At 64.4% G+C, this 56711-nt stretch carries 55 protein-coding genes and 1 tRNA gene (1 of these 56 running past the window's edge); 20 read left to right on the forward strand and 36 right to left on the reverse strand.

The features are described 5' to 3' along the window. Positions 1–185: 185 nt before the first annotated feature. Complete coding sequence (locus VEC01_RS00195) at positions 186–734, forward strand: hypothetical protein (protein WP_324897547.1); 549 nt, start codon at positions 186–188, stop codon at positions 732–734. 12 nt (positions 735–746) lie between these two features. Here VEC01_RS00195 and VEC01_RS00200 read toward each other — a convergent pair whose 3' ends face one another. Continuing rightward, complete coding sequence (locus VEC01_RS00200; protein WP_324897548.1) at positions 747–1097, reverse strand: hypothetical protein; 351 nt, start codon at positions 1095–1097, stop codon at positions 747–749. Between the two features lie 157 nt (positions 1098–1254). On the opposite strand from VEC01_RS00200, the gene VEC01_RS00205 reads away from it, so the two are divergent. Further along, a complete protein-coding gene (locus VEC01_RS00205) occupies positions 1255–1692 on the forward strand; it encodes a CBS domain-containing protein (protein ID WP_324897550.1) in 438 nt (145 codons plus the stop codon). Positions 1693–1739: 47 nt separating this feature from the next. On the opposite strand, the gene VEC01_RS00210 is transcribed toward VEC01_RS00205, so the two are convergent. The 8 genes from VEC01_RS00210 to VEC01_RS00245 form a co-directional block, all read right to left on the reverse strand. Further along, positions 1740–2507: an enoyl-CoA hydratase gene (locus tag VEC01_RS00210; protein WP_324897554.1), complete on the reverse strand. Its 768-nt coding sequence runs from the start codon at positions 2505–2507 to the stop codon at positions 1740–1742. A gap of 143 nt (positions 2508–2650) precedes the next feature. Then, on the reverse strand, positions 2651–3847 hold the full coding sequence (locus VEC01_RS00215) for an acetyl-CoA C-acyltransferase (RefSeq protein ID WP_324897556.1): 1197 nt from the start codon (positions 3845–3847) through the stop codon (positions 2651–2653). Between the two features lie 20 nt (positions 3848–3867). Then, entirely contained in the window at positions 3868–6255 is a 2388-nt protein-coding gene (locus VEC01_RS00220) for a 3-hydroxyacyl-CoA dehydrogenase/enoyl-CoA hydratase family protein (protein ID WP_324897558.1), read from the reverse strand. A gap of 99 nt (positions 6256–6354) precedes the next feature. Next, entirely contained in the window at positions 6355–8145 is a 1791-nt protein-coding gene (locus VEC01_RS00225) for an acyl-CoA dehydrogenase C-terminal domain-containing protein (protein WP_324897560.1), read from the reverse strand. A gap of 26 nt (positions 8146–8171) precedes the next feature. Next, complete coding sequence (locus tag VEC01_RS00230) at positions 8172–8822, reverse strand: TetR/AcrR family transcriptional regulator (protein ID WP_324897706.1); 651 nt, start codon at positions 8820–8822, stop codon at positions 8172–8174. Between the two features lie 219 nt (positions 8823–9041). After that, a complete protein-coding gene (locus VEC01_RS00235) occupies positions 9042–9413 on the reverse strand; it encodes an RNA-binding S4 domain-containing protein (RefSeq protein WP_324897562.1) in 372 nt (123 codons plus the stop codon). A gap of 153 nt (positions 9414–9566) precedes the next feature. Then, on the reverse strand, positions 9567–10307 hold the full coding sequence (locus VEC01_RS00240; protein ID WP_324897564.1) for a sulfite exporter TauE/SafE family protein: 741 nt from the start codon (positions 10305–10307) through the stop codon (positions 9567–9569). Positions 10308–10317: 10 nt separating this feature from the next. After that, positions 10318–11280: a DMT family transporter gene (locus VEC01_RS00245; protein WP_324897566.1), complete on the reverse strand. Its 963-nt coding sequence runs from the start codon at positions 11278–11280 to the stop codon at positions 10318–10320. Between the two features lie 98 nt (positions 11281–11378). On the opposite strand from VEC01_RS00245, the gene VEC01_RS00250 reads away from it, so the two are divergent. Further along, on the forward strand, positions 11379–12272 hold the full coding sequence (locus tag VEC01_RS00250) for a LysR substrate-binding domain-containing protein (RefSeq protein WP_324897568.1): 894 nt from the start codon (positions 11379–11381) through the stop codon (positions 12270–12272). Positions 12273–12367: 95 nt separating this feature from the next. Here VEC01_RS00250 and VEC01_RS00255 read toward each other — a convergent pair whose 3' ends face one another. The 6 genes from VEC01_RS00255 to VEC01_RS00280 form a co-directional block, all read right to left on the reverse strand. After that, on the reverse strand, positions 12368–13147 hold the full coding sequence (locus tag VEC01_RS00255; protein WP_324897570.1) for a ferritin-like domain-containing protein: 780 nt from the start codon (positions 13145–13147) through the stop codon (positions 12368–12370). A gap of 30 nt (positions 13148–13177) precedes the next feature. Continuing rightward, positions 13178–14347: a hypothetical protein gene (locus VEC01_RS00260; RefSeq protein WP_324897572.1), complete on the reverse strand. Its 1170-nt coding sequence runs from the start codon at positions 14345–14347 to the stop codon at positions 13178–13180. 174 nt (positions 14348–14521) lie between these two features. Next, positions 14522–15022, reverse strand: coding sequence for a pyridoxamine 5'-phosphate oxidase family protein (locus VEC01_RS00265; protein ID WP_324897574.1), 501 nt, complete (start codon positions 15020–15022; stop codon positions 14522–14524). Positions 15023–15116: 94 nt separating this feature from the next. After that, the gene (locus VEC01_RS00270; protein WP_324897576.1) at positions 15117–15524 is read right to left on the reverse strand and encodes an SgcJ/EcaC family oxidoreductase; all 408 of its coding nucleotides are present in this window, start codon (positions 15522–15524) and stop codon (positions 15117–15119) included. A gap of 46 nt (positions 15525–15570) precedes the next feature. Then, positions 15571–16314 carry an NAD-dependent deacylase gene (locus tag VEC01_RS00275; RefSeq protein WP_324897578.1) on the reverse strand — a complete coding sequence of 248 codons (744 nt, stop codon included), beginning with the start codon at positions 16312–16314 and terminating at the stop codon, positions 15571–15573. An 80-nt stretch (positions 16315–16394) separates the two neighbouring features. After that, entirely contained in the window at positions 16395–17288 is an 894-nt protein-coding gene (locus VEC01_RS00280) for a DMT family transporter (protein WP_324897580.1), read from the reverse strand. 113 nt (positions 17289–17401) lie between these two features. Between VEC01_RS00280 and gcvA the strand changes: the two genes are divergently transcribed. Then, positions 17402–18319 (forward strand): transcriptional regulator GcvA, encoded by a 918-nt coding sequence (gene gcvA, locus VEC01_RS00285; RefSeq protein WP_324897582.1) that lies wholly within the window; start codon positions 17402–17404, stop codon positions 18317–18319. 30 nt (positions 18320–18349) lie between these two features. Here gcvA and VEC01_RS00290 read toward each other — a convergent pair whose 3' ends face one another. Further along, a complete protein-coding gene (locus tag VEC01_RS00290) occupies positions 18350–18880 on the reverse strand; it encodes a GNAT family N-acetyltransferase (RefSeq protein WP_324897584.1) in 531 nt (176 codons plus the stop codon). Between the two features lie 77 nt (positions 18881–18957). Next, positions 18958–19353 carry a rhodanese-like domain-containing protein gene (locus VEC01_RS00295; RefSeq protein WP_324897586.1) on the reverse strand — a complete coding sequence of 132 codons (396 nt, stop codon included), beginning with the start codon at positions 19351–19353 and terminating at the stop codon, positions 18958–18960. An 88-nt stretch (positions 19354–19441) separates the two neighbouring features. Between VEC01_RS00295 and VEC01_RS00300 the strand changes: the two genes are divergently transcribed. Continuing rightward, a complete protein-coding gene (locus tag VEC01_RS00300) occupies positions 19442–20956 on the forward strand; it encodes a PLP-dependent aminotransferase family protein (protein WP_324897587.1) in 1515 nt (504 codons plus the stop codon). A 32-nt stretch (positions 20957–20988) separates the two neighbouring features. On the opposite strand, the gene clsB is transcribed toward VEC01_RS00300, so the two are convergent. The 16 genes from clsB to VEC01_RS00380 all read right to left on the reverse strand — a co-directional run bounded on the left by clsB (position 20989) and on the right by VEC01_RS00380 (position 38478). After that, on the reverse strand, positions 20989–22155 hold the full coding sequence (gene clsB, locus VEC01_RS00305) for a cardiolipin synthase ClsB (RefSeq protein ID WP_324897589.1): 1167 nt from the start codon (positions 22153–22155) through the stop codon (positions 20989–20991). Between the two features lie 39 nt (positions 22156–22194). Beyond that, positions 22195–23013, reverse strand: coding sequence for an endonuclease/exonuclease/phosphatase family protein (locus VEC01_RS00310; RefSeq protein WP_324897591.1), 819 nt, complete (start codon positions 23011–23013; stop codon positions 22195–22197). Positions 23014–23102: 89 nt separating this feature from the next. Beyond that, positions 23103–23588, reverse strand: a complete 486-nt coding sequence (gene nudB / locus VEC01_RS00315; protein ID WP_324897594.1) for a dihydroneopterin triphosphate diphosphatase — start codon at positions 23586–23588, stop codon at positions 23103–23105. 82 nt (positions 23589–23670) lie between these two features. Then, the gene (gene aspS, locus VEC01_RS00320) at positions 23671–25476 is read right to left on the reverse strand and encodes an aspartate--tRNA ligase (protein WP_324897596.1); all 1806 of its coding nucleotides are present in this window, start codon (positions 25474–25476) and stop codon (positions 23671–23673) included. A gap of 83 nt (positions 25477–25559) precedes the next feature. Further along, positions 25560–26195, reverse strand: a complete 636-nt coding sequence (locus VEC01_RS00325) for a DUF502 domain-containing protein (RefSeq protein ID WP_324897598.1) — start codon at positions 26193–26195, stop codon at positions 25560–25562. Between the two features lie 60 nt (positions 26196–26255). Further along, positions 26256–26564, reverse strand: a complete 309-nt coding sequence (locus VEC01_RS00330) for an FmdB family zinc ribbon protein (RefSeq protein WP_324897600.1) — start codon at positions 26562–26564, stop codon at positions 26256–26258. 158 nt (positions 26565–26722) lie between these two features. Beyond that, positions 26723–28186, reverse strand: a complete 1464-nt coding sequence (locus tag VEC01_RS00335; protein WP_324897602.1) for a sodium:solute symporter family protein — start codon at positions 28184–28186, stop codon at positions 26723–26725. A gap of 165 nt (positions 28187–28351) precedes the next feature. Then, positions 28352–28957, reverse strand: a complete 606-nt coding sequence (locus VEC01_RS00340; protein ID WP_324897604.1) for a methyltransferase domain-containing protein — start codon at positions 28955–28957, stop codon at positions 28352–28354. Positions 28958–28960: 3 nt separating this feature from the next. Then, positions 28961–30538 carry a ubiquinone biosynthesis regulatory protein kinase UbiB gene (gene ubiB, locus VEC01_RS00345; protein WP_324897606.1) on the reverse strand — a complete coding sequence of 526 codons (1578 nt, stop codon included), beginning with the start codon at positions 30536–30538 and terminating at the stop codon, positions 28961–28963. Further along, complete coding sequence (locus tag VEC01_RS00350; RefSeq protein WP_324897608.1) at positions 30539–31117, reverse strand: ubiquinone biosynthesis accessory factor UbiJ; 579 nt, start codon at positions 31115–31117, stop codon at positions 30539–30541. A 61-nt stretch (positions 31118–31178) separates the two neighbouring features. Then, complete coding sequence (locus VEC01_RS00355) at positions 31179–32105, reverse strand: Tim44 domain-containing protein (RefSeq protein ID WP_324897610.1); 927 nt, start codon at positions 32103–32105, stop codon at positions 31179–31181. Positions 32106–32115: 10 nt separating this feature from the next. Continuing rightward, positions 32116–32850 carry a bifunctional demethylmenaquinone methyltransferase/2-methoxy-6-polyprenyl-1,4-benzoquinol methylase UbiE gene (gene ubiE / locus VEC01_RS00360; RefSeq protein ID WP_324897612.1) on the reverse strand — a complete coding sequence of 245 codons (735 nt, stop codon included), beginning with the start codon at positions 32848–32850 and terminating at the stop codon, positions 32116–32118. Between the two features lie 106 nt (positions 32851–32956). Then, complete coding sequence (locus VEC01_RS00365; protein WP_324897614.1) at positions 32957–33373, reverse strand: DUF971 domain-containing protein; 417 nt, start codon at positions 33371–33373, stop codon at positions 32957–32959. 27 nt (positions 33374–33400) lie between these two features. Beyond that, complete coding sequence (locus tag VEC01_RS00370; protein ID WP_324897616.1) at positions 33401–33841, reverse strand: HIT family protein; 441 nt, start codon at positions 33839–33841, stop codon at positions 33401–33403. Between the two features lie 8 nt (positions 33842–33849). Next, positions 33850–37842 carry an FAD/FMN-binding oxidoreductase gene (locus VEC01_RS00375; protein WP_324897618.1) on the reverse strand — a complete coding sequence of 1331 codons (3993 nt, stop codon included), beginning with the start codon at positions 37840–37842 and terminating at the stop codon, positions 33850–33852. 147 nt (positions 37843–37989) lie between these two features. Continuing rightward, positions 37990–38478 (reverse strand): YqaA family protein, encoded by a 489-nt coding sequence (locus VEC01_RS00380; protein WP_324897620.1) that lies wholly within the window; start codon positions 38476–38478, stop codon positions 37990–37992. Positions 38479–38611: 133 nt separating this feature from the next. Between VEC01_RS00380 and ilvA the strand changes: the two genes are divergently transcribed. From ilvA to VEC01_RS00415, 7 genes are all read left to right on the forward strand, one after another. Further along, positions 38612–40135 (forward strand): threonine ammonia-lyase, biosynthetic, encoded by a 1524-nt coding sequence (gene ilvA, locus VEC01_RS00385; protein ID WP_324897622.1) that lies wholly within the window; start codon positions 38612–38614, stop codon positions 40133–40135. Positions 40136–40239: 104 nt separating this feature from the next. Continuing rightward, the gene (gene queF / locus VEC01_RS00390; RefSeq protein ID WP_324897624.1) at positions 40240–41079 is read left to right on the forward strand and encodes an NADPH-dependent 7-cyano-7-deazaguanine reductase QueF; all 840 of its coding nucleotides are present in this window, start codon (positions 40240–40242) and stop codon (positions 41077–41079) included. Between the two features lie 264 nt (positions 41080–41343). Next, complete coding sequence (locus VEC01_RS00395) at positions 41344–41811, forward strand: PTS sugar transporter subunit IIA (RefSeq protein ID WP_324897625.1); 468 nt, start codon at positions 41344–41346, stop codon at positions 41809–41811. 29 nt (positions 41812–41840) lie between these two features. Then, positions 41841–42779 carry an HPr(Ser) kinase/phosphatase gene (gene hprK, locus VEC01_RS00400; protein ID WP_324897627.1) on the forward strand — a complete coding sequence of 313 codons (939 nt, stop codon included), beginning with the start codon at positions 41841–41843 and terminating at the stop codon, positions 42777–42779. A gap of 42 nt (positions 42780–42821) precedes the next feature. Continuing rightward, positions 42822–43682, forward strand: coding sequence for an RNase adapter RapZ (rapZ, locus tag VEC01_RS00405; RefSeq protein WP_324897630.1), 861 nt, complete (start codon positions 42822–42824; stop codon positions 43680–43682). A 1-nt stretch (position 43683) separates the two neighbouring features. Then, complete coding sequence (locus tag VEC01_RS00410) at positions 43684–44310, forward strand: LON peptidase substrate-binding domain-containing protein (protein ID WP_324897632.1); 627 nt, start codon at positions 43684–43686, stop codon at positions 44308–44310. Positions 44311–44597: 287 nt separating this feature from the next. Continuing rightward, a complete protein-coding gene (locus VEC01_RS00415; protein ID WP_324897634.1) occupies positions 44598–45638 on the forward strand; it encodes a GGDEF domain-containing protein in 1041 nt (346 codons plus the stop codon). On the opposite strand, the gene mutY is transcribed toward VEC01_RS00415, so the two are convergent. From mutY to mutM, 3 genes are read right to left on the reverse strand one after another with little or no spacing between them, the layout of a single operon-like run. Continuing rightward, positions 45635–46750, reverse strand: coding sequence for an A/G-specific adenine glycosylase (mutY, locus tag VEC01_RS00420; protein WP_324897636.1), 1116 nt, complete (start codon positions 46748–46750; stop codon positions 45635–45637). The two genes, VEC01_RS00415 and mutY, sit on opposite strands and share 4 nt — an antisense overlap. Next, positions 46751–48688, reverse strand: coding sequence for a dynamin family protein (locus tag VEC01_RS00425; protein ID WP_324897638.1), 1938 nt, complete (start codon positions 48686–48688; stop codon positions 46751–46753). A 47-nt stretch (positions 48689–48735) separates the two neighbouring features. Continuing rightward, positions 48736–49557, reverse strand: coding sequence for a bifunctional DNA-formamidopyrimidine glycosylase/DNA-(apurinic or apyrimidinic site) lyase (gene mutM, locus VEC01_RS00430; RefSeq protein ID WP_324897640.1), 822 nt, complete (start codon positions 49555–49557; stop codon positions 48736–48738). A gap of 184 nt (positions 49558–49741) precedes the next feature. Here mutM and VEC01_RS00435 point away from each other — a divergent pair, with 184 nt between their 5' ends. The 8 genes from VEC01_RS00435 to VEC01_RS00470 form a co-directional block, all read left to right on the forward strand. Further along, complete coding sequence (locus VEC01_RS00435) at positions 49742–51556, forward strand: tetratricopeptide repeat protein (protein ID WP_324897642.1); 1815 nt, start codon at positions 49742–49744, stop codon at positions 51554–51556. 4 nt (positions 51557–51560) lie between these two features. After that, a complete protein-coding gene (locus VEC01_RS00440; protein WP_324897644.1) occupies positions 51561–52175 on the forward strand; it encodes an outer membrane lipoprotein LolB in 615 nt (204 codons plus the stop codon). After that, positions 52160–53035 carry a 4-(cytidine 5'-diphospho)-2-C-methyl-D-erythritol kinase gene (gene ispE / locus VEC01_RS00445; protein WP_324897646.1) on the forward strand — a complete coding sequence of 292 codons (876 nt, stop codon included), beginning with the start codon at positions 52160–52162 and terminating at the stop codon, positions 53033–53035. Before VEC01_RS00440 ends, ispE begins: the two co-directional genes overlap by 16 nt. A 54-nt stretch (positions 53036–53089) precedes the next feature. Continuing rightward, positions 53090–53166: transfer RNA gene (locus tag VEC01_RS00450), tRNA-Gln, on the forward strand. Positions 53167–53261: 95 nt separating this feature from the next. Beyond that, the gene (locus tag VEC01_RS00455; protein ID WP_324897648.1) at positions 53262–54212 is read left to right on the forward strand and encodes a ribose-phosphate pyrophosphokinase; all 951 of its coding nucleotides are present in this window, start codon (positions 53262–53264) and stop codon (positions 54210–54212) included. Positions 54213–54307: 95 nt separating this feature from the next. Further along, entirely contained in the window at positions 54308–54910 is a 603-nt protein-coding gene (locus VEC01_RS00460) for a 50S ribosomal protein L25/general stress protein Ctc (RefSeq protein WP_324897650.1), read from the forward strand. Positions 54911–55068: 158 nt separating this feature from the next. Further along, positions 55069–55647 carry an aminoacyl-tRNA hydrolase gene (pth, locus tag VEC01_RS00465; protein ID WP_324897652.1) on the forward strand — a complete coding sequence of 193 codons (579 nt, stop codon included), beginning with the start codon at positions 55069–55071 and terminating at the stop codon, positions 55645–55647. A gap of 10 nt (positions 55648–55657) precedes the next feature. After that, positions 55658–56711, forward strand: the 5' portion of a protein-coding gene (locus VEC01_RS00470) for a patatin-like phospholipase family protein (protein ID WP_324897654.1). The gene runs 41 nt beyond the window's last position; the window shows 1054 of its 1095 coding nt (coding positions 1–1054); the start codon lies at positions 55658–55660; its stop codon lies beyond the right edge, outside the window.

Genomic DNA, 56711 nt, shown 5'->3' on the forward strand with positions numbered 1-56711 from the left:
AGCAATCCGCGAAGCCGCGCAAAACGCACAAGGGTGAGCGGGCCGGGTGAATCGGTGCAATTTCTTTGCGCCCGTTACAGATTGACGGTACCGCCACAGAATTTTTTCGCAAAGAGAATGTCAAGTACATCGGATCGGGCGCCTGTGCGTGCCCGAGGCGTTCCCTCGACATTTTCTTTCTTCATATGGCCCTTGTCTCCATTACCGAGGCAGCAAAGCTTGTCCGGAGGAACCGCTCGACCATATACCGGGATATCGAGCGGGGCCGCCTCAGCAAGACAGTGACGCCGGAAGGCGAGACGCAGATCGACACTTCCGAACTGCTGCGCGCCTATGGCAGCATCCATGTCGCCGAGGAAGAGGAAGCCGGCGACGAACAGACCCGGGCGAAGGTAAAGATCGCGCTGCTGGAAGAACGCAACCGCTCGCTGGAACGCGCGCTGGCGCTGGAAGCGGAACTGCGCAAGGTGAAGGACCAGGTCACGAACGAACTGCGCGCGCGGATTGCCGACAAGGAAAACGTGATCAAGGTACTGGAGAGCAAGGTTTTGTTCCTCGAGTATGACAAGCAGCTGGACACGCACCCCGACGCCGGAACCCTGCCCCCCGAGGCTGTGCTGCACGATGCACCGGGCGTGCCGCAGCGGCAGGCGGCGGGCGCGCCGCCGCCGAAGCAGCGCTGGTGGAAGGCGCTGATCGAAAAGCGCAAGAAAACGCCGCCCTCGCGCAAGTGATCCTGGCTGCCTTCAAGGCCGGTCCAGCAGGCGGTCCAGCCTTGCGATCAGGCCCTTGCGGTTCTTGTGACGGCTTTCATGGACGCGGATCTGCTTCAGTTGCGCCGGTGACAGCGAAGCCAGCTGCGCGGTGATCTGCGCAATGGTAAGCCGTTCGTAATCCTGCAAAGGCAGGCCGCGGTCCGGCGACCGGCCTTCCTTGGCCTGTTGCTTCGCCGCACGCGTCTCGCCAAACTGGCGGCGCTGCTTGTTGACCACGCGCGCGGCCACCTCTTCCTCGCGGCCGGGATAGCGGCGTTCCCGCTTGAAACGGTGTTCAAGTTCGCGGTACTCCTGTTCGCGTTTGCTGGCTCCTGCGGGCATGGCTGGCCTCCTTTCTGCCTTCGCCGACATAGCAGCAATGCACGATCCGTGCCGCCGTCATGCAGGAACTTCAACAACTTTGCTTCCTCCAAAAGGAATTCCGAAGGCGTCCCCGTGCACGGGGAAATTCATTCAACTTCTTAAAAGGAGGCACATCATGCTAGTAGCCGATGCAATGACACGCGACGTCCGACTCGCCAACCCGGACCAGAGCATTATGGAAGCGGCGCAGATGATGGCCGACGGCGACTGCGGCGTGCTGCCGGTGGGAGAGAACGACCGCCTGGTCGGCATGGTGACGGACCGCGACATCGTGATCCGCGCGCTGGCGCAGGGCAAGACCGACTGCAAGATCCGCGACGTCATGAGCCAGGACGTGAAGTATTGTTTCGAAGACGACGACATCGACGATGTCGCGCACAACATGGGCGACCTGCAGATCCGTCGCCTGCCGGTGCTGAGCAAGGACAAGCGTCTGATCGGCATCCTGTCGCTCGGCGACATCACCCAGTCCGGCGATACGGACACTGCCGGCGAAGCGCTTTCGTCGATTTCGCAGCCGGGCGGCCCGCAGACCGGCGCCCGTCCGCATTAAGGGCAGTCCCCGACGGCGGAAGGACGCGGTCCTTCCGCCGCCTTCGCTTAGGCGAACTTGGTGAAATCCGGGCGGCGCTTTTCGAAGAACGCGGTAAACGCTTCCTTCGCCTCCTTCGACATCAGCATTTCACCGAAATGCTTGTTTTCTTCCTGCATGCGCGCAGCAAGCGCTTCCGCCTGCGCCGCCTTCATCAGCCGCTTGGTCACGCGCAGCGACGACGCTGGCAGCGCCGCCAGCTTGGCCGCCTGGCCGTGCGAGAGGTCGGACAGCTCGGCGACCGGCACCACCTTGCTCACCAGCCCCATGTCGTACGCTTCCTCGGCGCCGAACGCCTCGCCCAGCAGCAACTTCTCCGCTGCGCGCGGATAGCCGACGATCTGCTGGAACAGCATGCTCGACGCGAACTCCGGGCACAGGCCAAGCTGCGTGAACGGCATCGCGAACTTCGCATTGTCGGCCGCGTAGACCAGGTCGCAATGCATCAGCATCGTGGTGCCAATGCCGACCGCGTTGCCGGCCACCGCCGCGACCACCGGCTTGGTGCAGCCGGAGAGCGCGCGCATGAATTGCCAGACCGGCCGGTCGCCGACCTCGGTCGAGGAATTCTTCATGAAATCCTCCAGGTCGTTGCCCGCCGTGAATACTTCCGGCTTGCCCTGGATGACGACCGCGCGTACCGCGGTATCGCCTTCCGCGTCGCGCAGCGCGTCGGCCATCGCCTGATACATTGCCGATGTGATCGCGTTCTTCTTTTCCGGGCGGTTGAACTCGAGGGTGAGAATGCCCTTTTCCTTGGTGCTGAGAATATCCATGCTGTCTCCAGAAAAATCCTGATGTCGCCCTGCCCTGCGGCAAGGGACTTGCCCCGTGATGCGCTCGAACGGTGTCCCGCCCGATAAGAAAAAGCCGCACAGCTTGTGGCTGCACGGCTTTCCTGGACTAGCGCACGACGGCCTTACACGCGTTCGAAGATACCTGCCGCGCCCATGCCGGCGCCGACGCACATGGTGACCATGCCGTACTTCAGGTTCTTGCGGCGCAGCGCGTGGATTACGGTCGCGGAACGGATCGCGCCGGTCGCGCCCAGCGGATGGCCGAGGGCAATCGCGCCGCCCATCGGGTTGACCTTGGCCGGGTCGAGGCCGAGGTCCTTCACCACCGCCAGCGATTGCGCGGCAAACGCTTCGTTCAGTTCGAACCAGTCGATCTGATCCTGGGTGATACCGGCGGCGCGGCAGGCCGCGGGAATCGCTTCTTTCGGACCGATGCCCATGATTTCCGGCGGCACGCCGCGCACCGAGAAGGACACGAAACGCGCCAGCGGGGTCAGGTTGAACTGCTTCAGGATCTTTTCGCTGACGATGATCAGCGCGCCGGCGCCGTCCGAGGTCTGCGAGCTGTTGCCCGCGGTGACCGAGCCCTTGGCGGCGAACACCGGCTTCAGCTTCGCCAGGCCTTCCATGCTGGTGTCGCGGCGCGCGCCTTCATCCATGTTCACGGTGCGCGTCTTGACGTCGATCTCGCCGGTCGCCAGGTTCGGGAACCGCTCGATGACCTCGACCGCGGTCATTTCGTCGTTGAACTCGCCCGCTTCCTGCGCGGCAAGCGCGCGGCGGTGCGACTCCAGCGAGAAGGCATCCTGTTCTTCACGGGAAACCTTCCACTGCTGCGCGACCTTCTCCGCGGTCAGGCCCATGCCATAGGCCAGGCCCACGTTCTCGTCCTTGAACACGTTGGCGTTGATCGACGGATGATGGCCCATCATCGGCACCATCGACATCGATTCGGCGCCGCCGGCGATCATCACGTCGGCCTGGCCGACGCGGATGCGGTCGGCCGCCATCGCGACCGCGGTGATGCCGGATGCGCAGTAGCGGTTGATGGTGACGCCGCCGACGGTGTTCGGCAGGCCGGCCAGCAGCACCGCGTTACGCGCCATGTTCATGCCCTGCTCGGCTTCCGGGAAGGAGCAGCCGATGATCGCGTCCTCGATCAGCTTCGGGTCGAGGTTCGGCACCTGCGCCACCGCGTTCTGGATCGCGCGCACCAGCAGGTCGTCCGGACGGACATTCTTGAACATGCCGCGGGGAGCCTTGCCGATCGGCGTGCGGGTGGCGGCGACAATGTATGCGTCTTGAAGTTGTTTCGTCATTTTCTGTGCTCCAGATCCGGTTAGTTGCGGACGGGTTTGCCGGTCGTCATCATGCCCATGATGCGTTCCTGCGTCTTCGGATTGTTCAGCAATTCCACGAAGGCCTTGCGCTCGAGGTCAAGCAGCCACTGCTCGCTGACCAGGCTGCCCGGCTCGATGTCGCCGCCGCAGACGATCTCGGCGATCATGGAACCGAGCTTGAAGTCGTGCGCCGAGATGAAGCCGCCGTCGCGCATGTTGACCAGCTGCGCCTTGATGGTGGACATGCCGTAGCGGCCGGTCACCGGCACCAGCTTCTGCGCCGGCGCGCGGTAGCCGGCGTCGAACATCGCGCGCGCTTCGACCTTGGCCACGTGCAGCAGCTCGTGGGGGTTGAACACGATGGTGTCGGTCGGCTTCAGGTAACCCATCTGCTGCGCTTCCAGCGCGGACTTCGACACGTTCGCGGTGGCCGCGTTGGTGAAGTAGACCTTCAGGAACTGCAGGATGTCGTTGCCCTTCGCATCGTTGGCGGCGCGCAGCGCGGCTTCCTTCAGGCCGCCGCCGGCCGGCACCAGGCCCACGCCCACTTCCACCAGGCCGATATAGGATTCGATGGACGCGACCCGCTTTGCCGCGTGCAGCATCAGCTCGCAGCCGCCGCCCAGCGCCAGGCCGGCCACTGCGGCCACCACCGGGACGTTCGCGTACTTCATGTTCATCAATGCGTTCTGCAGCTTCGCAACCTCCGGCCCGATCGCGGTGGCGCCGCCGGACATGAAGACCGGCATCATCGCCTGCAGGTCGGCGCCGGCGGAGAACGCGCCGCCTTCGGCCGCGTCGGTATTCCACAGCACCAGGCCCTTGTAGTTCTTCTCGGCTTCGTCGATCGCTTTCGCCAGGCCGGCGATCACGCCCGGGCCGATCACGTGCATCTTGGTCTTCAGCGACAGGATCAGCACGTCGTCGTTCTGGTGCCAGATGCGCACCGAATCGTCCTCGAACACGGTGGTGCCGCCGTTGGTGCCGTCGACGGTGCTTTCGCCCGCCAGCGACGCGCGGAATGCCTGGCGCTGGTAGACCGGCAGGTCGGAGCGCGGCACGTAGGTCTTCTTCGCGGGCGACCAGGAGCCTTCCGGCGTATGAACGCCGTTGCGGCCGTCGAATACCCACTGCGGCAGCGGCGCATCGCACAGTGCCTTGCCCGCGTCGATGTCTTCCTTGACCCACTGCGCGACCTGCTGCCAGCCGGCGGCCTGCCAGCCTTCGAACGGGCCGTTCTTCTGGCCGAAGCCCCAGCGCAGCGCGAAGTCGACGTCGCGCGCGCAATCGGCGATCGATTCGAGGTGCACCGCGATGTAGTGGAAGCCGTCACGGAAGATAGACCACAGGAACTGCGCCTGCGGATGCGACGATTCGCGCAGCGCCTTCATCCGCTTGGCCGGATCCTTTTCCTTCAGGATGCGCACCACCAGCTCGTCCGCCTTGCCGGTGGACGGCACGTAGTCGTTCTTTTCGCCGTCGAAGCGCAGGATCTCCTTGCCGACCTTCTTGAAGAAACCGGCGCCGGTCTTCTGTCCGAGCGCCCCCGCCGAGATCAGCTTTTCCAGCAGTTCGGGCGTCTTGTAGACCGGGTAGAACGGATCGGACTGCAGGTTGTCCTGCATGGTCTTCATCACATGGCCCATCGTGTCCAGGCCGACCACGTCCGCGGTGCGGAAGGTCGCCGACTTGGCGCGGCCGAGCTTGGTGCCGGTCAGGTCGTCGACGACGTCGACCGGCAGGTTGAATTTCTGCGCTTCATACATGGTCGCCATCATGTTGAAGATGCCGACGCGGTTGGCGATGAAGTTCGGCGTGTCTTTCGCTCGCACCACGCCCTTGCCGAGGGTGGTGGTCAGGAAGCCTTCGAGCTGGTCGAGGATTTCCGGACGGGTGGAGACGGTCGGGATCAGCTCGACCAGGTGCATGTAGCGCGGCGGGTTGAAGAAGTGCACGCCGCAGAAGCGCGCCTTCAGTTCGGCGTCGAAGCCTTCGGACAGCTTGGTGATCGACAGGCCGGAGGTGTTGGAGGCGAAGATCGCATTCGGCGCGATGTGCGGCGCAACCTTCTTGTACAGGTCGTGCTTCCAGTCCATGCGCTCGGCGATCGCTTCGATGATCAGGTCGCAGCCCTTGAGCAGGTCGAGGTTGTCTTCATAGTTGGCGACCTGGATCAGCGCGGCGTCTTCCTTGTTGCCCAGAGGAGCGGGATTGAGCTTCTTCAGGTTCTCGATGGCGCGCAGCACGATGCCGTTCTTCGGGCCTTCCTTGGCCGGCAGGTCGAACAGCACGACGGGTACCTTTGCATTGACGCAGTGGGCGGCGATCTGCGCGCCCATCACGCCGGCGCCGAGGACGGCGACTTTCTTCACGATGAAATTGGACATGGGTCAATCCTTTGGACGTAGGGTGCGCTTGGCGCACCGTTGAGGACATGTTGCCGCTGCAGGATGCGCGGAACGCACCCTGCAGGGGATATTTCAGTTCTAGAACAGGTCTGCTTCGAGCGCCATCAGGTTGCTTGCACCGGAGCGCGCCTGACGGATCAGCATCGCGGTTTCCGGCAGCAGGCGCGCGAAATAGAAGCGTGCCGTCGCCAGCTTGGCCTTGTAGAAGTTGTCGCCGGAGCCTTCCTTTTCCAGCGCAATTTTTGCCATCTGCGCGAAGAAATAGGCGAATACCATGTGGCCGACCACGCGCAGGTAAGGAACGGCGGCGGCGCCGACCTCATCCTGGTTCTGGAAGGCCTTCATGCCGATTTCCATGGTCAGCTTGCCGACCTTGTCGCCGATGTCGCCCAGCGGCGTAATGAATTCGGACATCTTTTCATCGGTGCCGTTTTCTTCCACGAATGCCTTTACCTTGTCGCCGAACTTGCGCAGCTTGGCGCCGTTGTCCATCAGGATCTTGCGGCCCAGCAGGTCGAGCGACTGGATGGTGTTGGTGCCTTCGTAGATCATGTTGATGCGCGCGTCGCGCACGTACTGCTCCATCCCCCATTCGGAGATGAAGCCGTGGCCGCCGTACACCTGCATGCATTCGGAAGTGGCGATCCAGCCGTTGTCGGTCAGGAAGGCCTTGATGATCGGGGTCAGCAGCGCGACTTCATCTGCCGCATCCTTGCGCACCTGCTCGTCCGGGTGGTTCAGCTCGCGGTCGATCTGCAGCGCGACATAGGAGCTGAATGCGCGGCCGGCTTCGGCATAGGCCTTCGCGGTCAGCAGCATGCGGCGCACGTCGGGGTGCACGATGATCGGGTCGGCCGGCTTTTCCGGCGCCTTCGGGCCGGACAGGCTGCGCATCTGCAGACGGTCCTTCGCGTAGACCAGCGCGTTCTGGTAGGCGACTTCGGTCAGGCCGAGGGACTGCATGCCGACGCCGAGGCGGGCGGCGTTCATCATCACGAACATCGCGTTCAGGCCCTTGTTCGGCTCGCCGATCAGCCAGCCGGTGGCGCCGTCCAGGTTCATCTGGCAGGTGGAGTTGCCGTGGATGCCCATCTTCTCTTCGATCGCGCCGCAGAAGATCGTGTTGCGCTGTCCGAGGCTGCCGTCGGCGTTCGGCATGAACTTCGGCACGATGAACAGCGAAATGCCCTTGGTGCCCGCCGGCGCGTCCGGCAGGCGTGCCAGCACCAGGTGCACGATGTTGTCGGACATTTCATGTTCGCCGGCCGAGATGAAGATCTTGCCGCCGGTGATCTTGTAGCTGCCGTCGGCCTGCGGCTCGGCCTTGGTGCGCAGCAGGCCGAGGTCGGTGCCGCAGTGCGGTTCGGTCAGGCACATGGTGCCGGTCCATTGGCCGGACACCAGCTTCGGCAGGTACAGGCTCTTCTGCTCCGGCGTGCCGTGCTCGTGGATGCACTCGTAGGCGCCATGCGACAAGCCGGGGTACATGGTCCAGGCCTGGTTCGCCGAGTTCAGCATTTCGTAAAAGCAGTTGTTGACCACGAGGGGCAGGCCCTGGCCGCCGAATTCCGGGTCGCAGGACAATGAAGGCCAGCCGGCTTCGACGTACTGCTTGTACGCTTCCTTGAATCCGGCCGGCGTCTTGACGATATGGGTTTCCTTGTCCAGCTCGCAGCCTTCGCGGTCGCCCGGATGGTTCAGCGGGAACAGTACCTCGGAGGCGAATTTGCCGCCTTCATCAAGCACCTGGTTGACAATATCCTTGTCAATCTCTGCATGCGCAGGCAACTGCTTGAACTCGTCTTCGACTTTCAGCAATTCGTGGAGCACGAACTGCATGTCACGCAAGGGGGCGACGTATTGACCCATTTTTTATCTCCTGAAGACTAGAACAATTAGGCTGTTTTCTTTACAGCGGTTTTGGGATTCTGTTTCGCCACCGGCTTTTCCTCCGGCTGCGCGCTCTGGTAACTCTTGATCAGGCGTTCGAACCCGACTTCGGCGCGGTTCACGCTGCCGGGCAACTTCAGGAATCGTGCGTCATGGTGCAGGGCGAGGATCAACCCGTACATTTCGAATACGAGCTGGTCCGGATCGGTGGTGTCGGAAAGATGGCCCATCTCGATCGTCTGCACCGCGCAGCGGCGCAGCGCGTTCTTCCATGCACGCACCATGCCGGCGAGCTCCTCGCGGATCGCGCCGGGCCGATCGTCGTACTCGACCGCGCCGCTGATGTAGATGCACCCGGACGCGATTTCGACAGATACCCGCTTTACCCAGCGCGCGAACATCGCTTGCAGGCGGGGCAGGCCGCGCGGCTCTTTCATGCTCGGATAGAACACTTCCTGCTCGAAGTGATGGTGGTACAGCTTGACGACTTCGATCTGCAAATCTTCGCGCGAGCCGAAATGCGCGAACACCCCCGACTTGCTCATATTCATCTTGTCCGCGAGCAGACCGATGGTGAGCCCTTCCAGCCCGTTACGGGCGGCAATGTCGAGCGCCACGTCGAGAATCGCGGCACGGGTGAGTTCGCCTTTACGCATCAATTTGGGTGTCGAGTCAGTCATGTTGGTAGCCACGGCAGTTGCCCTATCAAAAAATCAAAAAAAGCGCGGTCGAACTGAAGCGAACGCTCGTACTATTATCCACCGCAGTATAAATGTCAAACGGGAACTTAGAGGGCCGATTCTAGTTGTGCCTGGCGGTAAAAACGTGAGACTGCCGCGCCTTCCGGCGAGGATCGCTGCGCAGGGTTTTCCCTCTTACAGCTTGTCCAGCAGCCGTCTGTCGCGCTTGGTCGGTCGCCCCTTGATTGCCTCACCTGGCTCGCGGAAGAGTTTTCGTTGTTCTGCCTTCTTCTGCCGCTCCGCGATGCTTCGTTCGGTTTCTGTATAGAGTGTCTGCGCCACCGCGGCCGAGCCGCGCTTGTCCGCCAATGCCTGCACCACCACCTCCCATTCGGTGGAGCCATTGTCGATGTCCAGCGTGTCGCCCGGTTTCACGCCACGGGCGGGCTTGATGCGTTCACCGTTGACGCGTACCTTGCCGCCATCCACCGCCTCGGTCGCCATTGAGCGGGTCTTGAAGAAGCGCGCGGCCCATAGCCACTTGTCGATGCGAACGGAGTCGGACACGGATTATCTGTACATGGATGCAACAGGGGTATTTTATAGTCTGACCGTGCTTTTTCTACCCTGCGACGCAATAAATCCCGGTCTTTTTCGCGTGAAGCAAGGAAGAAAGCGACAAAACTTGTCCGATTCGCAAGCTGTGCGGTGCGCGCCGGGTCAGGCGCCCAGCAGCTGGCGTGTCGCAAGATGCAGGCCGAGCAGCAGCAGGCCGCGGAAAAACCAGGTGCGGAAGGTGTCGGCGGCTACCCGGCCACGCAGCCACTGTCCGGCGATCATGCCCGCGATTGCGCATCCCAAAGCCAGCAGGGACGGACCGGCGACGGACAGTTGCAAGCCGCCGCGGTAAAGCAGCAGGCCGGCCAGGGCGACGGTCGACACGGTGAAGGACAGGCCGAGCGCCTGCACCAGCTCATCCTTGTCCAGCTCGAGCGCCTGCAGGTAGGGCACCGCCGGAATCACGAATACGCCGGTCACCGCCGTCACCATGCCGGTCAGCAGACCGGCGAGCGGCGCGCACCAGCGCTGTGCCGGCGGCGACAGCACAAAGCGGCGGGCCCGCAGCCCGACCGCCGCATACACGACCAATGCGATACCGAGCATTGTTACGGCATGACCATTCATCCCGTCCGCGGGCAGCAGCGCGCCGAGCCCGGTTCCGATACACACGCACAGCAGCAGGACGCGCAGGCGGCGCGCGAGGTGCAGGAAGGCGGGGCCGGCAGCCAGCTGCCAGACGTTGGTCACGAACGAAGGCAGGACCAGCAGCGCGGCTGCCTGCGCCGGCGTCATCAGCAAGCCGAGCAGGCCGACGGCCACGGTCGGCAGCCCGAGCCCGATCACGCCCTTGACGAAGCCGGCAAGAACGAAGGTCAGCGCGACGAGCAGCGTGTCGGCCATCGTGTCGTCCTCACGCGCGCGCCGCCGGCACGGTGGCTGCGGGCTGTGCCGGCGCCTCTTTCGGCTTGAGCCGCATCACGCCGAACATGACCAGTGCCAGGCCGGCGGCCTGTAACAGCGACAGGGATTCGCCCAGCAGCAGCCATGCGGCAAGCACCGTCAGCACCGGCCCGAGCGTGCCGAACGCGGCGGCCGGGCCGCTGCCCATGCGGCGGATCGCCAGCGACAGCCACCACACCGGCAATACCGTCGACAGCACCGCCATCAGGAAGGCATGGCCCCAGACCGCCAGCGGCAGCGCCGGCAGCGCCTGCACCTGCCCGGACAGCGCGAAGTGCGCCAGCACCAGCACCGAGGATGCACTTCCGGCCAGCCCCGCCAGCCGGGTCGAGCCAATGCGCGCGACCATGCTGCCGGTGCCGTGGTAGTACAGCGCATAGGTGACGGCGCTCGCAAATACCCAGGCAGCGCCGGTCGCGACGTCGGCGCCCTGCCCCGCCTGCCGCAGGTCATGGGCGAACGCGATCGCCAGCCCGGCATAGCAGATTCCCATCGCCCGCCAGGTGCCGCGGCCCGGCGCCTGCTTCGCCTGCCACGCCTGCAGCAGGAGCACCAGCGTCGGATAGAGGTAAAGAATCATGCGCTCCAGCCCGGCGCTGATGTAGGAAAGGCCGTGGAAATCGAACAGGCTCGACAGGTAATAACCGACGCAGCCCAGCATCCATACGCGCACCAGGTCGGCGGCATTCATGCGCGGGGCGGGCGCACCGCCGGCCGCGCGCAGCAGCCACAGAAACAGGGGCAGCGCGAACCCCATGCGCATGGCCAGCAGCGTGAGCGCGTCGACCGGGGCGGCGGCATAGGCAAGCTTGACGAACACCGCCTTCAGCGAAAAGCCGGCGGCGGCCAGCACCGCGAACAGGCGGCCGTCGTCGAGCCAGCGGCCGAAATGGCGGGATAAATAGGCGGTCACAGCGTGCTCCCTCGCATCGATCATGCCTTATTCTGCCGCGCAGCCAGAGCGACTAAAATGCGTATTTTCTGTACCCACCCTTCGCGGGAGACGAAACCTTGCACTTCGACCTGACCGACCTGCGCCTGCTGCTGGCAATTGCCGAGGCAGGCAGCCTGAGCCGGGCGGCGGCGGAATTTCCGCTGGCGCTGTCGGCAGCGAGCAACCGCCTGCGCCTGCTCGAGCAGCGGCTCGGGATGAGCCTGTTCCAGCGTCATGCGGACGGCATGTCGCCGACGCCGGCCGGGCGCATCGCGCTCGACCATGCGCGCCGGGTCGTGGCCGAGGCGCGGCAGCTGAGCGAGGCGCTCGACGGCCTTGCCGGGCGCCGGCGCGTGACGGTTCGCCTTGCGGCCAATACCGTCGCCAACAGCACTTACCTGCCGCCGGCGCTCGGCCCCTTCCTCGCCGATTATCCGGAAGTCGACCTGCAGGTGGAGGAGCGTTCCAGCCAGGACATCCTGCAGGCGGTGCAGAGCGAAGAGATCGACATCGGCGTACTCGACGGTAACCTCGCGTTGCCGGATGTGGTCTCGTTGCCGTTCCGCCACGACCGGCTCGTGCTGCTGCTGCCGCGCGAGCATCCGCTGGCCGCGCGCGGGCATTGCCTGTTGCGCGATGCGCTCGGCTATCCGTTTGTCGGCATGCCCCGGGAACGCGCGATGCAGCGTTTCGTGGAAGAGATGGCGACGCTGCTCGGCAAGCCGCTCACGATGCGCGTGCGCGCCCCCGGTTTTTTCGCGATCGCGCAACTTGTCGCGCAGGAGGTCGGGCTGGCGGTGGTGCCGGAAGCGGTCGCGCTGCGCCACCGCGAATCGCTGCCGCTGGCGCTGGCGCATTTGGATGACGCATGGGCGACGCGCGAGCTGCGGCTGTGCGTGCGCAGCCTGGACGGGTTGTCGGCGCAGGCGCGGCAGCTGGTCGCTTATCTTGCCGGCGCGCGCGCGGCGTAATGCCGGCGCCGGGTTTACGACACACGGGAACGCCGGCGCCGGCTGCGGGCGGAACGGCGCTGCCGGATTCCGCCCTCAGGCAGGTGCGGGATGATTCAGTGGAGTTGCGACGGATTCGCGTCCGCGATATCGTCCACCATCGCGCCGTTCGAGATCGACTCGCCCAGGGTCGCTTCCTGGAACCAGCTCTGCACCTGCTGCAGGTGCATGCGCTCCTCGTCCAGCGCCACGCTGAAATCGGTGATCAGCGCGCTCTGGTTCTGGTCTTCCGCCAGCGCGATCAGCAGTTCCCAGCCGACGTTGTCGGTCATCTCGGCAACCAGGATCGCATGCAGCGATTGCGCGACCGTGGTGCGCGGGTCGGTGACGACCTGCATCAGGCCCATCGATTCCACGCCGACCAGGTCGGCACATGGCGTCTGCGAGGTCGGATCGCCGCCGAGCGACTGGATCGCCTCGGCCACGATCGCGAAGTGACGCGCTTCGTCCTGCCGGATCTTCCGCAGGTCGGCCAGCGTCATGCTGGTCGAGGTGTCCTGCATGGTCTCGAACTTGGTGATCAGCGCGTCGTACAAGCGGGTGCCGGTGCGCTCGAACGCCAGGCGCTCGCCCAGCTTGTCCAGGAGCAGCTGCGGCTGGTCGCCGGTCAGCAGCGCCACCCCGGTCGTCATCGCGCCCTTGACCGTGCCTGGCAGCGGCACCGAGCCGATCGGGTCGGATTCGGATATGTAACTGCCGCGCATCTGCGCCAGCGCGGAGTCGTCGCCCGGCGTGGCCGGCGTCATTGAGGCCGGCGCAGCCTGCATCGCGTTCGCATCCAGCGGCGACATCTGCATGCCGGTGCGGTTCATGCCCATCGGTGTCTGTTCTTTCATGGTTGCTCCTTCATGTCCAGTGTGGTTGCGTCAGACCGCGACCGCGACCTTGCGGTTGAGCTCGGTGCCCGGCGTCCAGATATAGCCCGCGGCCACCGTTTCGCTCGGCGAGCCGTCGGAATTGATATGCGTGCGATAGTCGATCGACGCCTGGCTTTCCTGCGACTTGTCTACGAACTGCGTGCCCCTGGCGCGCAGGTCGACTTCCTGCGCCAGCACCTGGCGCACGAAATCGCGCTGGCTGGCAAACTGGATCGGTTCCGGCAGGTCGGTCGGGAACAGCTCGGCCGGGTCGCGCTTCTCGAATTGCTTGAACAGTTCGGCGACATGATGGAAATGCCCCAGCTCGTAGTCGAGGAAGCGTTCCCAGATCGCCTTGATGCGCGGATTCGTTTCCTGCTGCACGCAGCTGTAGTAGTTGTAGACTTCAGCCGCTTCATGCAGCAGCCACTGCTCCAGCAGCGGTTCTTCCGGGTTGATCATTGAGCCGTACTGCGTGACGTGCTGCTCCTCGATCGATGCGATCTCCGCGTACAGCTGGCGCGCGACCGGGTCGGCGAACAGCGGGCCGATGTTCATGTAGTAATCGTGCGTCTGGAATTCGCCGGCGGTGATGGTGATCGCATGCAGCTTGGTCAGCGGCGCGGCGGCGCGGTCATAGGGCTCGCGCAGGTCGTCTTCCGGCGAGCGGTGTTCGACCACGGTCGGCCGGCCTGGCAGGATGTCCGTATAGTTTTGCAGAATGTTGTTCGCATCCTTGCCCTCCAGCCGGTCGAGCAGCGCGGAGTAGCGGTACAGGTGATCGAAATCCTCCAGCAGGCCGAAGCGGTAGGCCTGCGCGAAATACGGGTCCGGCTCGCGCTGCGCGACCGCGGCCGTCACTTCGATCGCGACCTGCTCATAGGCAATCGTGGTTTCCAGTGGCGAATGGTCGGGCCCGAGCAGCCAGTTGATCATCGTCGCCTGGTGCTGCTCGGTACGGCGGATCCTCGCCAGCGGCAGGCGCAGTTCGCGCTGCATGCGCGCGGCGATATGCTGGAAGCGCAGCGCATCGAGCTCGATGCCGTTCATCAGGATCACGCGCACACGCGTAAACGCATCGTCGTCGAGCTTGCTGATCGGTTTGCCCACCATGTCGCGCCAGGTAAAGCGTTGCTGTTCGAGGGGGCAGCCTTTCGAGCTGAAGAGATTCAGGGACATTGCGATACTCCTTTCGTGGAATCGACGCAGGCGCGGCATGCACACGCATCGCTGGACAAGATCCGCGCATGCCGCAACTTCCATGCCGGGGCCGCCGCAGCCATCGATAAGCCTGCGCCGCCTTCGTATCGACGAAGTTTTTACAAGGCCGGCGTAAGCCTTACAGCAGCGGCCTCACATCACCACCTTGCGGTGATCGCCGAGCGCATCGGTATTGCCGGTCAAGATGCCCTTGGCCAGGCCGTACATGCGCACCGCCGCGTTGCCCGGCGCCGTCCAGTATTCCGCCTCGGTGATGGATACTTTCAGCAGTACAAGATCGGGGTCGTCCAGCCCTTTCGGAAACCAGGGCTTGACCCACGGCGTCCACAATTCACGCATCTTTTCCTTGTCGCGCACGAATTCGCCGGTGCCGGAAACGGAGAGGTAGTCCTGCTTGTCGGTGCGCGCATAGGCAAGATTGACCTGCCGGTGCTGCCGCGCTTCTTCGACCTTGGCCGACGACAAGGCGGTGAAGAACCAGAGGTTTCCGGCCGCATCCATCTGCAGCGTCGCCATCGGACGGCTGCGCAATGTGCCGTCCGGCTCTTCCGTGGTCAGCATCGCGAACTTGATTTCCTGCACCAGTTCCGCGACTTGTTTCAGTTCACTGAATTCCTGTTCTTGCACATCCATGGCTTCCTCCTGCGTAGACAGATCAAAGCCAGCCCGCGCGGCGGACCGGTCATGGAGTGAAAACAGCAGGGATCTAAAGTTCCGGATGGATGGGTCAGGCAGGCTGGTAGACCGGCTCCGCGGTCAGCATGTTGGCGTCCCGCACGATCACCCAGCCGGTGTCCGGCCGCTTCTTCAGGATGCTCAGCGTATTGCCGGAGCGGCGCATCGGACGGCCTTCGTGATGCGGCGTGACAGTGACGGTCAGGTGGGTCCAGCAGTACGCGAGGTCGTCGGTCACATGCAACTCCTTGATCTCGCCCTGCGACTCGATGCGGTAATGTTTCAAGCCTTCCTGGAAAGCCTCCATGAAGGCTTCCCGGCCGCGCAGCGGCGCCTGCCCGGGCGTCAGGAACACCACATCTTCCGCCATCATTTCGGAAAGGCGCTGCAGGTTTCCTTCCGCAGCGGCAACCTGCCAGTCATTGACCAGCGTGCGAATGGCGTGCTCATCGTTTTGCATGGAAGAACCCCCTTGCTTTGGGAACAGAACAAGCTGTGCGGTGCTGTCAGACGGACTGCGGCCAGGCCGCCGCGACCAGCATGGGAAGGACCTCGCCCGCTTTTCCGCGCAACACATACTGCGCAATCTCATCATGGCTGGTCGCTTCCGGATTGATCTGAATCACAGGACGGCCGCATGCGCGCGCGTAGCGCGGCAGGCTGGCCGCCGGCTCCACCAGGCTGGAGGTGCCGATGCAAAAGAAGAGGTCGGCCGTCTCCAGCACTTCCGACGCGCGCGTCCACGCGGCGACCGGCAGCGCCTCGCCGAACCAGACGACGCCGGGGCGGATGCGTCCGCCGCAATCCGGGCAGAGCGGCGGCGTGTCGTTCGACAGCTGTTCGTCCATGACGCACTTGCCGCAGGCCGAGCAGAGGTTATGCCAGATATTGCCGTGTAATTCGATGACGTCGCTGCTGCCGGCGCGCGCGTGCAAGCCGTCGACGTTCTGGGTGATCACGGTGACGCGCGGAACAAGGCGCTCGAGCCGGGCGAGCGCGTCGTGGGCGGGATTGGGCCGGGCATTGCGCATCAGTTCACGCCGCCACGCATACCAGTTCCAGACGGTCACCGGATCGCGCCGGAAGGCTTCCGGCGTCGCCAGGTCTTCCGCACGGAAGCGCGCCCACAAGCCGGTCTGCGCGTCCCGGAAAGTCGGGATGCCGCTTTCGGCGGACACGCCGGCGCCGGTGAATACCGCGATGTGTCGCGCTTGGCGCAGCTGGTCCAGGAGTTCTGGCGCAAAGTGCATGGCGGGTACGGAAACGGGAAAGATCGTTTCAGTATAGCCGCAGCATGCGCTTGCTGTCGGAATGCGGCATCCCCGGCCTGCTATGCCGCCTGCGCCGCCCCTTCCGCCGCGGGCGTGCGCGGCCGCCGTGCCAGCAGCACGACCGCCGCCAGCACCATCGCGCCGCCCGCCAGCTGGCCGCCGCTGACCGACTCCCCGAGCAGGGCAATGCCGAGGCACAGCGTGACCACCGGTTCCAGGGTCGAGATGATGGACGCCTGGGACGGGCCGACATACTTGATGCCGACGAGGAAACACGCAATCGCCATCACCGTGGAGAACAGCGCGATCGCAAGGATCGCCATCCAGGTCACAGCGTCACCCGGCAGGCTGGAACCGCCGGCGAGCGCGAGCGCACCGTTGCCGATGCCCGCCGTGGTCAGCACGACCAGGGTCGCGGCAAGCGGATCGGTGCCAAGCGTGAGACGGCCGCCGAGCACGATATACACCGCATAGACGCCCGCCGCCAGCAGACCGAGCGTGATTCCCAGCGGCGAGCCCTGCAGGTCGCCGCCCAGCATGATCGCCATCCCGGCAAGCGCCAGCGCCAGCAGGAGCACGGTGCGGCGGTCGAGCTTTTCCCAGCCCAGCGCCACCGCAAGCAGCGTTACCAGCACCGGATAGAGGTACAGCAACAGGCCGACCAGCCCGCTGCTCGCATGTATCAGCGCCGTGAAGTAGCACTGCGACTGCGCGGTATACAACGCCCCCATCAGCGCGAAACCGGCCAGCGCTTTGCCGCGCGGCAGCGGAAGGCGCCGGATCCAGACCACCGGCGCCAGCAGCGCGACCGCCAGCGCGAAGCGCAGCGCGAGCAGCATCGTCGGCGTGATGCCGGACGCATAGGCGATCTTTGCAAACAGCGCCAGACTGCCGAAACCGACAGCGGATAACAAGACCAGGGCGACGGCGAGCGGGCGCGACAGCGGTTTCATCGGATTGAGCAAAAAAGATTGAGGGTTAAAAGCGTTTGATGCAGTGTATGACCTTGTTTGTCGCGTAACAAATCAATATTCTTGCTGTATTGACCCAAAAATATTGAGGCTGCATGAACTACCGCCTGCCCCCGCTCCCCGCCGTCCGGGCATTCGAGGCGGCCGCCCGCCACGGCGGCTTCCAGAACGCCGCGCAGGAGCTGCATGTCTCCGCCGGCGCGGTTGCGCATCATGTGAAGCAGCTCGAGACCTGGCTCGGCGTGAGCCTGTTCCAGCGGCTGCCGCGCGGCGTCACGCTCACCCCGGCCGGGCGCCAGTATGCGCAGGCGCTGCGCCCGCTGCTGGAGGGCCTGGCGGACGCGTCGGAAGCGGTCAGGCGGCGCTCGGACGAACGCGTGGTGACGGTGACGTCGGTGCCGTCCCTGGTGGCACGCTGGCTGATGCCGCGCCTGGGAAGGCTGCGCGAACTGCATCCGGAGATCGACATGCGCGTGCTGGCGTCGCTGCATCCGGCCGACTTCGCGCGCGAGGGCATCGATGTGGCGATCCGCCTTGGGCCGGGCCCCTATCCCGGCCTGCAGGCTGACGTGCTGCTGGAGGAATGGTTCTCGGCGGTATGCAGCCCCGCCTTCAAGGCGGCAGCGCCGGACCTGCGCGCGCCGGCCGACCTGCTGCGCTATCCGCTGCTGCATGACGAAGTGGAAATGCGCATCCCGGAGGAAATCAACTGGTCACGCTGGCTGCACGCGTTCGGCGTCAGCTACAGCGGCGCCGCCCGCCCCAGCTTTTCGCATACCTACCTCACGCTGGAGGCGGCAGCCAGCGGCCAGGGCGTAGCGATCGCCGCGGAAGCCTTCATCGAGGAAGACTTGCGCAGCGGCAGGCTGGTGCGCCTGCTGCCGCAGCGCGTGCTCGGGCCTTACCGCTTCCACCTGCTGCGCACTGCGGAAGCGGAGGCGCGGCCGGCGGTCAAGGCATTCTGCGACTGGGTGAAGGCGGAAGCGCTTGCATCGCTGCGCATTGGCGCATAAGCGCCGGATGGCGCCTCGAGCGAGGCCGCGCTATGCGCGTGGGGATGCGGAATCGAAGACGATCCGGCATACCGTGGTGCGGCGCGAGCCGGAGAAGCGGCGCGCCGGATCGGCGAAGCTTTCCACCTCGACGAAGCCGGCCTTGCGCATCATGCCGGCCGACGCCAGGTTTTCCTCGTGGCGCTCGATATAGACCTCGCGGAAGCCGCGCGCCCGCAATTGTTCGACGGCCGCGTCGAGCAAGCGCGATCCCAGCCCCTTGCCGCTGTGCTCGCGGTGCACGACCGCTTCACAGACATAGCCGTGCGGATAGCCGAGATGCTCGCGCGACTGGTAGCGCACCATGGAGCGTGCGCCGAGGAAGGTCACGAAACCCAGCAACTGCCCGCCCTGCTCGGCCAGTACCGCCTGCGTCCTGCCGTCCGCAATCGCGCCGAGATGCGCGGCGACCTCCGGCTCGGGCAGGAAATTCCACTGGTTCGCGCCATGCTCGAACAGGAAAGCCTGCATCGCCGCAATGTCGCCGGCCTGTGCCGCGCGCACCTTGATGTCCTCACTCACGTCCAACTGTCCTCCGTCGTCCCGAATCGCCATGCCCAGGGTGTAAGCATAGCACCGCGCGGGACCGGGCCAAGGGGTCAGCAGCCGCAGAGTGTTTCGCTGCTTCCCTGGCTTCCGTTTTCACCCGCGGTCGGATAACCGTCGCGTTTCCACCAGTCCAGTCCGCCCATCAGTTCCTTGACCCGGAAGCCCAGCCGCGTCATGTTCAGCGCCCCCTTGGTCGACGCGTTGCAGCCGATTCCGTCGCAATAGGTCACGACCAGTGCGTCGCCGTCGAGGCGCTGCGTGGTTTCCTCGCTCATCGTCCGGTGCGGCAGGTTGATCGCGCCCGGGATGTGCTCCGCCGCGTACGCCTGCGGCGCGCGCGCGTCGATCACGATGATGTTTTCGCCTGCGGCGAGCGCGGCGTTGAGGTCCGAGGAATCGGTTTCGTAAGCCAGCTTGTCGAGATAGTGCTGAAGTTGCGCCTGCATGCCGCTGCCCTTTCCTTGTTGCCCCGCGATCCGGTCGGGATGAACAATGGTATCGTTGAATGGTTTCCCACAGCAGACCATTTCCGGCATGCCGAACAGACCATTTGCCAGGAGCGCCGGCCGCGCGGTCGCCGGCGTCCTGCTGCCCCTGCTCGAACAGGGCAGCGCGCTGCCCGGAACGCTCGCGACCCGGGTCTATCGCGCGATCCGGGCAGCGATTCTCGACGGCACGCTGCGCGAGGGCGAGCGTCTGCCGTCCACGCGCACGCTGGCGGCCGACCTGGCGGTTTCGCGCAGCACCGCCGAGGCTGCCTATGCCCAGCTGGAAGACGAAGGCTATGTGCGGCGCGGCGTCGGCAGCGGCAGCTACGTAGGCAGTGCGCCGGTCGCGCGTACCGGAGACGGCAGCGCGGCGCGCCTGCCGCCGCCATCCGCGCCCTCGCCCCGGTTTTCCGAGCGCGGCCGCGCAGTTGCACTGGCCGGCGCCTGCATTGATGCGCGCGCGATCCGCGCATTCTCCGCCGGCATGCCGGCGCTCGATGCCTTCCCGGCGCAGACCTGGCAGCGGCTGCTGGCGCGGCAGGCGCGCCGCGATCCCGCATCGTGGATGATGTACAGCGACCCGCAGGGCCTGCCGTCCCTGCGCGAAGCGATCGCGCAATACCTCGCGCTGTCGCGCGGCGTCCATTGCGACGCAAGCCAGGTCATCGTGCTGGGCTCTTCCCAGCAGGCGCTGGGCCTGATTGCGATGATGATGCTGGATGCCGGCGATCCGGTATGGCTGGAGGAACCCGGCTACCGCGGCGCGCAGACCGCGTTCGCCGCCGCCGGCGCAACACTCGTTCCGGTGCCGGTGGATGCCGACGGCTTTTGCGTGGAACAAGGCCTGCGCCTGGCGCCGCAGGCGAAGCTCGCCTATGTCACGCCTTCGCACCAGTATCCGCTGGGAATGACGCTCAGCCTGGCGCGCCGCCTGCAGCTGCTGGCCTGGGCCCGCGACAACGGCGCATGGATCGTGGAAGACGACTACGACAGCGAATTCCACTATGACAGCCGGCCGGTATCGGCGATACAGGGGCTGGACCGGCAACAGCGCGTGCTCTACGTCGGCACCTTTTCGAAGGTGCTCTATCCCGGCCTGCGCCTGGCCTACCTGGTGGTGCCGAAGCCGATGGTCGCCGCCTTCGTCACCGCGCGCACGCAAGTCGACGGTCATGCGCCGGCGCTGATGCAGGCGGCACTGGCCGACTTCATGCAGGATGGCCATTTCATGGCGCATGTGCGGCGCATGCGCGAGCTCTACCGGGCCAGGCGCGACATTCTCATGGAAGAGCTGCAGCGCCACCTCGGCGACCGCCTGCTGCCGCAAGCGTCGCAGGGCGGCATGCAGGCGGCGTGCCTGCTGGCGGACCAGCGCACCGCAGACACCCGGATCGCGGACGAGGCGGCGGCAGCGGGGATCGATCTGCCGCCGCTGTCGCGGCTGTATCTCGGCGCGAAGCAGCGCAACGGCTTCGTGATGGGGTTCAGCGCGCTCGCGCCGTCCGACATCCGCGCCGGCGCGCGTTCGCTTGCCCGGCTGTGGCAACGCTCAACGCGGTAAGCCGGGGAGCGATGGCCGGTGTCCTGCGCCGGCTACTCGGTGTACCTGCCGAGCGTGATGACGCGCAGGATCGCCTTGTACAGGAAGTAGGCCGCGCCATACCAGGCGCGCTCCCACCAGGGAATGTTCACGTAGTCTTCCATGCGCACGGTCACGCCGTCGGCCACCGCCTCTTCGATCTTTTCGCGCAGCTTGCGCGCGAACGCCGCATCCTTGATGACCACGTTCGCCTCGTGGTTCACGAACAGGCTCAGGCCGTCCCAGTTGCTCGAACCGACCGTCGACCATTCATCGTCGATCACCGCGACCTTCCCGTGCAGCTGGGTCTTGCGGTACTCGACCACGCGCACGCCGCTGCGAAGCAGCTTCGGATAAAACGAATGCGCGACGGCGTCCTGGATGCGGAACTGGCCGACGCCGATCAGCAGGGTGACCTCGACGCCGCGCGCGGCCGCCGACGCCAGGCCGTCGCGCAGCTTGCGTCCGGGCGCGAAATACGGGTTGGCGAGCATGGCGCTGCGGCGCGCGCCGCCCAGCGCCTTCAGGTAGGTCTTCTGGATGGTGCGCCGGCTGCGCAGGTTGTCGCGCACCACCAGCGCGGCCTCCGCCGATCCGGCCGGCGGCGCCAACCCGGTGCGGCGGCGCTCCCGGAACATCTCCCAGCGGTAGCGCAGGTTCAGGCCGGACAGCAGCATCCACTGCGTCTGCATGTCGCGTTGGATGATCGCCACCAGCGGGCCGGTGATCTGCACCGCAAGGTCCCAGCGCGGCGCGGGCAGGGGCGTGTTGAAGCCGTCGTCGGAAATATGGTCGTGGTTGATGTTGAGCCCGCCGAGGAAGGCGACCTGCCTGTCCACCACGCAGATTTTCCGGTGCGTGCGCGCCACGCCGCGCCGGAACCACGCGTTGAAAACCCGGTGGTTGACCCGGCCTTCGCGCAGCGCCTGGTTGAGCAGCACCGATTGCCGGTGGCCGCTGCCAAGCCAGTCGGTGATCACGTTCACCGTCACCCCGCGCGCAGCGGCGCGGATCAGCGCGTCCTTGACCTGGCGGCCGGTGATGTCGAGGGTGAAGATGTAGGTTTCGAGATAGAGTTCGAAGCGGGCCGCGTCGATGGCGGCAATCAGCGCCGGAAAGAACTCCGCGCCGGAATGCAGGAGGGTGACGTTATTGTGGGCGGTAAAGTTTACCGGGCTCATGAACGGGGACGCACTCCGACGGACAGAAATCGGTCAATTTTACATGGCCTCCGCCAGCGCCATCGCATTCATCGAGAGCGACGCGACGATCGGCGCATGGTCGGACAGCCTGGCCCAGAGCGGCCCGTGCAGCACCTGGGCGGTTTCAACCTCGAAGCCGCGCACGTAGATGCGGTCCAGCCGCAGCCAGGGCAGCGCCGCCGGAAAGGTGCGCGCCGGCTTGAGCTTGGGTCCCCGCCCGGCCAGGGTGCGCAGGTAGGCGCCGAAGCCGCGCGACGGCAGGTTCTCGTCGAAGACCTCGGTCACGCCGAGTTCGGCGCGCAGCGAGTCGCTCAGCTGGTTGGTCCAGTCGTTGAAGTCGCCGGCGATGATCACCGGCGCGTCGGGCGGCGAGGAGGTCGTCACCGCTTCGATCAGCGCCTCCGTCTGCCGCCGGCGGCTGCGTGCAAACAGGCCAAGGTGGACCACGTAGCAGTGCACGTCGCCGGCCGGCGTCTGCACCACGCAATGCAGGATGCCGCGCGACTCGAACGCATGGTCCGACACGTCGCGGTTGCTGGCCGAAACCACCGGGAACCGGCTCAGCAGCGCATTGCCATGGTGGCCGTGGTCGTAGATCGCATTCATGCCGTACACCGCCTGGTGCGATTCGCCTGCCAGGAACTGGTGCTGCGCCTGCTCCGGCCACAGGGACGCATGGCGTGTGGCGTACTTGTCATGCCTGCCCTGCACTTCCTGGAGGAACAGGATATCGGCCTCCATCGATGCGAGTGCCTGTTTCAATGCGTGGATGCGCGGCATGCTGCGCAGGGAACTGACGCCTTTGTGGATGTTATAGGTCGCGATGCGTAGTTTCATGAAATTATTCTAGACGCTTGGCAATGGTGCGGAAGTCGTCTGCCGGTGATGGGAACACAGCTTCTGAGAAGCTTGCCGCTGGATAAGTTTCAGCATAGGCCGAGATATTTGGGAAGTTGCAGGATCGCTTCCGCGTTCGATGGCGAAAAACACTTGTCGGCGGCTTCGCGATAAGGCATCCAGACATGGGCGACATGTTCGCGCGGCGCCAGCGTCACCGGTATGGTGCGCGGCACCAGCAGGCCGAACACATGCTCGGTATTTTTCGTCACGCCCGGCGCGTAGCGGTGGCGCCAGACCGGGTAGATTTCGTAGACATTGGACAGGTGCCAGTCCTGCAGATTGCGTGCAGGGACGCGGTTCGGCTGCGCATGCGCGTCCGCGACCACGATGCCGGTTTCCTCGAACACCTCGCGCACTGCGGTCTGCGCCAGCGGCTCGTCGGGGCTGTCCTTCGATCCGGTCACAGACTGCCAGTAGCCGGGCTTGTCGGCGCGCTCGATCAGCAGCACCTCGAGATCGGCGGTATGGATCACCACCAGCACGGATTCGGGGATCTTGTAGGGTCGGGACATGAGTCGATGATAACCCAGAGCACAGCGCCAATGAAAAAGGGCGCGAATCCTCGCGCCCTTCCTTACCCGTCTGCCCGGTCCATCAAGCCTTGACCGCCGGCTCGACGTTGCGCAGGCGGATATGCAGCTCGCGCAGCTGCTTCTCGTCGACTTCGGACGGCGCCTGGGTCAGCAGGCACTGCGCGCGCTGGGTCTTCGGGAACGCGATCACGTCGCGGATCGACTCGGCGCCGGTCATCATCGTGACGATGCGGTCCAGGCCGAATGCCAGGCCGCCGTGCGGCGGCGCGCCGTACTGCAGCGCGTCCAGCAGGAAGCCGAACTTGGCCTGCGCCTCTTCAGCGCCGATCTTCAGTGCGCGGAATACCTTGCTCTGCACGTCGGCGCGGTGGATACGCACCGAGCCGCCGCCCAGCTCCCACCCATTCAGCACCATGTCGTAGGCCTTGGCCAGCGCCTTGCCCGGATCGGTTTCCAGCAGGTCTTCATGGCCGTCCTTGGGCGAGGTGAACGGATGGTGCGCGGCGACGTAGCGCTGGCCTTCCTCGTCGTATTCGAACATCGGGAAGTCGACCACCCACAACGGCTTCCAGGTGTCGTCGAACAGGCCGTTCTTCTTGCCGAAATCGCTGTGGCCGATCTTCACGCGCAGCGCGCCGATCGCATCGTTGACTACCTTGGCCTTGTCGGCGCCGAAGAAGATCAGGTCGCCGTCCTGCGCGCCGGTCTTTTCGATGATCGCGGCCAGCGCGGCATCGTGGATATTCTTGACGATCGGCGACTGCAGGCCGTCCCGTCCCTTGGCCTTCTCGTTGACCTTGATGTAGGCCAGGCCCTTGGCGCCGTAGATCGCGACGAACTGGGTGTAGGCGTCGATTTCGGAACGCGGCATCGCGCCGCCGCCCGGCACGCGCAGGCCGACCACGCGGCCGCCTTCCATCGTCGCCGCGCCGGAGAACACCTTGAACTCGACATCCTTCATCACGTCGGTCAGGTCGGTGAACTGCAACTTGACGCGCATGTCCGGCTTGTCGGAACCGTACAGGCCCATTGCTTCGGAATACTGCATCACCGGGAACGGGTTCGGCAGGTCGATGTCGAGCACGTTCTTGAACACGCCGCGGATCATGCCTTCGAACAGATCACGGATTTCCTGCTCGTTCATGAACGAGGTTTCGCAGTCGATCTGCGTGAATTCCGGCTGGCGGTCGGCGCGCAGGTCTTCGTCGCGGAAGCACTTGGTGATCTGGTAGTAACGGTCGAAGTTGGCGACCATCAGCAGCTGCTTGAACAGCTGCGGCGACTGCGGCAGCGCGAAGAAGTTGCCGGCGTTGACGCGCGACGGCACCAGGTAGTCGCGCGCGCCTTCCGGCGTGGACTTGGTGAGCATCGGCGTCTCGATGTCGATGAAGCCGTTGGCGTCGAGGAACTTGCGCACTTCCATCGTCACGCGGTAGCGCAGGCGCAGGTTGTTCTGCATCTGCGGACGGCGCAGGTCGAGCACGCGGTGCGTCAGGCGGGTGGTTTCCGACAGGTTGTCGTCGTCCAGCTGGAACGGCGGCGTGACCGACGGATTGAGCACTTCGAACTCATGCGCGAGCACTTCGATCTTGCCCGACTTCAGGTTGGCATTGGTCGTGCCTTCCGGACGGTTGCGCACCACGCCGTTGATGCGCACGCAGAATTCGTTTCGCACCGCCTCCGCGGTCTTGAACACGTCGGCGCGGTCCGGGTCGCACACCACCTGCACCAGGCCCTCGCGGTCGCGCAGGTCGATGAAGATCACGCCGCCGTGGTCGCGGCGACGATGCACCCAGCCGCACAGCGAAACGGTTTGGCCGAGAAGCGCCTCGGTAACGAGGCCGCAGTATTGAGTTCGCATAGACATGTTGAATTTCCGGTTTCAGATTCTTCGTAATGGCGCCGTTGCCTGCATCGCTGCCGGTCGGCGCCCTGGTCAAAGGCGCCGTGTCAGATCGGCGGAGGAACGGCCTTCAGGTTCTTCGAGGCGGCAACCACGTATTCCGGCGCCACCACGCCCATCGACACGATGTACTTCAAGGCTTCGTCGACGGTCATGTCGAGTTCGATGGTGTCGGCGCGCGGCATCATCAGGAAGAAGCCGGAGGTCGGGTTCGGCGTGGTCGGCACGTAGACGCTGATGTAGTCTCCGAGAAGATGGTTCTTGACGTCGCCGCCGGGCACGCCGGTCAGGAAGGCAATGGTCCACGAGCCTTCGCGCGGGTACTGCACCAGCACCGCCTTGCGAAAGGCGTTGCCGGAAGACGAAAACAGGGTATCGGATACCTGCTTGACGCTCGAATAGATGGAATTGACGACCGGGATGCGGGTCAGCAGCCTTTCCCACGCGTGGACGATCTGCTTGCCGATGAAGTTGCGTGTCAGAAGGCCGGTGAAGAACACGAACAGCAGCGTCAGGATCGCGCCCATGCCGGGAAGGTGGAAGCCGAGCACGGCCGCCGGCCGCCAGCGCTCGGGCAGCAGCAGGAGCGACTGGTCCATGGTACTGATGATCAGGTTCAGGACCCACAGCGTAATCGCGAGTGGGACCAGGATCAGCAGGCCGGTGACAAAATATTTACGCATGATGTTCTTCTGGCTTGGGCACGCCGGCGGCGCGCCGCTCTCGATCGTCCGCGCGCCCCTTTAGGCGGCGGAACTGGCGCTGCCCGCATTGGCCGCCGCGCAGCCGCCGCTGCCGCAGCCTTCCGCCGCCGGGCAGGCGCTTTCCGGGGCCGCGCTCTTGGCGCTCGCCGGCGCTGCGGAAGAGCCGTTGTTACGGAAGTCGGTCGCATACCAGCCGGTTCCCTTGAGCTGGAAGCCGGCGGCGGTCAGCTGCTTCTTGAAACTGCTCTTGCTGCAGGATGGGCAATCCGTCAGCGGCGCATCGGACACTTTTTGCAGCACATCCTTGGCGAAGCCGCATTCTTCGCAGCGATAAGCGTAAATAGGCATAGCGAACCCTCGCAAAAATCATCCAAAACCCTGAATTATAAAGGCTTTTAGACGGGTTTTGCGTGAGTGCAGGAAAGACTCGGCGGAGAAAGGGAAACGGCCGCTCCCTGCTTCGGGAGCCGGCCGCGCATTATTGGCACGATTTCAACAAAACCGGATCAGCCGTGCGCGCCTTGTGCCGAATGGTGCGGCTCGTGGCGGTTCTTGAAGACTTGCGGCATGAGCGATCCGATGAACATACCGGCGAACGCCGCGAGCAGCCCGGCGAGCTGTCCCGGGAATTGCTCGCCCAGCGTGGTGATCTGCGGGAAGAACAGGATCCAGGTACCAATGCCGGCGCCGACCGAGAAGATCGCTCCCTGGGTCGTTGCACGCTTCCAGTAGAGACCCATGACAAGCGGCACAAAAGCACCGACCAGGGTCACCTGATAGGCAGTCGACACCAGCTCGTAAATGGAGGTGCCTTTCATTGCGATCGCATAGGACAGAACCAGCGCCGCGAACACGACCAGCGTGCAGCGCATCGCGAACAGTTGCTGGCGGTCGCTCATGTGCGGGCGCAGGTTCTTCAGGATGTTCTCGACGAAGCTGGTCGACGGCGCCAGCAGCGTGGCAGACGACGTGCTCTTGATCGCGGACACCAGCGCACCGAAGAAGAAGATCTGCATGATGAGCGGCATCTTCGTCATGATGAAGGTCGGCAGCAGGCGCTGGTAGTCGTCCTTTGCGATTTCGAGCGCGCTCTCGCCCATGACCACGACGGCGCTGGCCACGATGAACATCGGCACGAAAGCGAACAGGATATAGCTCGCGCCGCCGATGATCGCACCGGTGCGCGCGGTCGGCGCATCTTTGGCCGACATCACGCGCTGGAACACGTCCTGCTGCGGAATGCTGCCGAGCATCATGGTGAGCGCGGCGCCAATGAAGAACGCTATTTCCGTGAAGGTCGGCTCGGGGAAGAATCTCCACAAGTCGGACTGCGCGGCCAAGGCGAACACCTTGTCGGAACCGCCGGCCAGGTCGGCCGAGAAGAAGGCAATGATGCTCAGGCCGACCACCAGGACGATCATCTGGATGAAGTCCGTCCATGCCACGGCGAGGAAGCCGCCGATCACCACGTAGATCAGCACCGCAAGCGTGCCGACGATCATGCCGGCCGTTTCCGACATCGCCCCGTCGGTCAGCACGGTAAACACCAGGCCCAGCGCGGTGATCTGCGCCGCGACCCAGCCAAGGTAGCTCAGGATGATGGCGACGGAGCAGAACACTTCGATGCCCTTGCCGTAACGATTGCGATAGAAGTCGCCGATGGTCAGCAGATTCTGCTTGTAGAGCTTGGCCGCGAAGAACATGCCCACCAGAATCAGGCAGGTGCCGGCGCCGAACGGGTCTTCGACGATCGCGTTCAATCCGCCCTGCACGAACCTGGCCGGAATGCCCATGACGGTTTCAGCGCCGAACCAGGTCGCAAAGGTCGTCGTCACCACCATGATCAGCGGCAGGCTGCGTCCGGCGACGGCAAAATCGCTGGTGTTCTTGATGCGTGTACCCGCCCATACCCCAAGTGCGAGCGTGCCCAGCAAATACAGCACGACAAAGGAAATCAGGGTGTAATTCATATCCGTTTGCTCCGCACGAAATATCAGGCCAGTCAACGATGAGGAGATGCCGGCAGATTCACGCTGGCGCGTGCTTGCTCATTCGGCAAATTTTCGGGATTATAGCCGCAGAAGCCGGCCGGAACGATTGGGGAAAGAGAAAAAACCGATACTTTCCTGATGCCTTCAGACCGCGCGGCGGCGCCACACCTGCCAGCGCTCCTTGCCGGCGAAAACCGGCAGTGAATCGGGCACCGGCTCGTCCGCCAGCCGCTCGAAATGCGGCAGCAGCAGCGCGTCGAGTTCCGCCTGCGCAATTCCGAACGGCGGTCCTTTGGGCGCATCGCCGAAAAAGAAAAACCCGGCCAGCAGGCCGCCCGGCGGCAGCAGCGCCGCCCAGCGGGCGGCGACGGCGTCCCGCATGCGCGGCGGCAGCGCGCACAGGAAGGCGCGCTCGTAAATGACGTCGACCGGACGCGGCGGCGCAAATTCAAAGAAATCCGCCTGCACCACGCGTTGCGCCAGCGGCCCCAGCGCTTGACGCGCCGTCTCCACTGCAGCCTCGGAAAAATCGATGGCGGTCACGTCCCAGCCGGCGGCGGCCGGGCATGCGACCTCATAGCCGGTGCCGCAGCCGGGAATCAGCACGGTCCCGGGTGTGGACTGCGCGGCAAAGGCTTGCAGCTGCTGCGGGACGCCGCCCCGGTCCCAAGGGGTGAACGCGCGTTCGAAGCGCTCCGTCCAGAAGTCCGGCAGGGTCGGATCGCGGGTGTCGAAGCTGGGTGCGGACATGGCTTACCACCAGTGGATGAGACGGTACCAGCGCAACAGGGCCTGGGTCAGGATGATGCCGCCCGCCAGGCCGCCGCCGAAGTACACGACGAAGCCGAGCAGCTTGTTGGTGCGCCGCTGCTCGATGACTAGTTGCTTCAGCAATTCCTCGTTGCGCTGCGGCTGTTCCGCCTGCACGGCCAGGGCCTGGTGCAGCAGGCGCGGAATTTCCGGAATGATCTTGTTGTAGTGCGTCGCCTCTTCCTTGAAGCGGGCGACCAGGCCGCGCCAGCCCACCTGTTCCTGCATCCAGCGTTCCAGATAGGGCTTGGCGGTCTTCCACAGGTCGAGGTCGGGGTCGAGCTGGCGGCCCAGGCCTTCGATGTTGAGCAGGGTTTTCTGCAGCAGCACGAGCTGTGGCTGCACTTCGACATTGAAGCGGCGCGAAGTCTGGAACAGGCGCAGCAGCACCTGGCCGAAGGAAATGTCGCGCAGCGGGCGGTCGAATATCGGCTCGCAACAGGCGCGCACCGCCGCCTCCAGCTCGTCGACCCGGGTTTCCTTCGGCGCCCAGCCGGATTCGATGTGCGCTTCGGCCACGCGCTTGTAGTCGCGCCGGAAGAACGCGAGGAAGTTCTGCGACAGGTAGTCCTTGTCGTAGTCCGTCAGCGTGCCGACGATGCCGAAATCGAGCGCGATGTAGCGGCCGAAGGTGGCCGGGTCGATCGACACCAGGATGTTCCCCGGGTGCATGTCTGCATGGAAGAAGCCGTCGCGGAAGACCTGGGTGAAAAAGATCTCGACACCGTCGCTGGAAAGCTTCTTCAGGTCGACGCCGGCCGCGATCAGGCGGTCGATCCGGGAAATCGGGATGCCCTTCATGCGCTCCATCACGATCACCGAGGTGGAGCAGTAATCCCAGAACATCTCCGGCACGATCAGCAGGTTGGACTGCATGAAGTTGCGGCGCAGCTGGCTGGCATTGGCGGCTTCGCGCATCAGGTCGAGCTCGTCATGCAGGTACTTGTCGAACTCCGCGACCACTTCGCGCGGCTTCAGGCGGCGGCCGTCGGCCCACAGCTTTTCCACCCAGCCGGCGGCGATCTTCATGAGCGCGATGTCTTCCTCGATCGAACGCTTCATGCCCGGGCGCAGCACCTTCACCGCGACTTCCGTGCCGTCCTTGAGCTTGGCGAAATGCACCTGCGCGATCGACGCCGACGCCACCGGCTCCCGTTCGAATTCGGCGAACAGGCGCTCCGGGTGGGCGCCGAGCGACTTGACGATCTGCTCGATCGCCAGATCGGGGTCGAACGGCGGCACGCGGTCCTGCAGCTTGGCCAGTTCGTCGGCGACGTCGGGCGGCATCAGGTCGCGCCGGGTGGACAGCACCTGGCCGAACTTCACGAAGATCGGGCCGAGGTCTTCCAGCGCCTGGCGCAGGCGCACGCCGCGCGGCGCGGAAATGTCGCGCCAGAAGAACAGGAGGTCGAACAGCCGGCTGATGCGCGGCCGGTCGAAGCTGGAAATGGCGATATTGTCGAGGCCGTAACGGATGACAACCCGGGTGATCTTGAAGAGCCGCAGGATTTTGAAGAACATTTAGCGGCTTTCCTTCAGTTTTTCGATGCGTTTGGCAAGCCGCTCGACGTCGTCGCGCAGGCGCGCGACCTCGCTGGAAAAGTCGGCGACGGCCTGCGGCCGCACCAGCAGCGGCTGCTCCTCGAGAAAGAATTCGGCGAGGTTTTCCGCCAGTTTGCGCTGGGTGGATTTTGCGGCATCGAGCGCCGCGCGCGCGCCGCCCGCCACCCGCACCGCGGCGACGTCACCGATCAGCCGGGCCAGGTCTTCCTCCGCTTCCCAGCGCAAGGTCTCGGCGAGCTGCGAAACGGTGTTCGCAAAATCCGCGTCGCCCTCGATCTGCACATGGGAAAACGCATGCTCGCGGTTTTGCAGGATTAGCGGCACGTCCGACAGCTTGACGCGGATCGTCACATTCTGCGGCTCGTCGTGGCCGGCGGCCTCGACCATGCCGTCCGCGGCGGCCTTGAGCCGGATCGACAGCACGCCGGCATCGAACAGGGCCACCTTGCCGGCATGGCGGGCAAGTTTTTCCCGCGCCCAGGGTTCACGGGCGAGCAGATGGTTGATCGCGGCGGAGACAGGTGAAATCATGGTCATAAAACAAAACCGCCCGTGGATCCACGGGCGGCCTCAAGTTTACCAGTTTGCGCTGGGCAAATCAGGATAATTGTTGAACACCGGCAAGCACCCAGCCGCCCTGCCCCGACACCGGTTTGGCGAGGTTCCACACCTCGGCGAAGGGCTCCGCGGGCGCGTTTTCCGTCTCCCGGATCATGCCGGAGAATTTCACGCTCGCCAGGTAGTCGCCGGCGCCGCGCTCGAACCCGGCCAGCTCCGCCTCCAGCGACACGACGTCGGTATGGTTGGACGAGGCGCCGCGTTCCTGCAGCTGCAGGCGCAGCTCGGCGAACATTTCAGGCGTCGTGAATTCGCGGATATCGTTGATGTCGGCGCGGTCCCACGCCGCCTGCAGCCGGATGTAATAGGTCTTCGCATGGCGCAGGAAGGCGGGCACGTCGAAATCCGCCGGCACTTCCAGCGCGGTGGCCGTGCCGCCCGCGGCGGGTTCGGCCTGGAAGGCGGCCGGCTGCGCCTGCGGTTCGATGCGCGAGCCGATTTCCGGCGTGCGGAAGGACGGATTGCCGCCCGCATAAGCCGGCTGCATGTCACGGCTGCCGTTGCGGCCGGCATTGCGGCCGCGCACCAGGCGCAGGATGAACATCACCGCCAGCGCCAGCAGGCCGATCATCAGCAGGCTGCTGATCATGCTCGCCATCGCGCCGCCGAGGCCGAAATGCGACAGCAGCGCGCCCAGACCGAGGCCGAGCAAGGCGCCGCCAAGGATGTTGCGCCACGGGCTGGCCGGCTTGGGCGGCACCGCTTGCGGATTGGCGGCCGGCGCCGCCGGCTTGGCCTGGCTCGGGTTGGCCGCCTGGTTCGGGGATTGCATCGGCGCCGGGCGGCTGAGGCCGGACGACTGGCGGCCAATCGAACCGCCGCCGCCCAGGCGCTTGGCCTCGGCTTCGGACACCACCATCGAGGTCGCGGCGAATGCGACCATCAGCGCGATCAGGAACTTCTTCATACGTCTTCTCCTACAGTTTGATCCCGGTATGCAGGGCGGCCACGCCGGCCGTCAGGTTGTAGTAATCGACCCGGTCCAGGCCGGCCTGCTGCATCATGCTCTTCAGCGTTTCCTGGTCCGGATGCATGCGGATCGATTCGGCGAGGTAGCGATAGCTCTCGGAATCGTTTGCCACCTGCTTGCCAAGCCAGGGCAGCACGGAGAACGAGTACACGTCGTACGGCTTCTGCAGCGGCTCCCAGACCTTGGAAAATTCCAGCACCAGCAGCTTGCCGCCCGGCTTCAGCACCCGGTGCATCTCGGCCAGCGCCTGGTCCTTGTGCGTCATGTTGCGCAGGCCGAACGCCACCGTCACCCGGTCGAAGTAATTGCTCGGGAACGGCAGTTTTTCCGCGTCACATAGCAAGGTGGGGGTGACCAGGCCCTTGTTCAACAGCCGGTCGCGCCCGACGCGCAGCATCGATTCGTTGATGTCGGTGAGCCAGACCTCGCCGCTCGGCCCGGCCTGCCTGGCGAACGCCTTGGCCAGGTCGCCGGTGCCGCCGGCGATATCGAGGACCTTGAAACCGGGGCGCACGCCCGCCTGCGCAATGGTGAACGTCTTCCACACCCGGTGCATGCCGGCGGACATCAGGTCGTTCATCACGTCGTACTTCGACGCCACGGAATGAAAGACCTCGGCGACTTTTTGCGCCTTTTCTTCTTCGGGAACGGTTTGATAACCGAAATGCGTTGTATTCGTCATGGCGACAGCCTTGTTAATCCAACGCGCATTATACAAGTGCAGACAGGTGGTGCCGGAAAGTGTTCCGCTGCGGACGCAGCGCGGGGACAGCTTTTCTTGCCCCTCGTCAATGGTCGCCGCAGCTGCGGCCCTCTACCAGCATCGGTGCGTCGCGCCCGGTTTCGCGGGTGAAGCCCGCGGCTACGAGCCGGTTCAGGTAGTCTTCCCACAGCTGTTGCTGGTTGGCACCGAGCCAGTACAGGTAATCCCAGGTGTAGATGCCGGTGTTGTGGCTGTCGGAGAAATGCGGCTGCACCGCGTAACGGCCAACCGGTTCCAGCGCGGTGACCAACACATCGCGCTTGCCGGTCTGCAGCACCTCCTGCCCGGCGCCGTGGCCGCGCACTTCCGCCGATGGCGAATACACGCGCAGGAATTCGAAGGGCAGCGCAAACACCTCGCCGGAATCGAATGCGATTTCGAGCGTGCGCGACTGCTTGTGGACGGTCAGCGCGGTGGGTACGTGTTGGGCGGAGTCAGCCATGATCGAAACCTGTGCAGGAACCAGCCGTTATAGCAGGGATTGGTTGAAGCGCGCGAGCAGCGTCTCGCGCAGCCGGGGCACCAGCGCCTGCCGCTTCGCAAGGTCGGCGGAGGATGGCGTGCGCTTGACCTCGCCCCAGATCGGGTTGGGAAAGTGCGCGTCGTTCTCGTAGCGCGGGATCACGTGCCAGTGCACGTGCGGCGTCATGTTACCGAGGCTGGCGACATTGATCTTGTCCGGCTGCATCGCCTCGCGCACCGCTTCCTCCACCTGCCAGACGGCGGCGATCAGGATCGCGCGCTCGGCGGTGGCCAGGTCGGTCATTTCCTTCACGTGCGCATTCCAGATCACGCGGCAAAAACCCGGATAGCGCTCGTCTTCCACCAGCACGATGCGGTAGTTGTCATCCCGGTAGATCACTTCTCCGCCGGGATGCAGGCACAGTTCGCAGGGCGTTTCCTTGGCCATCTGTTCTCTTATACCAGTATGCGTTCGATGCCGCCGTTGTTGGCGCGCGCGACATAGTCCGGCATCCAGTTTTCGCCGAGCAGGTGCTTCGCCATTTCCACCACGATGTAGTCGGCGGTGGTACCCGAATCCTCGTTGTAGCGCGACAGGCCCTGGAAGCACGACGGGCAGGAGGTCAGGATCTTCACCTCGCCGCCGAAACCGTCGGCGCGCAGCTTGTCGGCGCCCTTCTTCATTTCCTCTTCCTTGCGGAAGCGGACCTGGGTCGAGATGTCCGGACGGGAGACGCCCAGCGTGCCGGACTCGCCGCAGCAGCGCTCGTTCTTCTCGACCTTCTGGCCGTCGGCCGTGGTGATCAGCGCATTCACCGTCTTCATCGGGTCCTGCAGCTTCATCGGCGTGTGGCAGGGGTCGTGGTACATGTAGCGCACGCCGCCCACGCCTTCCAGCTTCACGCCTTTCTCGAGCAGGTATTCATGGATGTCGATGATGCGGCAGCCCGGGAAGATCTTCTCGAATTCATACGACTGCAGCTGGTCGTAGCAGGTGCCGCAGGAGACGACGACGGTCTTGATGTCGAGGTAGTTCAGCGTGTTGGCCACACGGTGGAACAGCACCCGGTTGTCGGTCATCATCTTCTCGGCCTTGTCGTACTGGCCGTTGCCGCGCTGCGGGTAGCCGCAGCACAGGTAGCCGGGCGGCAGCACGGTCTGCACGCCGACATGCCACAGCATCGCCTGGGTCGCAAGGCCGACCTGTGAGAACAGGCGCTCCGAGCCGCAGCCCGGGAAATAGAACACCGCCTCGGTATCGGCCGTGGTCTTTTTCGGATCGCGGATGATCGGCACGACCTTGTCGTCCTCGATGTCGAGCAGCGCGCGCGAGGTCTTTTTCGGCAGGTTGCCCGGCATCTTCTTGTTGATGAAGTGGATCACCTGCTCCTTCACCGGCGGCTTGCCGTGCGTGGCCGGCGGCGCCTTGGTCTGCTTTTTCGCGAATTTCTTCAGCAGGTCGTTCGCCAGGCGCTGCGCCTTGTAGCCGATGCCGGTCATCGCCGCCCGGGTGGCGTTGATGGTGGCGGGGTCGGTCGCGTTCAGGAAGAACATCGCGGCGGCGGTGCCGGGCTTGAACGACTTCTTGTCCATCTTGCGCAGCAGGTTGCGCATGTTCATCGACACGTCGCCGAAGTCGATGTCCACCGGGCAGGGATTGGAGCACTTGTGGCAGACCGTGCAGTGGTCGGCCACGTCCTCGAACTCTTCCCAGTGCTTGATCGACACGCCGCGCCGGGTCTGCTCCTCGTACAGGAAGGCTTCGACCAGCAGCGAGGTGGCGAGGATCTTGTTGCGCGGCGAGTACAGCAGGTTCGCGCGCGGCACGTGGGTTGCGCACACCGGCTTGCACTTGCCGCAGCGCAGGCAGTCCTTGACGCTGTTGGAAATCGCGCCGATGTCGCTCTGCTGCATGATCAGCGATTCATGCCCCATCAGGCCGAAGGATGGCGTATACGCGTTTCGCAGGTCGGCCGGCATGGCCGGGTCGTTCAACAGCTTGCCCTTGTTGAAGCGGCCTTGCGGGTCGACGCGCAGCTTGTAGTCGCGGAAGTCGCGGATTTCCTCTTCGGTCAGGAACTCCAGCTTGGTGATGCCGATGCCGTGCTCGCCGGAGATCACGCCATTCAGCGAGCGCGCCAGCGCCATGATGCGCGCCACTGCCGCATGCGCATCCTGCAGCATCTCGTAATGGTCGGAGTTGACCGGAATATTGGTGTGCACGTTGCCGTCGCCGGCGTGCATATGCAGCGCGACGAACACGCGCCCGCGCAGCACGCGCTTGTGGATCGCATTGCACTCGTCGAGGATCAGCTTGAACGCGCCGCCGTTGAAGATCTGGCGCAGCGGCGCGCGCAGCTCGGCCTTCCAGGAAACCCGGATGGTACGGTCCTGCACCACGTTGAATACGCGTGCTTCCGGCTGCCGCGCGAGGCGCTCGTCGATCCAGGTCAGCGAGATCTGCAGCTGGCCGAGCCGGTCGTGCGCGGCGCGCAGCGGCTGGTCCAGGTTCGCCAGCAGGTAGGACCAGCGGGCATGGGTATCGTCGATCAGTTGCCTGGCCTGCGCGACGCGGTCGCCCAGCAGCTCTTCGGCGGGAATCTTCTCGTCCGCGTCCTCGCTCTTGCCCAGCGGCAGATGGGCCGACGAGAAAAAGCGGCGCAGCTCATCGAGCAGCTGCAGCTTGTTCTTGATCGACAGTTCGATGTTGATGCGCTCGATGCCGTCGGTGTACTCGCCCATGCGGTCGAGCGGAATCACCACGTCTTCGTTGATCTTGAACGCATTGGTGTGCTTGGCGATCGCGGCGGTACGCGCGCGGTCGAGCCAGAACTTCTTGCGCGCCTCAGGGCTGACCGCGACGAAACCTTCGCCGACGCGGGTATTGGCCATGCGGATCACTTCCGACGCGGCGCGCGCGACCGCCTCTTCGTCGTCGCCGACGATGTCGCCGAACAGCGCCATCTTCGGCAGCACGCCGCGCTTGGACTTGGTCGCGTAACCGACCGCGCGCAGGTAGCGCTCGTCGAGGTGCTCCAGGCCGGCGAGGATGGCGCCGCCCTTCTTCGCCTCGGCCTCGAGGTAATCCTTGATTTCGACGATGGACGGGATCGCGTCCCGCGCCTGGCCGAAGAATTCGAGGCAGACGGTGCGCGCAAACTTCGGCATCCGGTGCAGGATCCAGCGCGCCGACGTGATCAGGCCGTCGCAGCCTTCCTTCTGCACGCCCGGCAGGCCGGCCAGAAACTTGTCGGTCACGTCCTTGCCCAGACCTTCCTTGCGGAAGCGGCGGCCTTCGATTTCCAGGTATTCGGTCTTGAACGGCTTGGCGGTCTTGCCCTTCTCCGCGGGATGGGTCCACTCGAGCTTGAACTTCGCCACCGGCGCGTCATGGATCTTGCCGAGGTTGTGCTCCAGGCGCGTGACTTCCAGCCAGTCGCCGTTCGGATCGACCATGCGCCAGCTCGCCAGGTTGTCGAGCGCGGTGCCCCACAGCACCGCTTTCTTGCCGCCGGCGTTCATCGCGATGTTGCCGCCGATGCAGGAGGCCTCGGCCGAGGTCGGGTCGACCGCGAATACGAAGCCGGCCTTGTCGGCCGCATCGGACACCCGCTTGGTCACCACCCCGGCGCCGGTGTAGATGGTCGCGTACGGGCGGTCCACCCCGGGCAGCATGGTCATCTCGACCGCGCCCAGCTGCTCCAGCTTTTCGGTATTGATGACGGCCGACAGCGGCGTCAGCGGCACGGCGCCGCCGGTGTAGCCAGTGCCGCCGCCGCGCGGAATGATGGTCAGCCCGAGCTCGATGCAGCACTTCACCAGGCCGGCCATCTCGTCTTCGCTGTCCGGCGTGAGCACCACGAACGGATACTCGACGCGCCAGTCGGTGGCGTCGGTAACGTGCGACACGCGCGACAGGCCGTCGAACTTGATGTTGTCCTTCGCGGTGTAGCGGCTCAACTCGCGTTTCGCGCGCTTGCGCAGGTCCCAGGTGTTGCGGAATTCCTCGGCAAAATCGGCCACCGCGCGGCGCGCGGCGCGCACCAGCAGCTCGACGTTGGCGCTGCGCCTGCGTGCCTGCGGATCGCCGGCGTCGGCCAGCCCAGTCGCCAGCCGGCGCTTTTCCACTTCGTTGAGGCGGTGGTTGAGCGCATCGACCAGCGCCTGGCGGCGCTTCGGATTGTCGAGCATGTCGTCCTGCAGGTAGGGATTGCGCCGGACCACCCAGATATCGCCAAGCACTTCATACAGCATGCGCGCGGAACGGCCGGTCTGGCGCTCGCTGCGCAGCTCGTCCAGGATGCGCCACGACTCTTCGCCCAGCAGCCGGATCACGATCTCGCGATCGGAAAACGAGGTGTAGTTATACGGAATTTCGCGCACGCGGGTGGGCGCAAGATCGCTCGGCGCGTCGGAAAGCAAGGCTTGGATTTGTGCGGGGGCGTTCATCAGGATGGCAGGACTTACCCTTAAAGGGCCATTTTAGCTTATTGCAATGCACCACGCGGAACAGCCTTACGGCCGATACGGCCAAACGGCGCAATCGCCGCTCTATCTGTCGCTATCTGCATGCAACACGTTACGGTTTTACAACAATCAGACCCAGCTGGCGAGCGCGCGCCAGAAACCGTCGGGCACGTACAACAGCAGCGAGGTCATCGTCAGGTAGCGCAGGAATTTGCCCACCGCCATATAGGCAATGCATGGCCAGAATGGCAATTTCAGCCAGCCGCCGAGCGTGCACAGCGGATCGCCGACAGCCGGCAGCCAGGCGAGCAGCATGGTTTTCGCGCCGAACCGCCGCAACCAACCGAACCAGCGCGTCTGCCGCTCGCGCGCGAAAGCCTGCTTGGCGCCGTATCCCATCCAGTAGTCGATCGCGCCGCCGATCGTGTTGCCCGCGGTGGCGACCAGCATCGCCGGCCAGAACAGGTTGCCGTTGGCCTTGACCACGGCGAACACCGCCGGTTCCGAGCCGAGCGGCAGCAGCGTGGCGGACACGATGCTGATGATGAATACCGACGTCAAGCCGACATCGGGAACAGCCAGGACGGACAGCAGCCAGCGAACAGAGGATTCGATCATTATCGGAACATTATCGGGTCGGGCGCGCAGGGGCGCATGTTGTTATGCCACGGCGCGGAGGTTTCGGCCGGGCCGTCCATTATAATGGCGGGCTGCATGCGCAATGGGGAAGCATGCCGATCTCGACTCGCCTATGACTACCGACTACCTACAGAAAATCCTGACGGCGCGCGTCTACGACGTGGCCGTCGAAACACCGCTCGAATTCGCACCGACGCTCTCGCAGCGCACCGACAACCGGATTTACCTCAAGCGCGAAGACATCCAGAGCGTATTCAGCTTCAAGCTGCGCGGCGCCTACAACAAGATGGCGCACTTGTCGCCGGCGCAACTGAAGCGCGGTGTCATCTGCGCTTCCGCCGGCAACCATGCGCAGGGCGTCGCGCTGTCGGCCTCACGCCTCGGCTGCCGCGCCGTGATCGTGATGCCGACCACCACGCCGCCGGTGAAGATGGAGGCGGTGCGCGCGCGCGGCGGCGAGGTGGTGCTGTTCGGCGATTCGTATACGGATGCGTACAACCATGCGCTGACGCTGGAAAAGAAGCTCAAGCTGACCTTCGTCCATCCCTTCGACGATCCCTATGTGATCGCCGGCCAGGGCACCATCGGCATGGAAATCCTGCGCCAGCATTCGGAACCGATCCATGCGATCTTTTGCGCGATCGGCGGCGGCGGCCTGATCTCGGGCGTGGCCGCCTTCGTCAAGGCGGTGCGGCCGGAGATCAAGGTGATCGGCGTGCAGACCACCGACTCCGATGCGATGGCGCGCAGCCTGAAGGCCGGCCGGCGCGTGACCCTGACCGACGTCGGCCTGTTCTCCGACGGCACCGCGGTCAAGCTGGCGGGCGAGGAAACCTTCCGCCTGGCGAAACAGTATGTGGATGAAGTGATCCTGGTCGACACCGACGAAGTCTGCGCGGCGATCAAGGATGTGTTCCAGGATACTCGCAGCATCCTGGAACCGGCCGGCGCGCTCGCCGTCGCCGGCGCCAAGGCTTACGTGGAACGCGCGAAGGCGGAAAAGAAGCCGGTCAGCGGCCAGTCGCTGATCACCGTGACCAGCGGCGCCAACATGAACTTCGACCGGCTGCGCTTCGTGGCCGAGCTGGCCGAAGTCGGCGAGGCGCGGGAGGCGATCTTCGCGGTCACGATTCCGGAAGAGCGCGGCAGCTTCAAGCGTTTCTGCCAGCTGGTCGGCCCGCGCAACGTCACCGAATTCAACTACCGCATCAGCGACGAAAAGACGGCCCATGTTTTCGTCGGCATCCAGATCTCGAAGCGCGAGGAATCCGACAAGATCAGCAAGAACTTCGAGAAACACGGTTTCAAGACGCTGGACCTGACCCACGACGAACTGGCCAAGCTTCACATCCGCCATCTGGTCGGCGGCAAGAGCCCGCTGGCGCACGACGAATTGCTGTACCGCTTCGAATTCCCGGAACGGCCGGGCGCGCTGATGCGCTTCCTCGACAGCATGGCGCCGAACTGGAACATCAGCCTGTTCCACTACCGCAACCAGGGCGGCGACGTCGGCCGCATCCTGGTCGGCCTGCAGGTGCCGAAGAAAGAGATGAAAGGGTTTCGCCAGTTCCTTTCCTGCCTCGGCTATCGTCACTGGGATGAAACCGAAAACCCGGCGTACAAGCTGTTCCTGTAACCGGTATTATCACAACGGCCGAACCGGGCGGGCCGGCCGTTGTCTGAACATAACCAGCCGCCCGCTTGTATGCCCGATACCTGGCTTTGCCCCCACCTCCGCGTATGACCACCACCAACCAGCCGGAAGCCTCGCCGCTCGGCAAACCCACTGCCTACCAGTCCGAATACGATCCCTCGCTGCTGTTTCCGATTGCACGTGAACAGAAGCGCCAGGAAATCGGCATTGCCGGCACCCTGCCCTTCTTCGGCATGGATATCTGGAATGCCTATGAGCTGTCGTGGCTGAATCTGCGCGGCAAACCGCAGGTTGCGGTGGCAACGGTATCGGTGCCGGCCGACTCGCCCAACATCATCGAGTCGAAGTCGTTCAAGCTCTACCTGAATTCCTTCAACCAGACGCGTCTGGCGTCGCCGGAAGCGGTCGCCGACCTGCTGCGCACCGACCTGTCGAACGGCTTCGGCGCACCGGTGCAGGTCAAGCTGACGCTGCCGGATGCGTTTTCGACGCTGGAAATGGGCGAACTGGAAGGATTGCTGCTCGACCGCCTCGACATCGAGGTGGCCGCATACACGCCGGATGCCGGCCTGCTCAAGGCGAACCACGAGGAAGCGATGGTTGAGGAAAGCTTCGTGTCGCACCTGCTGAAGTCGAACTGCCTGGTGACCGGGCAACCCGACTGGGGCAGCGTGCAGATCCGGTATGCAGGTGCGCAGATCGACCAGGAAGGGCTGTTGCAATACCTGATCGGTTTCCGGAATCACAACGAATTCCACGAGCAATGCGTGGAACGCATTTTCATGGACATCATGCGCCAGTGCCGCCCGCAGAAGCTGTCGGTGTACGCGCGTTACACGCGCCGCGGCGGACTGGACATCAACCCCTGGAGGACCAATTTCACCACCGGCCAGCGTCCGTCCAACCTGCGCAACGCGCGTCAGTGACAGCGGGCCCGGCCGGGGCTAGGATAGAACGATTCCGAAGGAAACTATTCTTTCCTTTTGGAATCATAGGCCCACGCCGGCTCCGCATGCTCCGGACTTGTGATGTTTCGCTGACTATTATTGAGAAACAAACAATCGCTTCCTGCTTGTCATCAATATAGTTTCCCGAGACCACCATAAGCTAGGTCATTGCGCATCCCGGAAAGAGGCCTATAATGCGACTCGAAATATCATTTTGTGCGGCGCAACATGCCGCTTCGTGACATGACCAACCTTGCCAAAATCCTGTCCGCAAAAAACGTGGTTCTTGACCTCGAGGTATCGAGCAAGAAGCGCGCATTCGAGCAGGCCGGATTGATCTTCGAGAACAACTGCGGCATTGCGCGCTCGACGGTGTCGGACAATTTGTTCGCGCGCGAACGTCTCGGCTCCACCGGCCTCGGTCATGGCGTGGCCGTCCCGCACGGCCGGATCAAGGGGCTGAAGTCGCCGCTGGCGGCATTCGTGCGCCTGAAGGAACCGATTCCGTTCGAATCGCCCGACGGCCAGCCGGTCAAGCTGCTGGTGTTCCTGCTGATTCCCGACCACGTCACGCAACAGCACCTGGAAATCCTGTCCGAAGTGGCCGAAATGTTCTCCGACGAGAAGTTCCGTGAACAGCTCGCGACCGACCCCGATGCCGCGTCGGTACACGCGCGCATCATTGCGTGGCAGCCCAGCGTGCATGCATAATTGGCTGATGCCAATTCATCGCCGGTGACATGCCCACTCATACCCATCTCACCATCCAGCAGCTGTATGACGACACGCGCGAAGCGCTGCAGCTCGGATGGTTCGCCGGATTCCCGGGCGGCGAGCGCCGCATCTCCGGCGACGCGACGTCCGCCGCCGACCAGGTCGGCCACCTGAACCTGATCCACCCGGGCCGCCTGCAGGTGTTCGGGCACCAGGAAATCCAGTACTACAACAAGCTCTCCCCCGCCTCGCGCGCTTACCAGACCGAAGAACTGGTCAACGGCGAGCCGCCGGCCTTCATCATCGCGCAGGGGCTGGAAACCCCGCCCTACATCCTGCAGGTGTGCGACGAACGCAACATCCCGCTGTTTTCCACGCCGCTGCCGGCGGCGCAGGTGATCGACTACCTGCGCGTCTACCTGTCCAAGGAGCTGGCGCAGCGGGTGACGATGCATGGGGTGTTCATGGACGTGCTCGGCGTCGGCGTGCTGATCACCGGCGAGTCCGGCCTGGGCAAGAGCGAACTCGGCCTGGAACTGATCTCGCGCAACCACGGGCTGGTGGCCGACGACGCGGTCGAATTCGCGCGCATCGCGCCGAACATGATCGAGGGCCGCTGCCCGCCGCTGCTGCAGAACCTGCTGGAGGTGCGCGGCCTCGGCCTGCTCGACATCAAGACCATCTTCGGCGAAACCGCGGTGCGCCGCAAGATGCGCCTGAAGCTCATCGTCCACCTGGTGCGGCGCAAGACGCTGGAAGAAAACTACGAGCGCCTGCCGCTGCACTCGCAGACCGAGGAAGTGCTCGGCCTGCCGATCCGCAAGGTCATCATTCCGGTCGAAGCCGGCCGCAACCTCGCGGTGCTGCTGGAGGCGGCGGTGCGCAACACTATCCTGCAGCTGCGCGGCATCGATACGTTGAAGGAATTCATGGAGCGGCAGCAGAAGGCAATGGGGAACGATTAACCGCGCACTGACAACGGCGCGCTTGCGGTATGATTACCGTCTATGCGCATCATCCTCATCACCGGCATCTCCGGCTCCGGCAAGTCCGTCGGCCTGAACGCTCTCGAAGACGCGGGATATTTCTGCGTCGACAACCTGCCGCCGAAGCTGCTGCGCCAGCTGGTCGCCACCCGGTTGGAAGAAGGCGCCGACACGCTGGCGGTGGCAATGGATGCGCGCAGCGCGGATTCTCTGGCCGGCCTGCCGGCGGACATCCGGCAGCTCAAGAATGAGGGACACGACGTCAAGGTGCTGTTCCTGACCGCTAAGACCGAATCCCTGATCGCCCGATTTTCCGAAACCCGGCGCAGCCATCCCCTGTCGCACCGTTTCCGTCCCGAGCAGTCGGGCGCGCAGCCGACCCTGACCGAATGCATCGTGCGCGAACGCGAAATGCTGTCGGCGGTCGAGGGCATCGGCCATGTGATCGATACCTCAGGCCTGTCGGCCAACAAGCTGCGCGCCTGGATCAAGGACCTGGTCGAGACCGAGCGCACGCCGCTGACGCTGCTGTTCGAATCCTTTGCGTTCAAGTTCGGCGTGCCGCTGGATGCTGACCTGGTGTTCGATGTCCGAGTGCTGCCGAATCCATACTACGACCTCAGCCTGCGCCCCTTCACCGGGCGCGACGAGCCGGTGATCCGCTTCCTCGACGCCCAGGCGCACGCGGCCGAACTGCTGTTCGATATCCGCACCTTTGTCGAAAAATGGCTGCCGGCTTTCAAGAACGACAACCGCAGCTATCTCACCGTCGCCGTCGGCTGCACCGGCGGTCAGCACCGTTCGGTGTACATGGTCGAACAGCTGGCCCGCCACTTCGGCGCGTCGGAACGGGTGCTGGTGCGCCACCGCGAACTGTCCTGACATGCGTTCCGCCGACGACTGGTTGCCGCTGTTCCCGCTGAAGACCGTGCTCTTCCCGGATGGCGTGCTGCCGTTGAAGGTATTCGAAGCGCGCTATATCGACATGGTGCGCCAATGCATGAAGTCCGGCTCGCCGTTCGGCGTGGTGCTGATCAGGAGCGGCCAGGAGGTCGGCGCCGCGGCCGACCCGGAAGACGTCGGTTGCTTCGCGCATATCACCGGCTGGGACATGCAGGAACTCGGCGTGATGATGCTGCGCACCCAGGGCGGCGAACGCTTCCGCATCCGGGAAAAACGCGTGCTGCCGGACCAGCGGCTGGAAGCGCGGATCGAGCCGATTGCCGCCGACCCCGCCGTCCCGGTCAGCGACGTGCATGTGACATGCGCGCGCACGCTGAAAATCGTGATCGACGATGCCAATGCCCGGGGCCGTGCCGAACTCGGCAATGCGTTCGTCAGCGCGTTCTCCCAGCCGCTGCGGCTCGACAGTGCGGCCTGGGTCGCCAACCGCTGGTGCGAGATCCTGCCGATCCCGCTCAAGGCCCGCCAGAAGCTGCTGGAACTGGAAGACGCGCAAAGCCGGCTGGCGATCGTGCACCAGTACCTGGTGCAGCACAAGATCGTCTGAACTTACAACAAAGACAATGATGCACCGCCCGCCGGTGTGACATTTCCGAGAATGCCGGCGCGGTCCGCGCTCGCGCAAATCCTTTCCGCCATCCCTTTGTGACCGCGCAAAATCGCAGCCGGGCATTCGTAGGATAAATGGCAATCGACTGCCATGTCGGCAACACCCTCCCGCAACCGCAAGTAACTTACACCGGCACACCATTGGGCGCTAATCACATGCTACTGGACGACGCACGCGAGACCCTGCGGTCGGAGTCACTCAATCGCCGAAAGAACACGCAGCCCGTGCGCATTCCCCAACTCTCGCCGATCAGCCTGATTTCGCTGCTGTATGCGGTGAGCTTGTACGTCTTCTATCGGCAGGGCTTCATCACCGGCACCACCTTCTCCGTCGTGGCTGCGATCGTGGTCGTGATGGTCGTGCTGTTCTACGCGGTATTCCGTTTCGGATTCAACACCCGGTTCCAGGAACCGAGCCTGATGCTGCCGCAACTGATCAGCTCGCTGCTCGTGATGCTGGTCGTGGCCTATCTCGAGCGCTCGACACAGGTTGCACTGGTGCCGTTCATCCTGATCGCGTTCTCGTTCGGGATATTCCGCCTGTCAACTGCGTCGCTGATCCTGCTGGCGATGGGATGCCTGGTTGCCTACCTCGGCATCATCATCGCGCGCGCGCAGGTCGAAGGCTTCGATTTCGGCTTCCGCGCCGACCTCGCGCAATGGGCGGTGCTGGCACTGACGCTGCCCGGGATGATCCTGGTCGGCAAGCAGATCCAGAACCTGCGCCAGCTGCTGCGCGCCACGCGCTACCAGCTCGAGCATTACGAAGAAAAGTCGGTGCGCGACGAATTAACCGGCTTGTACAACCGCCGCCAGCTGCAGTCCGAGCTCCAGCAGGCCAAGCTGCAGGCCGACACCCACTCGGTGCCGTTTTCAATCTGCCTGATCGACATCGACAAGTTCAAGGAAATCAATGACAACAACGGCCACCTCGTCGGCGACACCATCCTGAAGGAGTTTTCCAGGGTGGCGCGCGACAGCATCCGCGACACCGACATTCTCGGCCGCTACGGCGGCGACGAGTTCATGCAGATCCTGCCTGATACCGATGTGAAAGGCGCGGTGATGCATGCGGAGCGTCTGCGCGTGTATGCGCATTTCCTCGACTTCCAGAAGATCCTCGCGCAGAAACACATCTCGCTGTCGATCGGCGTCGCGCAATATCGGCCGGGCGAGAAGATTACCGACCTGATCGCACGTGCGGATACCGCGCTGTACAAGGCAAAGCAGCTCGGCAGGAACCGGGTGGAATGGATTGATGCCTAGCTCAGCAGGTCATTACCGGCAAAAACCGCAAGCAGCAGTTTCTTGACCGGCGCCGGCAGCGGCGCGTCCCGCAGCAGCTCGTTGCGGTACCACACGTGCCCGGCCTGTCCGGCGAGGTCCAACCGTCTGTCGAGACGCACGCGGTACGGCAACACGTGCAGCTTGAAGTGCGTGAAGCCGTGCGAGAATGGATGCAGCTTTTCCACCGACGCGGCCGTGCCGAACGGCGCGACTGCTGCTGCGATGCGATCGGCAGCTGCCTCGCCGTCGGCCGCGACTTCGGGCAGCGACAGCAGCCCTCCCCAGATCCCGCTGTCCGGCCGCTGTTCCAGCAGCACATCGTCGCCGTGGGTAATGACCAGCATGGCGGTCGTCTTTTCCGGCACGGCCTTGCGCGGCTTGCGTTCAGGCAGATGATCCACGCGCGACGTGGCCAGGGCGACGCATCTTGGCGCGAGCGGGCAATCCTTGCAGGCAGGGGTGCCGCGCGTGCAGACAGTGGCGCCGAGATCCATCAGTCCCTGCGTATACGCTTCGATATCCTGCGCCGGCAGCAAGGCGACTGCGCGCTGCCACATCCGGTCTTCCACCGGTTTAGCCCCGGGAAATCCCCCGATGCCGAACACGCGGGCGAACACCCGCTTTACGTTGCCGTCCAGAATTGCTGCGCGCGTTCCGTAAGCGAAGGCGGTGATGGCCGCCGCGGTGGAGCGGCCGATCCCGGGCAGCTCGGCCAGCAGCGCCGGATCGGCCGGGAATACGCCGCCGTGTTCCGCCACCACCCGCTGCGCGCAGCGATGCAGGTTGCGCGCGCGGGAGTAATAGCCGAGTCCGCTCCAGTGCGCCATCACCTCTTCGGACGGCGCCGCGGCAAGCGAAGCGACATCCGGAAAGCGGTCGAGGAAGCGCAGGTAATACGGGATCACGGCCGCGACCTGGGTTTGCTGCAGCATGATTTCGGAAAGCCAGATGCGGTAGGCGTCGCGGGTGTTCTGCCAGGGCAGCGCATGGCGGCCGTGCTGCTTTTGCCAGCGGATGACGGCTTCGGAAAAACCGGGATCGGCAAGACCGGCGCCGTCCGGCCCGGCCAGCGCGGTAACGACACGCTTCATCTATGCTGCGGCTTTCAGCGGCGAGAGCCCGGCGGCGATTGCGTTCTTGAGTTCGGATTCCAGCGTGAGCAGGGTTTTCTTCCGCTCCTCGATCTCGGCCTGCATCGCCTCCAGAGCTTCCACCTTTTCCTCGAGCGTGTCGGTTGCAAGATGGATGCGCTCGATCGACTGCTTGCGTTTCTTCAGCTGCGAGCGATGCTCCCAGATCTGCGCTTCGAGCGGCGCCATCACCACCTTCAGCCAGGCCTCGACGTCGCGATTGGCTTGCAGGAAGCTCTGCTTCACGCGCGAAGCGATGGAGTCGAAAAACTTCGTCATCAGCACCACCTGGGGCGTGGTCAGGATCGCCGCGGTGCCGAACTGCTTGTGATACACGTCTTCGATCAGCTCGATGTCCTTGAGGTACTTGTCGAGCGAGAACGGCATCGGCGACGACAGCGCGAGGCCGTGCTCGGCGGAGAACCGGCGGTACATCACCGTCATCATTTCGGTGATTTCTTCGGTTTTCCCGGACGACAGGACGAGGTTGTTGCGCACCGCCTCGAAGAATTCCTTGACCGCCGCGCGCAAGCCGGACGAGAACCGGCTCCTCGCCATCGCGTCGCGCGTCTTGCGGATGTCCTCCTTCAGCACATCCATGCCGAGGCTGGTGAACACTTCCGTGGACAGGCGGGTGAAGACGGCGCGCGTGCCCTGCAGTTTCAGCAGGCTGCTGTCGAATTCCCGCTTTTCCAGGTCGACGCGCTTCATCATGTGCTCGATGATGTTCTGGTTCTTGCCGCGCAGGCTCCTGAGTTCGACCAGCTGTTCCACCACATTGCGGCTGCGCGCCGCCAGCAGCGCCTGCTTCGCGGCCGTCAGTTCGTCGATTTCGGAAAGCAGCTGGTTGCGGACGATTTCCTGCTTGCAGGGGATAAGCTCTTCCGACAATGCCGCTTCCAGTGCCGGCACGCGGCTCTTCGCCAGCAGTTCGCCATCGCGGTTGACCTTGCCCACCAGCCCCTTCTGCGCCGAGATCGGAAACACCTGTTGCGGCGCCACGCCGAGCGTCTGCGCCACGCTTGCCACCTGGCGCGCAATCTGCTCCTCGACCTCGGCCTCGCCGCGCAGTTCGTCCCACATGCTGTCGATCTTGTTGAGCACCACCAGGCGCGCGGGACCGCCGCCGATGTGATCGCGCCAGACTTCGATGTCGCTCCTGGTGACGCCGGTGTCGGCAGCCAGGATGAAGAGCACCGCGTGCGCGTTCGGGATCAGGTTCAGCGTCAGCTCCGGCTCGGTGCCGATCGCGTTCAGGCCCGGCGTGTCGACGATGACCAGGCCCTGCCTGAGCAAAGGATGCGGGAAGTTGACGATCGCGTGCCGCCACTGCGAGATCTCGACCAGGCCGTCCTGGCCGACCGACAACGCGGCGTCCGGGTCGTCCTCGTGATACAGGCCGTAGCGCTTGGCTTCCTCCACCGGCACCCGCTTGGTCAGGCTGACCTGCTTGAACGCTTCCAGCATGCCTTCGGCCGAGCCGATGTCGAGCGGCAGCACCGTCCAGACCTGGTTCTGTTCCTTGAAGTCGCTGGTCGACGCGGATTCGGCGCGCGTCTCGATCGGCAGCAGGCGGATCGAGGGCGGAAAGGTCTCGTCGTACAGCAGTTCAGTCGGGCACATCGTGGTGCGTCCGGCCGACGACGGCAGGATGCGCTGCCCGTAGTCGGCAAAGAAGATCGCGTTGATCAGCTCCGACTTGCCCCGGGAAAATTCAGCGACGAACGCGATCGTCAGCTTGTCGTCGGTCAGGCGCGAACGAAGGCGCAGGAAGTGCTGGTCGCTAGCCGCGTCCGCCAGGTCGGCCGCGCCCACGCAGTCGCGGTAGCGCTCGAGCGCGTCCCGGACGCCATTGCGCCATCCGCTGTACTCCTGGAACTTCTGTACCAGATTGCTCACGATTTCCCCAGGTTAATGCACGACAGCTACGAATCTAGCACCGGTGCTCACTTTTGACAATTTACGCAGTAGAAGGTGGAGCGCTGGCCCTGCCTGAATTGCCGCACTTCCGCGCCGCAGATCCGGCAAGGACTGCCCGCCCGGTCGTAGACAAAATAGCTCTGCTGGAAATAACCGGGCTGGCCATCGGCGGCAAGGAAGTCGCGTAGCGTGCTGCCGCCCTTTTCTATCGCCGCAGCCAGCGTTTCCCGGATCGCCTGCGCCAGCTTTTCGTAGCGCTGAAGCCCGATCCTGTGCGCCGGCGTGCGCGGATTGATGCCCGCCTTGAACAGGCTTTCCGACGCATAGATATTCCCGACGCCGACGACGATGTCTCCCGCAAGCAACACCTGCTTGATCGGCGCGCTGCGCTTGCGCGTCATGCGGTACAGCAGCTGCGCGGTGAAGCCGGCCTCGAGCGGCTCGGCGCCCAGGCCGCGCAGCAGCATGTGGCCGGCCACGTCGCCGTCGCTGGCCGCATGCCAAAGCACCGCGCCGAAGCGCCGCGGATCGGTCAGCCGCAACAGCTCGTCACCGAGAACGAGATCGAAATGGTCGTGTTTCTGCGCCGGCGTGGCCGAAGGCAGCACGCGCAGATGGCCGGACATCCCCAGATGGAGGATGAGCGTTCCATGGTCGAACCGGATCAGCAGGTATTTGCCGCGCCGCCCGGCGGAATGCACGCGCATGCCGCGCAGCCGCTCGGCAAGCCCCTGCGGAAAGGGCCAGCGCAGGCCGGTATGGCGCAACTTGACATCGGTGACGATCCGGCCCTCGAGATGCGGCGCGACGCCCCGGCGGGTCACTTCTACTTCGGGTAGTTCAGGCATGGCAAAAACACATCTTTTGCAGAAAGACAAACTTGATGCGTAGCAAACGTGATATCACTAAGGCCTTTCGCATTTGGCGAGGCAGACACCGGCAAACGGGCGCAGAGCGGCGCCCGTTACCCGTGCGCATACCGCTCCTGTTGGGCGTACAATGAAAATCTGCCTGATTAGCTGGGAATACCCCTTGAAAAACATCCTTCTCATTGTAACGCTGCCGGTCGTCCTGTCGGCATGTGCCACCGGAGGCGCACGCCAGCCGGCGGCACCGGTTGTCGCGGCGGCACCGGCCGAAGCGGCCGGCACGGACGAGGCAGTGACGAAGAAATCAACCGCCTCCCGCCGCACCGGCACGACCGCGAGCGAACCGAAGGCAGAAGATCCGCTGCCGTCGGTGGAGTTGAACGAGGAGGTCCTGTTCAAGCTGCTGTCGGCGGAGTTCGCATTCCAGCGCGGCGACTGGCAGACCGCGTATGTGACCACGCTGTCCCTGGCGCAGCAGACGCGGGATCCCCGGCTTGCCCGGCGCGCCGCAGAAATCGCCCTGACCGCCAAGCAGGCCGACGAAGCGGTGAGCGCGGTGCGCCTGTGGCGCACGCTGGCGCCGAATTCCGATGAAGCCACACAGTATTACCTGAGCTTCGTGATCCTGAGCGACAACCTCGCCGACGCGCAGCCCATCCTGGAACAGCGCCTGAAGGAAGCGCGTCCGCAGACGCGCGGCCTGCTGGCTTTCCAGATGCAGCGCCTGCTGGCGCGCGCCAAGGACAAGGCGGCGGCCTTCGCAATGCTCGAACGCCTGCTCACCCCCTATCTCGACCTGCCGGAAGCACGGCTGGCCCTGTCTCAGGGCGCCTATGCGCGCGGCGACACCGAACGCGCACGCCAGGAAGCACAGATCGCGCTGAAGGCCAAGCCGGATTCCGAACTGGCCATCCTGTCGCTGGTGCAGGTCACGCCGGACAAGGCGGAAGCCCTCAGGCTGCTTGGCGATTTCGTCGGCCGCCATCCCGCTTCCAGGGATGTGCGCATCGCCTATGCGCGCATGCTGGTCGAGCAGAAGCAGTTCGCCAGGGCCCGCACCGAATTCGAAACCCTGCTGAAGGAACAGCCCCAGGACCTGACGTCGCTGTACGCACTCGGCGTGCTGAGCGTGCAAACCAACGACCTGAAAGCGGCGGAACGCTACCTCACCACCTACCTGGACGTGCTGGCGGCCAAGCCGGACGAAGAACGCGATCCGTCGCAGGCGCTGCTGCTGCTGGCGCAGATTGCGGAGGAGCGCAAGGACAACGAAGCGGTACTCAAGTGGCTTTCCCAGATCGAACCGGGCGAAGCCTACCTGAACGCGCAGATCAAGCGTGCGCAGGTGATCGCCAAGCGCGGCGACCTCGCCGGCGCGCGCAAGCTGCTGCATGAACTCAACGCCAGCGGCGAGAGCGACCAGGTGCAGATCGTGGCCGCGGAAGGACAGTTGCTGCGCGATGCCAACCGCTTGCCGGAAGCGCTCGAAGTGTTCAAGGCCGGCGTGGCACGCTTCCCGAACAACACCGACCTGCTGTACGACTATGCGATGACGGCGGAAAAGGCCGGCCAGTGGGACGTGATGGAAAACGCGCTGCGCAAGGTCATCGAACTGGCTCCCAACAACCAGCATGCGTACAACGCGCTCGGCTACTCTTTGGCGGAACGCAATATCCGGCTGCAGGAGGCGTTCCAGCTGATCGACAAGGCGCTCAAGCTTGCGCCGGACGATCCCTTCATCATGGACAGCATGGGCTGGGTGCAATTCCGGCTCGGCAACCTGCGCGAGGCGGAGTCACTGCTGCGGCGCGCGTATGACCTGCGTCCGGACGTGGAAATCGCCGCGCATCTCGGCGAGGTACTCTGGATCAAGGGCCAGAAGGAAGACGCGCAGAAATTGTGGCGCGACGCCCAGACCCGCGATCCGCAGAACGACACGCTCAAGAGCACGCTCGCCCGCCTGAACGTGAGCTTGTGACCGGATGCGGGCAATCAAGGCAATCGCTGTCGCGCTCCCGCTCGCGCTGGCCGGCTGTGCCGGCATGCCGCCGCCCGTCGCACAGCCGGCACAGGCAACGGCAGCGCGTCCTTTCCATGACTCGATAGACCTCGGCGGCCGCCTGTCGGTACGCTACCAGGGCGAACGCCAGGAAGAAGCCCTGCACGGCAGCTTCGCCTGGCGCCAGACGCCGCTGCGCACCACCGTCACCCTGCTCTCGCCGCTCGGCCAGACGGTCGCCGTCATCGATGTATCGCCGCAGGGCGCCACCCTTACCCAGGCCGGCCAGCCTGCGCGCAGCGCGCCCGACGTCGACAGCCTGACCGCCGGCACGCTCGGCTGGCCGCTGCCGGTCGCCGGCATGCGCGAATGGCTGCAAGGCTTCGCGCTTGACGCCGCCGGCCGGCGCTTTGTCGCCTCTCCCGCCGCCGCCGAAGTGGTCACCCGGGACGGCTGGCACATCCGTTACGCAAACTGGCTTGATGAAAATGGCGCGGCGGCAGACAATCGCGCCAGGCGCGTCGACCTTGCACGCAGGACCGAGCAGGCCGGCGACGTCTCCATCCGCATCGTCATCGACTCATGGCAGCCACACTGAACAATTGCCCCGCACCGGCCAAGCTGAACCTGTTCTTGCATGTCACCGGACGCCGCCCCGACGGCTATCACCTGCTGCAGACCGTGTTCCAGTTGCTGGACCGCTGCGACCTGCTGCACTTCAAGGTGCGCGAGGACGGCGCGATCCGGCGCATCACCGATATCCCTGGCGTGCCGGAGGATTCCGATCTCGTGGTGCGCGCGGCGCGCCTGCTGAAGGCCGCGGCTGGCAACCGGGCAAGCGGCCTCGGCGCGGAAATCGCGCTTGAGAAGCGCCTGCCGATGGGCGGCGGACTGGGCGGCGGCTCCTCCGATGCAGCCACCACGCTGCTCGCGCTGAACCATCTGTGGGGCACCGGCCTCGGCCGCGCCGAACTGATGGCGCTCGGCCTGCAGCTCGGCGCCGACGTTCCCTTTTTCCTGTTCGGCCGCAATGCGTTTGCCGAAGGCGTCGGGGAAGCATTGCAGCCGGTCGACACCCCGGCTTGCTGGTATGTGGTGATCGAGCCCGGGGTTGTTGTGCCTACCGCAGTAATTTTTTCCGATCCGGGTTTGACAAGAAGCACAAACCCCGTCAGAATATCGGACTTTTCCAGCGCATCGATTTGCTTCGGAAAAAACGACCTGCAAGTCGTGGCCGCCAGGCTTTTTCCACCAGTTGCGGACGCCATCGAATGGCTGTCTCAGCATGGGGAGGCAAGGATGACCGGTTCAGGTGCCTGTGTGTTTTGCGCATTCCCACAGGAGCACCAGGCAGATGAAGTGCTGCAAGCGGCACATGCCTCCGGCTTCCGGCAGTGGACAGTCTGGAAAGCCAGGGCGATCGAGCGACACCCGCTCTCGCATCTGTTGCAGGCGTAGTAAAGAATTCGTTTGGCGTTGCGTAGATTTGCAACGGCAGACAACCGGTTGTGTAGGGGAATCGCCAAGCTGGTTAAGGCACCGGATTTTGATTCCGGCATTCCAAGGTTCGAATCCTTGTTCCCCTGCCATTAAATACAAGAAAAACCCAAAGCCGCCAACGCGAGACACTTTGTCATGCCTTGGCGGCTTTTCATCCTTTTAACCCGCTTTCTTTAGGTGTCCCATGGCGCTTGAAAACCTGATGGTCTTTACCGGCAACGCAAACCCGGAGCTGGCCGCAGGAGTGGTCAGGCACCTCGGTATTCCGCTGGGCAAGGCCGTCGTGTCGAAATTCTCCGACGGCGAGGTCATGGTGGAAATCAACGAGAACGTGCGCGGCAAGGATGTGTTCGTTCTGCAATCGACCTGCGCGCCGACCAATGACAACCTGATGGAAATCATGTTGATGGTCGATGCCCTGAAGCGCGCGTCGGCCGGCCGCATCACCGCCGCCATCCCCTATTTCGGTTACGCCCGCCAGGACCGCCGTCCGCGCTCCGCGCGCGTGGCGATTTCAGCGAAAGTCGTCGCCAACATGCTGCAGCAGGCCGGCGTCGAACGCGTGCTGATCATGGACCTGCACGCGGACCAGATCCAGGGCTTCTTCGACATTCCCGTCGATAACATCTACGCATCGCCGATCCTCCTGACCGACCTGATCAAGAAGAACTACGACGACCTGCTGGTCGTGTCGCCGGACGTCGGCGGCGTGGTGCGCGCGCGCGCGCTGGCCAAGCGCCTGAACTGCGACCTGGCGATCATCGACAAGCGCCGTCCGAAAGCCAACGTTTCCGAAGTCATGCACATCATCGGTGAAGTCGAAGGCCGCAACTGCGTGATCATGGACGACATGGTGGATACCGCCGGCACGCTGACCAAGGCCGCCGAAGTGCTCAAGGAGCGCGGCGCGAAGAAGGTGGTCGCCTACTGTACGCATCCGGTGCTGTCCGGCCCCGCAATCGAGCGCATCACCACCTCGCCGCTGGATGAGCTGGTAGTCACCGATACCATTCCGCTGTCTGCCGCCGCAAAGCAGTGCGCAAAGATCCGCCAGCTGACCGCTGCCGACCTGCTGGCCGAGACCTTCAAGCGCATCACCAAGGGCGACTCCGTCAGCTCGCTGTTCGCAGACTGATTCCCGTTTTCCCTTCTTCCTTGCGGAAGAAGGTTTTCCGTCCCCTGGTCGCGGGGGACATACCGCAAGCCTGTCTTGCATTTTTGGAGCTAAAAATGAAAGTAATCGCATTCCCGCGCACAGAGCAGGGGTCCGGAGCGAGCCGCCGCCTGCGCAATGCCGGCCAAACCCCGGCGATCATCTACGGCGGCACCGCTGCCCCGGTCGCGATCGCCCTGGACCACAACGCGCTTTACCACGCGCTGAAGAAGGAAGCCTTCCATTCGTCGATCCTCGACATGGAAATCGAAGGCAAAGTGGAAAAGGTCCTGCTGCGCGACTTCCAGGTCCACGCGTACAAGCAACTGGTGCTGCACGCCGACTTCCAGCGCGTCGACGCGAACCAGAAGATCCACGTCAAGGTGCCGCTGCACTTCGTGAACGCAGAAATCTCCCCGGCCGTGAAGCTGGGCGGCGCGATCATCAGCCATGTGATGACCGAAGTCGACATCAACTGCCTGCCGGGCGACCTGCCGGAATTCATCGAAGTCGACCTGGCCAAGGTTGAAGCCGGCGCTTCCGTGCACCTGAACGACATCGCGCTGCCGAAGGGCGTGACCGCGGTTTCGAACGACAACCCGACCGTCGCCACCGCCAGCGTGCCGGCCGGCCAGGTGTCCGCCGACGACGCAGCAGCGGGCGACGCCGAGAAGAAGTAATCTTCCAGCAAGTCGTACTGCCTCAGCAAAAACCCCGTCCAAGCGACGGGGTTTTTGTTTTTCAAGCCCGCGAGTTGGACGCGCAAGCGCAACTTACCGGATAATCAAGCCTTTTCCCGGGAACCCTGCCCGGGCTCAGAAACAGGACATGCACTCCCATGCCCATCCGCCTCATCGTCGGCCTCGGCAACCCGGGCCCTGAATACGAACAAACCCGCCACAATGCGGGCTTCTGGCTGGTCGACAACCTGGCCGGCGGCCGCCTTGCGCGCGAGTCGCGCTATAACGCACTGGCCGCGAAGACAGCGATTGCCGGCCAGGAAGTCTGGCTGCTCGAACCGCAGACCTACATGAACCGCTCCGGCCAGTCGGTCGGCGCGCTCGCGCGCTTCTACAAGATCGCAGCGGAAGACATCCTGGTGGTGCATGACGAACTCGACCTGCCGCCGGGCGCCGCGAAAATCAAGAAAGGCGGCTCCTCCGGCGGACACAACGGCTTGAAGGACATCACCGCCGCGCTCGGCACACAGGACTACTGGCGCATGCGCATCGGCATCGGCCATCCGCGCACCGCAAACCTGCAGCAACCGGTGGTCGACTATGTGCTGCACCGTCCGCGCAAGGAAGAGCAGGCAGCGATCAACGATGCGCTCGACAAGTGCCTGGACGTGATCCCGATGCTGTGCGAAGGGAAGTTCGAGGCGGCGATGATGAAGCTGCATTCGAGCGCGAAATAACGCGGCGCACATGAAGGCGCTCGCGATACACGCCGGTCCGAAGGCACTCGCGCACATCCGCGAGCACGGCCTGCGCGCGCAGGACATCGCCGTCATTCCCGCGGCGGCCGGCGGCCCGAAAGGCCTGATCTTCCAGAAAATGGACCAGTGGCTGTTCGGCTCCTGGCTGCCGTCCGCACCGCGCGAACGCACCCTGATCGGCGCATCTATCGGCGCCTGGCGCATGGCTGCCGCGTGCCAGCCCGACCCGGTGGCCGCCTTCGAACGCCTCGGAGACCTTTACTGCGGCCAGCGCTACCCGCGCCGCCCGAGCGCCGCGCACATTTCCTCCGCCTGCCGCGCCCTGCTGGCCGACTTCGTCGGAGAGCATGCCGACCAGATCGCCAGCCACCCGCACCATCGCCTGCAGATCCTGGTGTCGCGCGGACGCCGGCTGCTGAAGGCGCCGCGCCGCAATCTCTCGGTGAGCGCAGGCTTCGGCCTGGCCGTGCTCGGCAACCTGCTGTCCCGCTCGCAGCTCGCCCACCATCTGGCGCGGGTGGTGGTCAGCGACGAACGCGACCCGGCATTCTGGCTGAAGGCGAGGTTCGATGCCTTCGACACGCAGTTCGCGCCGCTTTCCGGCGCCAACCTCGCCGACGCGCTGCTCGCGTCGGGCACCCTGCCCTTCACGATGGAGCCGGTGCGTGCGCTCGCCGGTGCGCCGGACGGCACCTATTGGGATGGCGGCCTGATCGACTACCATCTGGCGCTTCCCTATTCCCGCCTGGCCGGCAAACCGGACGGCGGCCTGGTGCTGTACCCGCATTTCGGCACGCAGATCGTGCCTGGCTGGCTGGACAAGACCCTGCCCTGGCGCCGTGCCCATATCGGGCGCAACAGCAGCTGGCTGGACAACGTGGTCCTGTTGTCGCCGACAACTGCCTTCCTGCAAACCTTGTCACGCAGTAAACTGCCGGACCGGAACGACTTCCTGTATTACGGCTTGAACCATGACTTCCGTATCCTGAACTGGAAGCTGGCCATGGGGGAAGGCGCACGTTTGCGCGACGACCTGGCGGAAT

This window comes from Noviherbaspirillum sp. (assembly GCF_035627455.1).
Taxonomy (GTDB): Bacteria; Pseudomonadota; Gammaproteobacteria; order Burkholderiales; family Burkholderiaceae_D; genus Noviherbaspirillum.

Bases quoted from the DNA above. Each gene is read 5' to 3' on its own strand.
- VEC01_RS00195 (WP_324897547.1), top strand. From the start codon at position 186: ATGGCCCTTGTCTCCATTACCGAGGCAGCAAAGCTTGTCCGGAGGAAC.
- VEC01_RS00200 (WP_324897548.1), bottom strand. From the start codon at position 1,097: ATGCCCGCAGGAGCCAGCAAACGCGAACAGGAGTACCGCGAACTTGAA.
- VEC01_RS00205 (WP_324897550.1), top strand. From the start codon at position 1,255: ATGCTAGTAGCCGATGCAATGACACGCGACGTCCGACTCGCCAACCCG.
- VEC01_RS00210 (WP_324897554.1), bottom strand. From the start codon at position 2,507: ATGGATATTCTCAGCACCAAGGAAAAGGGCATTCTCACCCTCGAGTTC.
- VEC01_RS00215 (WP_324897556.1), bottom strand. From the start codon at position 3,847: ATGACGAAACAACTTCAAGACGCATACATTGTCGCCGCCACCCGCACG.
- VEC01_RS00220 (WP_324897558.1), bottom strand. From the start codon at position 6,255: ATGTCCAATTTCATCGTGAAGAAAGTCGCCGTCCTCGGCGCCGGCGTG.
- VEC01_RS00225 (WP_324897560.1), bottom strand. From the start codon at position 8,145: ATGGGTCAATACGTCGCCCCCTTGCGTGACATGCAGTTCGTGCTCCAC.
- VEC01_RS00230 (WP_324897706.1), bottom strand. From the start codon at position 8,822: ATGCGTAAAGGCGAACTCACCCGTGCCGCGATTCTCGACGTGGCGCTC.
- VEC01_RS00240 (WP_324897564.1), bottom strand. From the start codon at position 10,307: ATGGCCGACACGCTGCTCGTCGCGCTGACCTTCGTTCTTGCCGGCTTC.
- VEC01_RS00255 (WP_324897570.1), bottom strand. From the start codon at position 13,147: ATGAAAGAACAGACACCGATGGGCATGAACCGCACCGGCATGCAGATG.
- VEC01_RS00260 (WP_324897572.1), bottom strand. From the start codon at position 14,347: ATGTCCCTGAATCTCTTCAGCTCGAAAGGCTGCCCCCTCGAACAGCAA.
- VEC01_RS00265 (WP_324897574.1), bottom strand. From the start codon at position 15,022: ATGGATGTGCAAGAACAGGAATTCAGTGAACTGAAACAAGTCGCGGAA.
- VEC01_RS00270 (WP_324897576.1), bottom strand. From the start codon at position 15,524: ATGCAAAACGATGAGCACGCCATTCGCACGCTGGTCAATGACTGGCAG.
- VEC01_RS00275 (WP_324897578.1), bottom strand. From the start codon at position 16,314: ATGCACTTTGCGCCAGAACTCCTGGACCAGCTGCGCCAAGCGCGACAC.
- VEC01_RS00280 (WP_324897580.1), bottom strand. From the start codon at position 17,288: ATGAAACCGCTGTCGCGCCCGCTCGCCGTCGCCCTGGTCTTGTTATCC.
- gcvA (WP_324897582.1), top strand. From the start codon at position 17,402: ATGAACTACCGCCTGCCCCCGCTCCCCGCCGTCCGGGCATTCGAGGCG.
- VEC01_RS00295 (WP_324897586.1), bottom strand. From the start codon at position 19,353: ATGCAGGCGCAACTTCAGCACTATCTCGACAAGCTGGCTTACGAAACC.
- VEC01_RS00300 (WP_324897587.1), top strand. From the start codon at position 19,442: ATGCCGAACAGACCATTTGCCAGGAGCGCCGGCCGCGCGGTCGCCGGC.
- clsB (WP_324897589.1), bottom strand. From the start codon at position 22,155: ATGAGCCCGGTAAACTTTACCGCCCACAATAACGTCACCCTCCTGCAT.
- VEC01_RS00310 (WP_324897591.1), bottom strand. From the start codon at position 23,013: ATGAAACTACGCATCGCGACCTATAACATCCACAAAGGCGTCAGTTCC.
- nudB (WP_324897594.1), bottom strand. From the start codon at position 23,588: ATGTCCCGACCCTACAAGATCCCCGAATCCGTGCTGGTGGTGATCCAT.
- aspS (WP_324897596.1), bottom strand. From the start codon at position 25,476: ATGTCTATGCGAACTCAATACTGCGGCCTCGTTACCGAGGCGCTTCTC.
- VEC01_RS00325 (WP_324897598.1), bottom strand. From the start codon at position 26,195: ATGCGTAAATATTTTGTCACCGGCCTGCTGATCCTGGTCCCACTCGCG.
- VEC01_RS00330 (WP_324897600.1), bottom strand. From the start codon at position 26,564: ATGCCTATTTACGCTTATCGCTGCGAAGAATGCGGCTTCGCCAAGGAT.
- VEC01_RS00335 (WP_324897602.1), bottom strand. From the start codon at position 28,186: ATGAATTACACCCTGATTTCCTTTGTCGTGCTGTATTTGCTGGGCACG.
- VEC01_RS00340 (WP_324897604.1), bottom strand. From the start codon at position 28,957: ATGTCCGCACCCAGCTTCGACACCCGCGATCCGACCCTGCCGGACTTC.
- ubiB (WP_324897606.1), bottom strand. From the start codon at position 30,538: ATGTTCTTCAAAATCCTGCGGCTCTTCAAGATCACCCGGGTTGTCATC.
- VEC01_RS00350 (WP_324897608.1), bottom strand. From the start codon at position 31,117: ATGACCATGATTTCACCTGTCTCCGCCGCGATCAACCATCTGCTCGCC.
- VEC01_RS00355 (WP_324897610.1), bottom strand. From the start codon at position 32,105: ATGAAGAAGTTCCTGATCGCGCTGATGGTCGCATTCGCCGCGACCTCG.
- ubiE (WP_324897612.1), bottom strand. From the start codon at position 32,850: ATGACGAATACAACGCATTTCGGTTATCAAACCGTTCCCGAAGAAGAA.
- VEC01_RS00365 (WP_324897614.1), bottom strand. From the start codon at position 33,373: ATGGCTGACTCCGCCCAACACGTACCCACCGCGCTGACCGTCCACAAG.
- VEC01_RS00370 (WP_324897616.1), bottom strand. From the start codon at position 33,841: ATGGCCAAGGAAACGCCCTGCGAACTGTGCCTGCATCCCGGCGGAGAA.
- VEC01_RS00375 (WP_324897618.1), bottom strand. From the start codon at position 37,842: ATGAACGCCCCCGCACAAATCCAAGCCTTGCTTTCCGACGCGCCGAGC.
- VEC01_RS00380 (WP_324897620.1), bottom strand. From the start codon at position 38,478: ATGATCGAATCCTCTGTTCGCTGGCTGCTGTCCGTCCTGGCTGTTCCC.
- ilvA (WP_324897622.1), top strand. From the start codon at position 38,612: ATGACTACCGACTACCTACAGAAAATCCTGACGGCGCGCGTCTACGAC.
- queF (WP_324897624.1), top strand. From the start codon at position 40,240: ATGACCACCACCAACCAGCCGGAAGCCTCGCCGCTCGGCAAACCCACT.
- VEC01_RS00395 (WP_324897625.1), top strand. From the start codon at position 41,344: ATGACCAACCTTGCCAAAATCCTGTCCGCAAAAAACGTGGTTCTTGAC.
- hprK (WP_324897627.1), top strand. From the start codon at position 41,841: ATGCCCACTCATACCCATCTCACCATCCAGCAGCTGTATGACGACACG.
- rapZ (WP_324897630.1), top strand. From the start codon at position 42,822: ATGCGCATCATCCTCATCACCGGCATCTCCGGCTCCGGCAAGTCCGTC.
- VEC01_RS00410 (WP_324897632.1), top strand. From the start codon at position 43,684: ATGCGTTCCGCCGACGACTGGTTGCCGCTGTTCCCGCTGAAGACCGTG.
- mutY (WP_324897636.1), bottom strand. From the start codon at position 46,750: ATGAAGCGTGTCGTTACCGCGCTGGCCGGGCCGGACGGCGCCGGTCTT.
- mutM (WP_324897640.1), bottom strand. From the start codon at position 49,557: ATGCCTGAACTACCCGAAGTAGAAGTGACCCGCCGGGGCGTCGCGCCG.
- VEC01_RS00440 (WP_324897644.1), top strand. From the start codon at position 51,561: ATGCGGGCAATCAAGGCAATCGCTGTCGCGCTCCCGCTCGCGCTGGCC.
- ispE (WP_324897646.1), top strand. From the start codon at position 52,160: ATGGCAGCCACACTGAACAATTGCCCCGCACCGGCCAAGCTGAACCTG.
- VEC01_RS00455 (WP_324897648.1), top strand. From the start codon at position 53,262: ATGGCGCTTGAAAACCTGATGGTCTTTACCGGCAACGCAAACCCGGAG.
- VEC01_RS00460 (WP_324897650.1), top strand. From the start codon at position 54,308: ATGAAAGTAATCGCATTCCCGCGCACAGAGCAGGGGTCCGGAGCGAGC.
- pth (WP_324897652.1), top strand. From the start codon at position 55,069: ATGCCCATCCGCCTCATCGTCGGCCTCGGCAACCCGGGCCCTGAATAC.